Source organism: Citrobacter sp. MGH110, from assembly GCF_001037515.1.
GTDB classification, from domain to species: Bacteria; Pseudomonadota; Gammaproteobacteria; order Enterobacterales; family Enterobacteriaceae; genus Citrobacter; species Citrobacter portucalensis.
The window spans coordinates 653,254-708,048 of the sequence record NZ_KQ089830.1 but is presented as its reverse complement, the minus strand read 5'-3'; the positions used below and the strand labels follow the sequence as shown (position 1 = coordinate 708,048).

Here is a 54,795-nt window from a genome sequence, read left to right as displayed (position 1 = left end):
GTTCCGGTAATAGCCAAAACCGTAAACTGGCGAAAGAAAATGGTGACGGTTTCGGTATTTCTACCTCCTATGACTTCGACTTCGGTTTAAGCCTCGGTGCGGCATACTCCAGTTCTGACCGTACGGATGACCAGGTTGCGCGTGGTTACCAGGACGGTATGAACAAACGCAACAACTATGCTGGCGGTGAAACTGCGGATGCCTGGACCGTTGGTGCAAAATATGACGCGAACAACGTGTACCTGGCAGCCATGTATTCAGAAACCCGCAATATGACTTACTATGGCGGTGGTAACGGTGAGGCTAGCGGCGGTATCGCTAACAAAACGCAAAACTTTGAAGCCGTTGCTCAGTACCAGTTCGACTTCGGTCTGCGCCCTTCCGTCGCTTACCTGCAATCTAAAGGTAGCGATTTAGGTGGTCAGGAAGTCAGTCGTGGTAACTGGCGTTATGTCGACAAAGACCTGGTCAAATATGTTGATGTGGGTGTGACTTACTACTTCAACAAAAACATGTCCACCTATGTCGATTATAAAATCAACCTGCTGGATGAAGACGACAGCTTCTATGAAAGCAATGGTATCGCAACTGACGACATCGTTGCCGTTGGTTTAGTCTACCAGTTCTAATTGACGCAAAAATAAGCAAGCCCGCTTCATATGAAGCGGGCTTTTTATTTATACGAAACGTATTTTTTTATCACACGGGCATTACAACGATAAACTTGTGAGGATACTCAAAGAAAAAAACATCCATGAGAACTGTCGTTGAAAGCGAGGCGTGCAAGTGCTTGAATAGTGGCGGAGAGAGGGGGATTTGAACCCCCGGTAGAGTTGCCCCTACTCCGGTTTTCGAGACCGATTTCATTGGTAATATTTTCAATAACTTACCCTTTCTCGCTGGTATATCCACAATATTTTCACTTCATAAAATTCAACTATTTACACGTTTATCCATACTTAATATACCAACACTTTCTGAGCTAAAACCTATACTTCCAAGTACAACCTGGAGGTGAAAATGTGTGGACGCTTTTCACAGTCAATGACGCGTGAAGACTATCTGGCTCTGCTCGCTGAAGAAGCAGAACGCGATATCCCTTACGACCCCGAACCAATCGGACGTTTTAACGTCGCGCCAGGCACCAAGGTTCTGCTTCTAAGCGAACGTGACGAGAAACTCCATCTCGATCCTGTTGTTTGGGGATACGCCCCCGGGTGGTGGGATAAACCACCACTGATTAACGCACGCTCTGAAACTGCGGCCACCAGCAGAATGTTTAAACCACTCTGGCAGCATGGTCGTGCAATTTGTTTTGCTGATGGCTGGTATGAATGGAAAAAGGAAGGTGACAAAAAGCAGCCCTACTTCATTCATCGAGCCGATGGCCAGCCGATATTCATGGCGGCGATCGGCAGCACACCATTCGAACGTGGAGATGAAGCAGAAGGATTCCTGATAGTGACAGCTGCTGCAGACAAAGGACTGGTAGATATTCACGACAGGCGGCCACTGGTACTGTCACCAGAAGCCGCTCGCGAATGGATGAGGCAGGACGTTGGAGGGAAAGTCGCGGAAAAAATCGCTTATGATGGCATGGTAACGGAAGACTCTTTCATATGGCATGCTGTTTCGCGCGACGTGGGGAATACAAAGAATCAAGGAAGACACTTAATTACTAAACTCAAAAATCAATAAAGCTCAATAATATCCTTTACACTTATTGCGTTATACTTAAAATCATCACCCTCTATTAATGAAATATCATATGCATGAGCTATAACCCCTTGCATTAGCAACGAGTTGACACGTTCCTGTACATCTCCCAAGTCATTCCACCAAATCTCGGAGGCAAAGATATTCTCATGAAACGTGAAGATATAGTTAGCCAACCGATCTCCAAGCTCAAACATATCACACCCTCTCAGAGAGCCTACAAATTTCAGTATAATCTCGTCATCCTCTGGAAGCCATGAGAATATCATATAACCAATGCCATCAAAAGCTAGAAGATTGGTGATAATATATGCCGGCCTTATATTTTCATCAGATGTAATATCTTGAATTACCCTACCGAAAATATCCGTTATAGGACCATGCATTCCGCAAGCCATGATTTTTGGTATATTATTAAGACGCAGAACAACATGCTTTAGAGCGTTAAATGAGTTATCTTCTATAGAGAGCTCTACCTTACCCCTGATGTATTCCAAATCTTTCAGGGATAGCTTTGCACCGTTAACGTTTTCATCTGCCATCCTGGCCCAAGCTAACTGGTCTTGGAATGCCCACCCTCTGTCAAATTCTCTGGATTGTTGCATAAACTTATAATTTGCCTCCTTGACGTAAAACTCTCTCATTAGCGGTCTATAAGCCAACATAGTACATTGTTTTTTGGTAGCTTGAAATTTTTCATCCTCTATACAAGAAAATAATTCTTTGTCATGATACGAACAAAATCCTGAAAAAGTAGATGCTTGATTAATACCGATTCTCTCAAACTCAAATCCGCCATTTTTTCGCTCAATATTGCTAAGGCCATGTTTTAAACCTAATACATGCCCTTGATGAGCTATATTTTTTAAACTATTTCCTTTTGACAATGTATGAGCCCTTACTATTCTCGAATGGCATTCATATTTTCTAGCGTCAGGAACACTGCATTTACTTGTTGTAGTAAACAATCGCAAAGCTCCTTGCGCTTCACCGCGAGTAAAAGGTTCTTGCTTATCTCGACCTAAATGGCATTTTTTATATTTTTTACCAGAATTGCACCAACAAGGATCATTTCTACCAATTTTTCCCATTGGAACTCCACCCCTCACGAAAAACGAATAATTAGTGTATTATTCAACATATGTTAGCTTTTCTTATTTTACAATAATTAGGTCAGAAAAACGTGTTGTATATCGTGGTGACAGCATCTCCCGCTTCATCTGCCACTGCTGCTGGATACCTTGTCCGGCAAAGTACAGCGTTCCTCGCCCGCCTTTCGCATTCAGATGATCTAGAACTTCCATCAACTTCTCACTACCCCGGCGAGGCGCATTATCATCGAACAGATTCAACTGGGCGATCCCCTGACTGAAGAAATCCCCCAGCATTACCCCAGCTTTCTGATATCGATGCCCATCTTTCCATATTGCATCCAGACTCCTCGTTGCTGCTGCAATGATATCCCGGCTGTCCTGTGTCGGGGTGAGCAGCTTCACCGACGCGCTGTTACCGTAGTACGGTTCGTTCAACGCAAAGGGTGACGTTTTGACAAAAGTAGATATGAAGCGGCAATATTGATGTTCTCCACGTAACTTTTCTGCGGCGCGCGACGCGTAGCTGCAGATGGCCTGTCGCATAGCGTCATAATCCGTAATACGTTCCCCGAATGATCTGGAACAGACAATTTCCTGCTTTACGGGGGCAAATTCCTCCAGTTCGAGACAGGGTTCGCCGCGCAGTTCGCGCACCGTTCTCTCGAGGACAACATTAAAGTGCTTCCGGATAAAACGAATATCAGTATCAGCCAGATCCAGAACCGTTTTAATCCCCATAGCCTCCAGCTTTTTGCTGATACGGCGCCCTACTCCCCAGACCTCATCAACCGGCAGTGCAGCCATCAGTTTGCGCTGGCGATCCAGGTTTGATAAGTCCACCACCCCACCCGTTTGTCTCTGCCATTTTTTGGCGGCATGATTCGCCAGTTTCGCCAGCGTCTTTGTCTGAGCAATACCAACGCCAACCGCCAGACCCGTATTTTGATAAACAGCGTCTTTTAATTCCTGCCCAAACTCCTGCAGAACCCGGCAGTTTCTTACACCTGTCAGGTCACAGAAGGCTTCATCAATTGAATATATTTCGCAGCGGGGAGACATTGCCTCCAGTGTGGACATTACTCTGCTGGACATATCTGCATAAAGCTCGTAATTGCTGCTGAAACAAACCACACCATATCGACGGAATAAGTCCTTCTGCTTGAAATACGGATCCCCCATTTTCACACCAGCTCTTTTGGCTTCAGCGTTGCGGGCGATCACGCAGCCATCGTTATTTGACAGAACAACTACCGGCCTGCCTTTCAGATCTGGCCGGAATGCAGTCTCGCAACTCGCATAAAACGAGTTCACATCAACCAGGGCAAACATATCAGCTTGCCGCTTTCACGATAAACGTCACAACCCCAAAGATATCCAGCGTATCTTCGCTGTTTATCATAATGGGTGCATAGGAGCTGTTTTCAGGAACAAGCATAAGTATTGGGTGCAGCTGAAGACGTTTAACCGTGAACTCGCCATCAATGGCAGCGATAACAATATCTCCATGTGCAGGCTTTCTGGAACGGTCGACGACCAGCAAATCGCCATTCCCGATCCCCGCTCCAGTCATAGAATCACCGGATGACTTCACGAAATATGTTGCACATGGGTGCTGAACTAATAGTTCATTGAGATCAATGCGTTGTTCAACGTAATCATGCGCCGGGGAGGGAAAACCGCATGAAACAAGATCACTAAATAAAGGAAGCGCAACTATCTGGCGCAACTCAGCTGGTGAATAAAACTTCATAATAAACTCACTCGCGCTTATACTGTTTATATATACAGTATATACTGACATTAAACACAGTAAAGAGGAGTTAAAGCATGTTCGTGGAACTCGTTTATGACAAAAGGAATTTTGATGGTCTGCCCGGTGCAAAAGATATCATTCTGGGCGAATTGACCAGGAGGGTTCACCGGATCTTCCCCGATGCTGATGTTCGGGTTAAGCCGATGATGACACTGCCGGCGATCAACACTGACGCCAGCAAGCATGAGAAAGAACAGATAAGCCGTACTGTTCAGGAAATGTTTGAAGAGGCTGATATGTGGCTGGTTTCAGATTAAACGCCTTGAACCGTCATATTGCTAAAGTACAATCCGCCGTGACTGGCAATCATTCAATACTCGCACTATCGAACGTTCGCCAGTTGGCCGCAATCATGCTCTTGCATACGGTGTGATTGCGGCAACCATCATTTTTACGGCTGGGTATCCTGCTGATTTTGCTGGCGCTCACGTTCAGTTTTTTCCATCGCCTCCTGCATATCATTCTGTTTCTGGTTCCAGATGCTGTTCTGCGGCATCTCAACACGAACCGAAACAAACTGATCGGCAGGAATATCAACCGGAGCTCCGTCCATTACGTCATTGCGCTCATTACGTGCATTTCGTATAAACTCAGGAGCATTTGAGTGAGTACGGTGATAGGTCTTCACAAGTACCGAACCGTCGGCATTAACCTTATAGTCCAGCCATATCAGTGGCTGCCTGTTTCGATCTTTGGGAATATCAAATCCGCCATCAATACCTCCCCAGGCTGCATCAGCATTCAGGCCCATACAACCATTTATCAGATATTCACCGACCGACACGCGGGTAACGGCACAGCCTTCTGCCTCCTCGTTTGTTTCAGCACGTCCGTCAGAAAACAACCTGACTACTGGAGATGCAGCTTTCAGGGTACCATCAGCGGCTTTTGTGGTGTTTGCTGTACTGTAAAAAGTACATGCCTGTGCTGCGCCACCATTAGGTTGCGAAAACCCCATTAACTTTAAATTACCCGCCCCCATGAAGAGCTGGCAATTTATCGTGTCCAGGTAGTTAATCTTTACCCCCACACCATAATCGGTGTAAAAACCACCGCCACCATATGCAAAGAACATGGTTCCCGACGCGGCCGAATTAAGCTCAGCATTGGTGGCTATCTTGTATCGTCCTAACCCAAATGCCCCTGTTGTTAATACCCTTCCCTGAGTCAAATCTGTAGCGCTGGTGATAATATCTTTTGCGGCCGCAGTTCCGAGGGAGTTTTTATCTGCTTTCTCACCAAGTGTCTTACCTATGTCACTTATAGACTGATTAATGCCACTTAATGTAGTGGCTATCCCTCCCCATGCAGGTCCTGTAAATGAACTGCCATCAGGCAACTTAACAGTGGCATTTCCGCTTCCACTAAAAATGCTTTGCCAGTTCTGTTTGTCGTAGTTCAGTCCGCGCAGGGCTTCTGCACTTTGTGCCACCAGCGCTGCGGTGACCATATTCAGCGCCACACGGGGAACAGCTGACCAGGCCGCGCCAGATTGTGTTGGCCCGGTGAAATTGCTTACCAGAGTCAGTGATGTATTGCTGTTGACGGTCTTAACCGGGAGGGTGTAAGGAATACCGCCCACTGTAACAACAATAAAATCCCCGGCCGCCACCTCGGTGGTAAATGCGGTCCCGCTGCCAGCGACCGCAGCAGAGTTATTCGTCATGGTTAAGGTTCCTGCTGACATAGTTTTTCCTCAGTACATATTCGGAAGAATTAGAATGGGCATGGCGATATTTCTGTTTCGGGTCATATCCCATGAACCGGAGTTACGGTCCGCAAACACTTTGTTGTAGGCTGACCTGACGCTACCGCCTGACATGACTACGCCTTTGGTTCTGATATTTCCCCATCCACCAATCATTCGTACCTGAACGCCGGTATAGACTATCTGGCAGAACCCGCCGCCTATATCCTGGAATGCGTCGGTAATCTGGATTTGACGGTCATATACAAAGGGGCGTTTCAGCGTGGAGAACGTTACCTGGCCTGCGGCGTTGGTCATCGTGATACCGTCGCCGCCGACAGGTGCTGTCTGATTGAATATCACCAGGTCAATCGTCGCAGTTCCGGCCACGTCATCCCGCCCTGTGTAGGAAATGTCGCGCACGATGATACTGGTGCCATCAAACCCCACCGACACATTCGGGTTATCCCATTTACCGAAAGGAATACCGCTCACCGGAAGCGCAGCACTGCCGTTAACCGTAATGCGTCCGGACCATGCGCACGTCATCAGCGCGGCCTGATTGGATATAGCGGTGAAGTCAGTCGAGTTTGAAACCAGTAATCCTTCGTTATACGTCGCCGCAGGCAGCAGCTCCATGACGTGACCAGACCAGTCAGGGACAAGACTTTTTCCGCCGATGGTCTCAGCCCCGATAATCACCCCGGAATCACCGTTTCGGGTGACGCTGGTCATAATGGCCACATCAAATTCAGCATAGGAATAGATGTAAATGGGGTTAGTTGGCACAACGATAGCCTGTGAGCCAGGAACGAGTGGCGTATTGACCGGGTACTGCATGAACTGGGATGACCAGCCCGAGAACGATGTACAAAAACTGGGGGCACGCAGCCCCGCAGTAATTGCCATTGCCGGACGGCCATCGTTATAGTCGATTAATATCCCCTCCGGCATATCACCACCTCCCGACTACAACCCGACCACCACCGGACAAATTGACCGTCAGCCCATTCCCGTTGATGACGACAGTGTTATTGGTGCCATTAAATGCAAACTGGCCACTGTCAGCGTATAACTTCCCATGTAATTCAGCGTTTCCATTCTTATCAATGCGCCAGCCTGTTGAACCCGCTACGAAGTTATTCGACTGGATATAATCACCAATTTTGGCATTGGTGATACTGCCATTCTGAATAAACGCATCGCTGATAAAGACCTGACCATTGACCACCGCAAACGGTGAATATTGCGTATCACCGCTGCCACTCATCAGGACGAACTGATTGGCGTTAAAGCCGACACGGGTGACTACCGGCTTACCCGCTTCGGCCAGCACGGCAATCGACATCCCGGCACCGTAAAAAATATCGTTGATGCGCACTCCGACTTTCAGGGTATGAATGGCCGTAGCACTTGTAGCATCAACGGTGGCAGTGAGCTTATCCTCAAGCGAGGCGGTTACATCTTTAATCTGCGCCTGCACCTGCGTCGACATTTCAGCCATGGCCTTATCGACCTGCGCAATGGTCGTTTTAACCACCAGAATATCCGCGCGTACCTCGCCGTACTGCGCCCACTGGTGTTCCACGGTTGCATGGTTGGCCAGCGCGTTCTGCAATGCGGCTTCAAGATTGGTATCAATGTCGCCGGTCAGGCGGTCACCGTCGGCAGATGTCAGGAAGTCATCAGCAATATCGCCCAGGTAGTCGTCAGCATTCGCATTAGATTCACCACGAACCCAGTCGGTCCACCCTGATTCATTACCCGTTCTGTCTACCAGTTGCGCGCGGTACCAGAATTCCTGCCCCGCCTTCAGCCCCAGTTGGGTGTATTCGGCAGACGGATAAGGCACATCCGACAACAATAGGGGATTTGAGAAATCACTGTTCGCGGTGTACTGAATTTCCGTTTTCAGCGTGTCCCCGGTATTAGCCGGGAATCCCCAGTTCAGACGAATCCCCCAGTTGATCGGCGTTGTCGCAAAGCCGACAGGTTTCGGTGGATTTCCTACCTTGCCCGTCAGCATTTTCTCTTCGGAGTAGCCCCAGCCAGAGGATATTTCAGAGGCGTTAATGGCGCGCACACGCACGAGGTAGCGCCCTGCATAAATACCCGATACATCAAATGAGGTGGTGGAGCTGCGCGGCACGTTTACCCAGTTACCATCATTGCGGCGCCACTGTGCCTCGTAGGCGATAGCATTCTGCGCCTGATCCCAGCTCACACGCATGGTTTCGACGCTGATATTCTGCTGCACCACTGAAAACGAGCTGATCACAATGTTAGCCGGCGGCGACTGGTTACCCGGCGGGATTACACTCACGGGCCTCTGGTCAATGATGGCTCCGGTATCGATACGGGCATATTTATCCGGGTCATGCCATGCGCCGGTAATAGAGAAAGTGCCATCATCATTATCGGAGACGCCGACAACTCGATACTGCTGGGCGTAGAGTTCATCTGACTCAACCACCCATACAGCTTCGGCCTGTGGTGTCTCACTGTATGCCGTGGTGACTGTGACTGATTCCCCATTAATCGCCTGAATAGTCCTGCTCTGTGACGCACCGGAGGGAAGATTGATAATAAGGCGATCGCCTGCTGCTGCATCAGCTACGCGGTCAAGTTTTATCACGCGACCGTTAACAGCACTGATGCGGCCACCCATAACTTTGCCGGACAGAAGCTCGTCTGACACGGCGATGATGAATCCCGGCTGCGGAATGTTTCCGTCCAGGCCAACATCAAACGAAACAACACGATCCTTATTGTTGGTGAGAATACCCCAGCGCCCCTTTCGGTTCGCTTCTGATTGCCGGGTACAGCCGATGGCTGTCATTTCCAGCTGATTAAATCCGTACCGGGCTACCAGAGGCTGCTCAAATACCGGCTCCATCGCATCCGCATAGGCGTTACCCGGATCAGACCAGGAAACCAGCGCTGTGGTATACCGCATTTTTGTCGTGCTGCTGGAATAGGTAAAGCGTCCGTCGATAACGTTAGCGCGGGTGTAAGCGTAATCCACATCTCTCGGCATATCGGCAAGCGCCACAATCTGATCACCGCCCCAGTACGTCATACCCCGGAATATAGCCGCAAAGTCACGCAGCACAGTGTAAGCGTCATTCCTCTCCTGAACATAGACGTTACAGGTATAGCGTGGCTCTGTCCCGCTTCCACCCTTTCCATCCGGTACCGGCTGATCGCAATACTGCGATACCTGGTACAACGTCCATTTATCGATGTTGGCTGCACTCAGGCGATTACCCAGACCAAAGCGATCGGTAATCACCAGATCGTAAAATATCCACGCCGGGTTATCGGTCCAGGCCCACTTAAACGCGCCCTGCCATGTACCACTATAAGTCCGCGTATCGGGGTCATAGTTATCAGGCACGCGGATCACCCGGCCACGTGGTTCACAGGATATCTGTGGAATCGAACCATTGAACTGACTTGAGTCGAATTCGATGTACAGCAGCGCTGTGTTCGGATAGCGCAGCTTGGCATCAATCACTTCCGTGAAGCTTTGCAGCGTCATCGTGTCGCCGATCTTAGCGCTGTTTGCATCAGCGGTAATCTTACGCAGTCGGATTGTCCAGGTGCTGCCAGCCTGCGGTAAATCAATACGGTGGCTGCGCTCATAACCAGACGTTGTTTTGCCGGTTACGCTGGTATTAAGAACGGTTTGCCAGGTCCCACCATCAGTTTGCAGGTCTATTGCATAATTGATGGAATACCCTACCAGATCGCCGTTGTCCTCCTGCTTAAACAGAGAAGGCCATTTCAGTCGCAGGCGAACGGCTGATAGTTGGGTGTTGGTGAAGGTACGCGTCCAGGCTGTTGCGCTTGATAATTCAGTTCCAACGTTGATTTCGTTTTCGGTACCGGGAATGCCCTGAATGTAATTTTGTGCCTGAGTTCCCGCGCGAAACTCCCACGTCACGCCGCTAAAGTTTTGGGAGCCATCGGCGTTTTCCAGCGCCGTGCCGTCCAGGTAGATATTTTTTCCGGTTAATTGCCCTGCAAATTCCCCTTCCCCAAGCGCAACGAGGATTTTGGCCTTCGCTACAGATTGCAGATCATCAGGCTGTTCGGTAGGGGTTCGGGAACTGGAACTGCCGCCCTTGCGGCCTTTAATCTGGGTTGTTGTAGCCATATTGCGCCCATAAAAAAAGCCACCATCTGGTAGCCTGAAAGGAAGATTATTTTGGTTATTGCTGGTCTTCGACGTATATACCAGCAGAGATGATCGCCCCGCCAATGCGTCTGCGACCATAAAGAAGCGGGACCGGATAACCTTGTGCGGCAGTATTTGTCACCCCACCGAAAGCATATGAAGCGCGGTTATCTGCACTTTGCTTACTGGCAAGACCCGACGGTTGAGGTGAAAGCATTTGAACAACGCCACCAATGATCAACGCACCACCAGCCTGATAGAAGAAAGGCGAGGCCGCTGCAAAAGGCGTAAAATTTAGAACTACACCAACAGCTACTAATACTGCGCCTAGGATTGTCTGAAGGACACCGGATTTTTTACTACCTATAGTAACTGGAACAATTCTGATTACTTCACCAGTCACCGGGAAACCTAAATCATCTTCCCCAATATTTTTCTTTCCACGAAATACCGCAAAGGTCAGACCTCGCTGTTTACTGGTGTGCATGTACTGCTCGAAGCCTTTAATAGTGGCAGATAGCGCCCTGCATGCCTCGTGAGTAGTGCTAATCAAGCGATGGTGAACCTTACCAAAGGTTTTTCCCAAATGCCCATGTAGCTCAATTTGAGTCATTACTTCTTGCATTTGTTACTCCCATAAAAAAACCACCCGAAGGTGGTTCTCATATTTAATATATTTCAATTTACAGTCATTGGTAAAATATCAACATTACCACTTTGATCCGTGAATATTCTTAACACCCTCGGTGTGTCAGGTTTGATTATAAACTCCCGCTCTTTTTTTGGTGCTCCACTACATAGCCCCTTTCCAGCGAATCCAGCACCAATAATTATTTCACCCGCTGGTAAATAAGCTCTAACTTTTTCCCCTGTTTCAAGTTCAGCAACTGGCACGCCATTCACATAGGATGTGATAGCACACCCTCCAGCTACAAACCCTTTATCACGAATGATGGTAACTTCTGTCGTATTTGGTTTTTGATGAAATTCAACCGCGGCATCAACTTCTTTTGCATTTTGTGGAAGAACTGGTTCAGTTGAACAGCCCGCAACAGCTATTGCGATTAGAAGCAGCAAAGTCTTTTTCATATCCCTATCCCCTTTGGTTTTGCAAAAGGTTAGCACAGAGACTTATACCGTAGAACCTTCATCGTCCGTTCCTGCCAGTATCCCCCATATGGCACACGCTGACTCAAATGGCCATAAAGATGGTGGAGTAACATGTTACCTTCCAGCAGGATCCCTGCATGGTTCCACTTGTTGGCCTGGACCTGCATGATGACCATGTCCCCAGGCTGTGGCGCGCCGCTGAATTCACGGAATCCGCATTCATACCAGCAATCGTGGTAGAAATTTTCGGGGTAACTGTCTTCCCACCAAGGATAATCGACGCGATAGTCCTTCAGTTCAATACCATGCGTTTGCCGGAAATAGCTCATCACCAGTCCCCAGCAGTCAAAATGACCAAGAACAAACGGTCGTTCCAGCAGCGGTAATTCGCCCCGCGGCTGAATGGTGCGTAAATCCCCTTCTGGCCAACTGACGATATGCCACGGAAGCAGTGTAGCGTCGCACTGAGCCTTATCCAGTTCACTTGGCTGAGTCGTGGCATCCGGGTGGCTGTGGACAATGGCAATCACTGTTCCCCAGTCTTCGGCAGCGGCATAATCTTCCGGCGACAGGTGGAAATGCTCTGTCGGATCGGTTGCCAGATTACGGCAGGGAATGTACCGCTGCACCCTGTTTTTTTGCACCACCACGCCGCAGCATTCGCGCGGATATTCAGCAGCAGCATGCGCCATAGTGGCATCGATAATTTTCTGACGCATATCAGCTCCTGAGCAGGGATGTGCCAGGGAAACCACCAAACGGCAACTCGTTCCCCTCGCCATGTCTCAACTTGCACGCAGTGAGCGTACCGGGACATTCATCGAGTGACGGATCGTTGACAGGGTTGTTGTGCTTGTCGAAATAGCGCGTCCCGGCATAGTCGCATCCATCACCTGAGCGGTATTTGTTACGGATACACCAGGTACAAAGCGAATGTAGCTGGCGCGTCGGGATCATCAGCCCCTGCAGGTCCATCGGACTGGACAACGTAAACGCCACCACCTCGTTGGTTTCAGTGCTCTTGGCGTCAATGTAAAACACCTTCAGCTTTTCCTGCTGAGGATCCGCCGACGGGTTGCCCCCCGGATAGTTTTTCGCATCCAGATACTGCGCCAGCGTGTCATGAACAGTGACCTTTGCCTGCAGCAGGTCATCATAAGCAAGACACAACGCCGTAATGGAACTATCCAGGTTAGCGACCGAGAGCGTTGGCTGCGCGCTGGTCCCGTCGGTCGCCGTCTCAATACCCTCTATCTGACAAGGCCAGGCTTTATATTCCTGCCCCTGCCACCAGATCGATTTCGCCGGTAGTTTATTTTCATCGCCACCAGCAGCGGCGATTTCATCGGGAGTGTGGGCAATATTGTGGGCGTGGAAGCGGAGAACGTCGGAAACACCAAATGCGGTGCCATCGACATCAAAAAGCCGGACAGCATTGCCCGGCTCAAGTTTCTGATAATCACTGTTTAAGCTCATGGTGCAAATGCCTGTTCAAACGTGGCCGAAACGGTTTCCACCGTTTTACTTTTGGTGACGCGCTGCAGGCTGTCTGCCTCAACGCGCCACAGCGCAAGATCACCGCCTGGCGGGGTAAACGAAAATGATTTCGTCTTATGGCGCCGCAGGAAAGCATAAATATCCCGGACGGTTTGCGGTTCGCCGGTAAATAAAAACTCATAACTGAGCGTTTCATCATTCAGCCCGGCACCTGACACTTGCTTATAGCCATCACCAAACTGTGCCGTGCGGACGGTATCCTTACTTTTCAGGGTCGGCTGGCTGGATGCTTTAATCCGCCATGCAAAATGCTCGATCGCCATTGCTTACCTCTGTTTTGTTGCATTCCAGATGATGCCACCGGGCCGGACTTCTCTGGTGATACCTTCCCTGACGGAGCTGTTGATCACCTGCTGATAGGCTTTCCCCAGCGCATCGCCGCTTCCTTTCTGCTGACCGGAATCCCCCTGGCCTGTTGTAACCGAAACCGGCGCATACACGCTGACACCAAAAGGAGAAGCAACGCCACCGCCACTCCCCCCGACCAGACCACCAGTCGCATAGCCGCGCATCATGCGATAAAGGTTGCCGACACCGATTCGGTTGGTGGCTTCCTGAGTAAAGACAAACTCTCCACGGTGCACCACACCTGCAGGCTCATACTTGCCGCCGGACCCGGTATAACCACCACTAGCAAAACCCAGCGCTGACGTGGCAGAACTGACCAGGCCGGCCATGGCCTGCTTCATCAGGATCTGCGTCAGCATCGACAACGTGGAACGGGTGAAATCTGCCCAGTTTGCTTTCCCTGTCGTCAGCATATCGGCCATATTCTGGCTGATACCATCGAATGTGGCTGAAGCAGCGGACTTCATCGAACCATAGGCATCAGCTGCTGAATCGGCATAGTCAGCCCACGCTGATTTCGCCCCGGCCTGCCAGTTGCCACGTAGCTCGTCCTGCGCGGCATAATATTTCTTCAGTGCATCCAGTTCGTTCTGATAACCCTGATCGGTGTCCGTACCGCCGGCATTCATCCAGCCCTGCCGCAGCTGTGCCTCTTCGTTTTGCCGCTGCGCGCCGCGACTACTCATGCTGCCCCCGGCCACAAGCGCCCGGGTTTTCTCCCCAATCTGGGTAACGTACTTCTGCGAGCTGTCCTGCAGGCGGTTTAACCGTTCCTGGGCAACAATCTGATCGCCCAACCGGGCATTCACTTCGGCCCGCGCCAGTACCTCGTCTTTGTTCGCCAGCACCGATTTTTCATCGGCGGTTAGTGCGCGCTTTTTGGCGGCCTCTTCCAGCACCGAAAAGCGGGATTGTTGTTTCCACAATTCCTGCCGCTGCTGGCTGATGGTATCTGTGATGCTCTTATGCTCCTGCAGAGTGCGTAACTGCGCCTCCAGCTCCAGCGTCTGCGCGCTGGCAGTATCGACACTTTTTACACCTGCAGGTGTTTTTACCGCTGAAGGGGCTTTGGGTTTCTTCAGCGAGTCGTCGTATTCTTTTTTCGCAGCTTCCAGATTGATGTTGTAGTCAGCCTGCAGGATCCGACCGTCTTTCAGCGCCTTGTTCAGTTCATTCTGACGGGCCGTGTACTTCTCCAGCGCAGTCTGCGTCTTTGCATAATTCGACTGCGCCTGCGCGGCATACTTCTGGCGGTCAGATTCAATCACCGCCTCGCGCGCGGCGTTATCCTCAGTTGCCTTTGCCACACTGGCCTGCTGTTGCGCCATTTCCAGTGCAAGGCGTGCAGATTCCCGATCGTTCCAGTAGCTGGCGCGCGCATCATCATTGACATAAGCATCACCTTTACGCAGATTCCAGATTTCATCCGCCCGCTTAAAGGCCGCTTCCGCTTTGGCAACCATCTCCTGCGTGGTGTCAGGCCGCCCGATATCGAGCGCCGCATCCCACATCGATTTAAAGGCACGCTTCAGGCTGTCGGCAGCAGTCTCAATTGACCCCATATTGTCGCGCAGACTCTTTGTCTGCTCGCGAAAACCGTTCGTCGCCGCATCATTAGCTGCCTGTAGAGCCCCGGCCTCATCACCGGCACGCTGCAGCTGCGCCACATAAGCAATCTGTTCCGCTGTAACGTTGTGAAACTGCTGCGCCATGGCAATCAGACCAGAGGTCGGATCGTTCGTCAGTTTGCCGAATGCCGCTGCCACCTTATCGACCGGCACACCCGACGCATCGGTGAATTTCGCTACCGCCTGGCTCATCTCATCGAACCGGGCACCGGCACGCACTCCGGCGTTAACCAGCTCCGTCAGCGCACTGCTGGTCTGGTTAAACGTGAGTCCCGCCTGCTCGCCAGATTTCGCCAGCACCAGCATGCGGTTTGAGGTCAGCCCGGCAGTATTACCGGACAGAACCAGCGTTTTATTGAAATCAGACAGCGTGGACGAGCCCTGATACCATGCGTAAACCACCGCGCCAGTGGCGGCAGCCAGCGCGCCAACCCCCACCATCACCGGCGATATGGTGCCCAGCAGCGCCCGAAAGGTCGGAATAATACCGCCGAAGGAGTCTTTCACCTGACCGCCCTGCTGCAGCAGGATAAGCCACGGACTCTGTCCACCGGCCAGTTGGGTGGCGATATCCGTAAACTGCGCAGGCAGCATACGCATCGCCGCGTTGTACTGGCCTACAGAAATACCGGCCTTCTTCGCGGCGCTCTCCTGGCGGGTAAATGACTGCTGTACCTTCAGCGCCGAGTCATTCGCTGCGTCACCCGTCTGCTTAAACTGCCTTTTTACGTACTCCATCTGCTCGTTGAACTTTGACGAGTTAACATCAAGATTAACGACCAGGTCACCCACTGCCGTCTGGGCCATAGCGAACACCTCCTGAAATGCCCTCGGCCTTTGCCATCAGCACAGCGTCACCGGGTTCATCGTCGGCAATATCCTCCGCTGAAGGTGAAAGCAGGCTGAAGCTGGCAGGGGTTGATGTTGTTTTGGGGTCAAGCGCGGTGATAACGATATGCATCAGCGAGGAAAAATGTGCATCCAGTTGCACATCATTAAAAAAATTGTCCTGGTAGAACATTCGCCAGTCGGCGTATTCCGTTGACGACATACCAGCAAGCATGGCGCGCCAGTCCGGGCGGCGAAATTCACGCGCCAGTTTCAGGACGAATGTCAGCTCGCTGGCGAGGACTTTTCCAGACTGACCGACTCTGTCACAGCGACATCCTCCGGATCATTCGCTTCCTGCAGCGGCACCATGCCGGACAGCAGCTTTACGCTGTACTCTGCAGCGGAAATAATCTCCAGCGGCCAGGTCATCAGCACTTCATTCTGGATCTGCTCAACGTCTTCTCTCGGCGTTTTGTGCGTCCCTTTCAGGGGATGTCCATGCCATAAAGACATGGCCACCAGCAGTGCGCCGGATTTAATCGTCATATCCATCGCCGCCTGCATATCGGCATCAGAGATACTTTCCAGCGACTTCAGGTGTTCAAGATGCTCAATACGCTGTAGCGCCGACAGTTCATAGAGCGTGACGGTCTTGCCGTTGCGTTCGAACGGTTCACTTTTTAAAAACATGGATTACTCCAGAAAGCGGGGCCACAAGCCCCGGAGGTCAGGAAATGGTGACTTTACAGGTCGCGACAAACAGCCCGTCGTTGGTCATCACGATAATGTCGGCGGTTCCGGCGGCAATGCCGGTTACCGTCAGCACCGTACCGGAGACAGTCACCGTGGCTTTACCTGCATCTGTGGTAGTGGCCCGGAAAGATTGATCGCTCGCGCTGGCTGGCGCCACGGTGACATTCAGCGTGGTGGTGGCAGCAACCGCAACGGTGGTGGTCGATTTATCCAAGCTGACGCCGGTTACGTCAATCACTGCAGCAGCGCTGTCTTCAGCAAGACCTGGCTTGCCGTTGTTGCTGATTTTGACAGAACGGGTAATGGTGTCTTTTGCCGTCACCGTTTTACCCAGGCTGCTTACCCAGCCACGGAACACATCGATGGCACCATTCGGGTATTTGATTTTGTACGCCAGCACGGTACCGTCATCAAACCAGCGAACCAGATCCTGCTGCCCGCTCTCGGCAGGTTTCCAGGCCAGCGTAAAACTGGCCTCCCCCGCCGATTTCTGGCCCTGTGAAGTGGACGTCCAGTCAGCATCCGCATCATCCAGATAGGTGTCGTCGTTTGATTCGGCAGTCAGTTCACCGGGCTGCAGGTCTTTAATCTTTGCCAGGCGCGTCCAGTCAACATCCGATAATGGGTTGGCGAAGGGGTTACCCGATCCGGAATAAATCCAGAGCGTGGTGGTGGCACCCTTTACCGGCGCCAGTGGGTTTGGTGTAGTCATTACGTCCTCACATTTCGTAAGTAATGGAATATTTCAGATCAGCCGAACTCCAGAGCCCAAGATCGTCATCGCGCTGGTAGTCATATCCCTGCTGCACCATGTTATTGATCAGGAGGGAAAGTCCTGGCACATTGCCAAGCACCGGATAAATACGTGACTCCATCCAGTCATCGAGCTCGGAATCGGGTACCTGCGCCGGTAAAAAGATTTCGATATGCAGCGTGGCCTGCCAGATATCAGCATCCAGTTCTTCGCCGGTATACCCGGCATCCGTCAGGAAGACAGCGACCGCCGGAAAATCCCCCTCCTCCAGTACCGCTGGACGTCCGTCAAAATAGAGTGCGTCTTTACCAATATGGCTCTCCAGCGCATCAATAATCGCCTTTCTAATATCAGTGTGTTTCATCGTTTCAGAATCAGCCTGAGTTGGTTTTTAAGGGATGCCCGAAGTTCTTTAGGCATATCCGATTCCATGAGCTTCGGCAGCTCATCTTTAAATGCGGTCGTCAGTGGCGCTGCCAGTGGAATGCTGACCACTTCGATCGGATAGCGGGGTCTGGATGTCCTTCGCATCACATGCCAGCGACCATTTTCCAGTTGTTGAATAAAGGCCCCGGGGAAACGAAAAGGGCCAATACGCAACACACTATTGGCCCCTTTTTTGTCCCGTTTTCTGCGGGATAACCGTACGCTGGCGGTACCGAGCTTTATCGCGGGCAGGTTGCCCCGGTTCACGCGGATCATTGCCATCGGCTTTTTCGCCGTGGCGCGTTTTATCCTCGCGCGTTGTTTTACCAGCTTGCGTGGCACCCGCGTATCTTTCGAGACAACGGCAACGCTTCGGCTGACTGCCCGGGTGGCGACACGGTTAACAGCCTGCGCCGAGGCCCGCGGAACCGCCGTATTGCTGATGCTGTTCAGGTTTGCTATAGCCTGTTCAAGCCCTTTTAAAGACATAGTTTTCCCTTAACGGCGCCGGGTCGCTGCGGGAGGAGAACCCGTACCAAGCCAGATATGGCAGGAGCCACAGTCATCAGGACCAATACGATCAACCCAGAAAGGTTTTCCGTTAATATCCAGCGTGTCCAGCCGCGCCAACTGCCCAATCGTTGCTGATTTCACAAACAACGACGGGCTGGTCCCCTCGACACGGATGCCGGGTGTGGCGTAACCGATATTTTCCGGATCATCGAAAACACCACTCAACGTGACGCCAAAAATCGCGCCGGACGTTACCGTTGCAGAAGTCCCCATAACCTGCCGAATAGTGTCATCGGCCTGTGTTATTGCAGCATCAAAAAGGTTATCGAAATCAGCCACACAGCCCCCTGCTAGTACTCGCGGACCAGTCCGAGTGCAACCAGGCTGTCAGCATCCGCTTGTGTCACGCGAATCACGGTCCCCGCTTCCACAATAGATACCCGTTCCTCGCGGGTCGCGTGCAGCGCCTCAATGTGCAGCGTGGCCAGCGTTTCGACGGCCATCAGCGCGTCATCTGTTCTACCGCTTAACACAGTATCCACTGGCGGCACGGGTCCTACGGTGCCGGTGGATGCACTACCATCACTTACGCCACCATTTTCAACACTATCGGTATCAGTGCCGTCATTCAGTTCTTCCTCCAGCTCTGCAATGCGCATAGAGAGCTCGTGAATGGTGCCACTGGTATTCACTTCCCGACCAAGCTGCGCGCCAAGCTCATTAAGCCGCGCAATCAACTTTTCTTTTTCTGTCATAAGAACAACTCCGGAACAGGGCCCCGCAGGGCCACAGAATGGACATCAGGCGAGTTTGACAGACACGAACGCATCCGGGTCAGCCAGCAGCATCAGTGGTGCAGACTGGATCATGGTGAACTCACGCGCCGGATCGCCTGTCTGTACCCAGTTTTTCGGATAACGCGTGGAAGCGTTAATGCCTTCACGCTGGGCATCCACATCCTGAATGCAGCCGTAGGTGCGCAAACCGCGCGCCTGGGTATTACCCAGCACCATGCTCAAATCCGGCAGGTAGTTCTTTTTGGTGTCGTCTTCAATGTATTGCCCGGAGTAAACGACAATGGCCACATCGCCATACATTCCCTTATAGGAGACCGCTTCACCCAGATCTTTCAGCGCCGTTTCCAGTTCAGAGTTAGAACCGCGACGGGTGTCGAGCTTCTCTTTTACCGCTTTGAATGAACGGAACAACGCCCAGCCCTTCGGATCAAAGACGATAATATTGACCACGCCGCTGGCGTTCAGCGCATAGGTTTCAATATCGTCAGTAGGGTCATAGGTTTCTTTGTCGCGAGAGCTCCAGGCTGCAGCACCTGCCTGGATGATGTTGTTTCCGGCACTGCGTCCCATATCCACCTCAACCGGTTCAAACGCTTCGCCGGTCATGGTGTATTTACCGTTGAGAACAGCAGCCACAGCCTGTTTCTCTTCCACCTGAGCAATCGCCAGTTCTTCATCCTTCATGTTCTGCAGGATAATGCGACGGCGGCGGTAGGCCGGGTCAGCCAGATTTTGCGGGTCTTCATCCGGCAGGCGGCGCAGCGTCATCTGCGGGTTTACCTCGTGCTTTGGCTTGACGTAACCCGGCGTAAACTCTGACGTTGCGCCACCACGGGAGCGGATAACCTTGCCGGAAATAACAGGAGAGACGTACAGCGCCATGTTGACCATGCCCGGGATTTGCGACAGATACACCTTCTCGGTGCTGAAGGGGTAGCTTTCACGGAAGAAGATACGCAGGAAAAGCGGATCGAATTTGAATTTCTTCTCATTGACCGCCAGCAGTTGGGCAGTTGTGTAAATTGACATAGATTTTTCCCGTAAAAAAAGCCGCGATGGCGGCTTCTGTGGATGATGGTTACTGTTAAGTCGGGTGTCAGACGATGCTGATAGCTGTACCCGTGAACGCGTTGCGCTTGATGTGTTCATCCGTCACCGCATTCGGCCAGAGCACATTTTCAATACGGAAAGAGCCGGACTTATAGAATGCCAGCTCTGTGTTGCTCTGGTCCGCGGAAACAGCCAGAATGCCACAGGCAGCCCCAGCATGCTGGCCATCCCAGACGGTCAGCTTGCCGGAAGTGGCATCCAGCATCAGGGGCGTCATCGCCGGTACTGCTTTCGTCAGTTCACCAGGTGCAAAACCGGTATGCGCCGGATCACTGTTCCCGAGGGGCTGATTGTGCGTAAATTGTTCAGTGTTAGACATGTTGACCTCTTAAACAGGCGTATTTAACAAATCGTCACCCGCTTCGGCAGAAGCGCTACCTGCCGTTACGGTGCCGGGTGCGGTTTCCATCAGACGATCCAGCGCGGTATCCGTACGCGCCTGGGCACTCTGAGGAGCCGCGGCAAGGATGCGCTGGGCACTTTCCACCGTCATCCCTGGCGTTTCCGCCAGCGCGCGCGCCTGTGATTCACGCCCTTTCGCCTCTTCACAGTTCAGGATCCCCATAATGCGACCGTTTTCGGCTGCGACCGCCGCTGCCAGCTGGCTGCTGATATCAACAGTTGCGCCCGCGGCAGGGTCAGTAACGACCACAGCAGGCGCGTCAACGGTGGTCACGGTCTGGTCAGCAGATGCTGCTGGTTGAGTGGTATCTGCTGATGCAGTAGTACCTTTCATGCTTCCTCCTCGGGAAATCATCGTTCGTTTATTAATTGCATCGCGCATAACGTTCAGCGCATCCATGTTGTTGACCAGTTGCTCCGCCAGGCCGTTGTCTACTGATTCCTGGCCTGAAAACACAGCCGCTTCAGTATCAAGAACGGCCTGAACCGACATGCCGGTATAACCCGCCACCTTTTCAGCGAACATCTGCCGGGTAGCGTCAATACGCGCCTGAAAATCTGCGCGTACCTCTTTGGGTAATTTCTCGTAGGGGTTCCCGTCCACCTTGTGATCGCCGCTGTAAATCAACGTGACCTCAACGCCGCTGGTTTTAAGGGCGGCGCCGTAATTGCTGTGGGCCATCATGACCCCGATAGATCCCGTTCTGGCCGTCTGCGTCACAAGCCGACGTGATGCCGCACTGGCAATCAGCTGGCCAGCGCTGCAGTTCATATCGTTGGCTAACGCCCATATGGGTTTGATATCCCGCATGCGGGCGATGATGTCCGCACAGTCAAAGGCACCCGCCACCATTCCACCTGGCGTATCCATATCCAGAAGAATGCCGTCTACACCCGGATCGCTGATTGCCTGCTGGAGGCGGGCGATGATGCCGTTGTACCCCGTCATCCCCGAATACGGCTGGAGTGAGCGGGTTTTACTGACCAGCGTCCCGGAAACAGGCAGCACCGCGATACCATCAGTGACCTGGTAGCTTCGCGCCGGCTTTGGCCCCATTTCCTCATCATCACCAAAGAGTGCCAGCGGTTCAGCCATCTGCTCTGCGCCAAGCGTAACGCCCGACACGGTGTCGGTCAGACGGGTGATACCTAACTGACCAGCGAGCGCGCAAAAGAAAACCCGCGCATAGGCGGGTTCAAGTAAAAGCGGCTCATTGAAGGCCATACTGGCAATGTGCGGGAGATTACGCAGCTCTGGCGTCATCGGTCCCCTCCTCATTCGATTTTTTCAGTCCAGACTCAAAGGCCGAAGCCGCCCACGCTGGCGGTTTAAGTCCCGCTGCGCGGCGCTCCATCGTTTCGCGAACCTGCTGGGCAAAGATTTCCTGATAATCTTCCCCGCGTTTGGCGCATTCCTTCTCATAGGTGCTCAGCCCCGCCTCAATGAGCATGACGGCCTCCTGCACCTCCTTCAGACCGTCAATGGCCATTCTCCCGGAGCCGATCCAGTCTGCATTTCCCCAGGCGCTTCTCGCCTCCTGAAAACTGAATCGGGCTTTAGACGGTAGTGTCACCACCCGGCGAACAATGGCCTCTTCCAGCCAGCATAAAAACATCTGACAGGCCTGGCGGGAGGCAACAAATTTGCGACGCCCCATAAAGTACGCCCAGGACTCGTTAGCACTGGCGCGGGCGGTGGAATAACTCATCTGCGAATAGTTGCGAGAGAGTTGCTCATACGACACACCCAACCCTGCAGCAATGTAGCGCAGCAGAGATTGTTCAAACGTCGAATAGCCGTTATCAGTATCCTGCGCTGACTGAAGATTCAGGGAGTCGCCCGGCATCAGATGCGGCACCTTCGCGCCGCCGAGACGAACCGGCGCCGCGGTATAGTACGAGGCCATCTCCCCCAGCCAGCCAGTCATCTTGCTTTGATGCTCTTTACTGTCTGAGCCGAGAATAAAGTCCATCGCAGTTTGCGTATCCAGCTCACTTTCAATCGTAGCGGCATACATCGCCTTGACAATCGCACTCTGGAGCTGCGTATTTTGCAGTGTATCGAGCATTTTCATTTGCTCCATGACGCTGTAAAACACGTTAGCACCGCGTGTCTGCCCATCTTCCAGGGGTTCAAATACGTGGATAAAGGAAGGCCGGCCGCCGGGCAGTTCACGCGGGATGTAGGTCCACTTCTGCGCCATCCACCCCGGATAGCCATCCTCGCTGACGTAATATCCCAGCGCGGCGCCACTGTCATTTGTTCTGACACCTGCCCGACAGTTTCGCGTGTCTCCGGCATTATTGGGGTTGCTGATGCGTTTTGGGCTCACCATCTTGAACTGTGTGCGGAAAAGACGCGTGGAATCACTGTCCCAGGTGGCCTGTGCACATAACTCACCGTTAAACGCATGCATGGAAACACCCTCGCGGATCATCATGGTGAATGTACGCTTACGTTCCGCATCAATGCAGCAGCAATCATCCTCAGCAAATTCTTTCCAGGCCGCCTCAACTTCACGGGAGAACGCCCGGGCCTCTTCCTCTCCAATGCCCAGAAAACGCCAGCTGGGGCGATAACTGAGCCGGAAAAATGATCCGACAATGTGATCCTGATGGAGCTGTACCGCGTTTGCCGCATAGCCATTATTGCGGACCAGGTCGTCAGCGCGCGCGTTACCACGGGAAAAATTAGGCAATAACGCAGCATCTGCGCTTTCACTCGGTGGGTTCCAGGCGCGGAGCTGACCGCCAAAGCCACCAGCACCGCCATGATATCCGGCATAATCCCGCAGAGCGGTTTTACCGTCCGGTCCTAACAAAGCAGGTGTTTTCATGCGTAAAATCCTGCCGGTCCCCGGCGTCGTGGAGTGGTGCCAACCTGTGACTCAAGTTCGGCAATGTATTTTTTCAGGTCACTGACGGAGGTCGCGGTAAACTCAACCCGCCGGCCGTCTTTTTGCACCGTTGCCACCCGCTTTCCCATCATGAGATCGTGCAACGCAGCGCGGGCGGCATCCAGATCAGTCTGTGTCGCCATTATTCATCTCCAGATAATGCCCTGGCATAATCAGCCAGGGTTTTGTTATTGGTCCGGTTCCCCTCTTCCTCCAGTAGGCTCGCGAGCAGTGAATCAAGATCCAGTTGCCATCGTGAAATACTGATCCGCAGGGCAGCCAGCGCGTACACGAAGCAGTCCAGCGCCTCATTTCGTCGCTTTTTGCTGTCCCAAACAATTTTCTTACGCCCGTCCACCCATTTTTCAACCTGCTCCTCAGCAGTAAGCTGCTGTGCCTCAGCCAGATCGTAAATTTCGGGGTTATTGGGGAAATGCACGGCACCGGCAAGAGGATCACTCCCTTCCGGCTGAAGTGTGAAGCGGTTATAAATCTGCTCCTTTGCGGTATCAGTCCCCACTTCCGTCAGATAAACGCCGTTCTTGTTGCGTTTGCGCGGCATATTCGCCACAGGCTTGCCGTAAACGGAAGCCCCTTTAATTGGGATCACGCGAAACAGACCATGCTTTTTTGAGCGATTGTAGACAATGGTGGGGTCAATACCGCCGATATCCCAGCAGATACGGGATACCGACATTTCCACGCCATTCTTTCGGAGATAGGTTTTGTTAATCGCCTCGTCCACCCTGACGAGGGTCGCTTCATCATCATGACGGCCCATAATGATCTGCCGGTCAATCAGCCAGCTTTCCTCACCGGGCCCCCATCCCCAGACGCGCATTTCATATCGATCCAGTTGGGAGTCGATCCCGGCTGTCAGATAAGCAACACGCTCAGGTACGGATGCCCCGAAGAACTCTTTGCGTTCGGCCATGAGCTCCGCGTCAGGCCGTTCACCAATTTTAGGCTCCCATGTTTCGCCCAGAGTGGTGTTCACGAAGGTTTTACGCTTTCCTGTATCCCCTTTCGTTTTTAGCCAGTCTTTAACGATCTGAACCCAGGTGGTAAACGGGCTGTATGCCGTCCAGATGTGAAACGTCACGCTGTCTGGCGGGTCGATTTCGGTGCCTGTTGATGAAAACCAGGATAAACCGTCGCGCGTCCAGATCCCGGTGGTGTCGCAGATGTAACGAGCTTCAGTGAAATCCAGCTCCTGCTGCTTAATGACGCAGGCATTATGTTCACACAGGTAAAAGACGCTGGATGGTTCGCCCGGTGTCCATTTCAGCCCGAACGGGGTCTCTTTGTCGCCGAATTTAAGGTACTGCTCTTCACCACAGTGCGGACAGGCAACATGAAAACGCATGAAATGCCCGGACTCGCTGGCAGCACGCTCAATCTGGCAGGTCCCCTTTGTTTTTGGCGTTGAGCCGCGAATAGATTTGGGCCAGACAGACCCCTCAATACGTTTATCACCCAGGAACGTCGGGGATCCCTCTTTCTCAATATCTTCATCGAATGCCGCCAGTTCATCGTAACCGGCGACATCGACCGATTTCTCACGATAGTTTTTCGCCGCTTTACCACCCAGACACCAGAACCCGCGACCGTTGGAGAAGCGTTTCATACTGAGCGTATTGTCCCGGTGCTTTTTTCCATACCAAGGGGCCAGCGCCAGAAGTGACGGAATATCGCGAATCGTCGGCTCAACATGCGACTTCATAAAGTTTTCGGCGTCACCATCAGTAGGCAGCCAGATAAGGGAATTTCGCTGCTTGTGCTGAATAAAATACGCATAAACACCCAGCAACATTTTTGAATAGCCAACACGGGCAGACTTAACAACGTTGACCTCACGTATGTAATCGTTACCCATCGCATTCATGATCGCGCGTTGAAACGGCAACGTTTCCCAGCGCCCTTCCTGGTAGGCCGACTCTTTGGGGAGATAGTAATTATCGTCTGCCCATTCAACCGCCGTTTGCGGCTCAGGTCGGTACAGCGAAAGTAGACCCGCGCGCGCAGAGTGCTGCAGCCCCTTAACCTGACTGTTCGATATATTCACTCAGCAACCCCGGTATTATTTCATCCAGCGCAGCTGCTTTGTTCATGGCTTTAATGATGTCCTTCTTGAGGAAATCAATATGTCGGTTTTCCAGCTCCGGGAAGCGCCGCTGAACAGACAGAGGGACTCCATCAAGAATGCTGGCTACTTCTCCGGCCATCCGCGACAGCACGAACGTGCAGAATGCGGTTTCCACCACCTCAGCGGAATCTTTTGCATTTTTTAGTTCCTGGGCGTCAGCCTGTGCCCGGGTGAGGCGATGACGCTCATAGTCAATCGTACCAGGCTGAAGGTCGGATTCCGATGCAAGACGAAGGTCTTCCACCTCCTTGCGTAATTTCTCATTCTCAATCGCCGCGTCGCGTGCGGAATACCATTCAATAGCCGCGGAAGATTCATAGAGGACCTCATTACCTTTTCCGCCGCCACGTGCCACAGGCATTCCCTGATCCTGCCAGTTCTGGATGGTTCGCACGCTGACACCAAATATTTCAGAAAGCCGCTTTTTGTTGACCTCCATAGCCCACTCCATGCACAAAAACAGAGAAAGGAAACGCCCTCTGGCTATTTAACCGTTTTTAAGGCTTATCGTTTCCTTTCTTTTCAGGGGGTGTTTTCAGTTAAAACAATGAATTAGCGAGAAGAAGAACGGAAATGGCAAATGCCTGAAAATTTTCATAAATAGCGAGAATCTGCGAGGTCGCCGCCCCGTAACAGGCCGGATCGCCGGAAAGGACCCACAGAGCCCATGAGGTAGGGTTACCTGTTGAATCATATCTCATCACCCAAGTGCAACACTTTCTGGATAACTTCTCCCATGCCAAAAGTATTTATTTGTGTGAGGATGCCCATGGACTCAATTGAAAAACACGAGTAAAAATAACATTTCACTTAGAGAGGTAACTCATGGATATTAAAGATAAAATCAACACTGCATTACTTTGTGACATTGCCATTCATCTTGACATCGATACTGACTTTGACCCGGAAATCGTCAAATATGCGATCACTTCCGGTCAAGACTGGATTCTTGACGCAAAATATTCTGGAGCATTCTCCGAAGGTTCAGGAAAGGCTGAGCGAGATTTTGTAGTCGAATTACTGTATGCCTATAGGGGGCTTTCTAAATCGTACCGTTTGCTTAGCTCAACAGAGCAAGATGAGCTTAAGAAGAAACACCGCTTGAATATTGTTGGTGATCAGATTCAATTGCCTGGTTTCGATGGAAACAACGAGTATGAATACGAAGGTATAATCGAAGCATTTCAGAAAATTGATCGCTTCCCTGAACAAAAACTTCCTCTTAATAATACTCATTTACATACAGTGCATCACTACAAGGCGCTGATCGAAGCTTGTAAAAAAATAAATGCCCTAGATCGCCAATGGGAACTGAGTTCTGCAGAGGTTAGCGAAATCTTATCTCAAGCCCCGTTAGCTCTTTAATTTTGGATCAATTTTTATTCTCGGATGAGGATAAATAACGTTTTATACCTACTAGGGGATGGATTTTGATTTTCTTTCCCCTTCAATTTCTCTTATTCCTCTAAAATTATTATTACCCTTCTCGATAACGGACAGCAGCGGCTTAATCCACAGCACAGCTTGACAATATGTCATTGAGCTGGTGGCAACGGTACTAGCATCGGCTGCGTCAGATTTGCCGGAATCGGCGTGCATTGCGCTGGCACGTAAACGGTGCGCGTATTCGAGCAACCCACCAGCAATGTCAGCAGGAACAGGCAGATCACAGGTTTTTTCACGGCGGAGAATCTCCCGGTATTCGATTACGGTTTCTTCGGTGCTGGTATTGATCAGAGAGTTAAGCCTGTTGGCATGTTCAGCAACCTGATTGAATCGATTGAAATTAAGAGCCTGAGTTGCTATCAACTTGCCCTGCATAACGTTGTCACTTCTAAGAACGTCGTTATCACTTTTTATGCTTGTGACATCTGCACAACTCTTTATGAGAGCGAATGACAGGCCCGCAATAACGATAATAACGATCAGAACGGGATTAATTTTCATTGTCCCAGCCCCCAGCACGTCAGAGCGCTTTCCTGATCCCGTCTTTCTACCTGTCCATAGCAGCCATTTTTCTGGCCTTTGGTTAGACGACAATCGCGGCCACCGTCTTTAATCCACCAGCGAATGGCTTCACAGGCTCCTTTACGGTCGCCAGCATTGATCCGCTTATAGAACGTAGACGGGAAGCATTTTCCGGGGCCGATGTTATACGGACAAAAAGATGCTATCCCAGCTTTCTGTGGTTCGGTCAGTGGCACCTTGATATTTTGCTCGACCCACGCCAGCGCCTTGTCGCGTTCGATGGCGTTTACATGGGCACATTTCTCAGCAGAAAGCCTCATGCCCTGAACTACTGGCTTACCATCAACCATCGTGGTGCCACGGCAAATGGTCCAGATTCCGCCGCCGTCGCGATATGCTTTCAGGCTGTTACCCTCTTTCTCATCCAGAAACTGATCGAGAATCATGGGCGCGGAAGCCCCGGCAAGAATCAAACCAACGACCGCTGCACTCAGTTTATTCTTCAGCTTTGGTGGCATAGCCATTGCGACGATCCTCCCGTTCTTTCCAGCGGAAATACCAGTTCACTGCGCAGGTGATAACGGTGCATGCGATACCGACAATAATTGCCCAGTCACTCAGGCTTAACCCTGCAATTCTGTCGGCCAACATCCAGGACACCTCTTTTGCTGTTTTAGCTGTTTCGGCATATGCCTTCGCTGATACACCGCAGCCGGCAAGCGTGGTTCCTGATCCATATGAAAGTCTGCTGTAAATGGTGCTCATTCTGGTCATAGCCTCACCTCCGATTTTTCGGATGGCGCTGTGTGATGAAAGGAGGATCAGGCTTCACGGGCTGGATTTATCAACAAAGCACGCAGTGAGTGATACCCGTGAGCCTGAATAAGAAAAAGGCCGCCATTCGGCAGCCTCGATTAGATACGATGAATTGCGCTGACAGGCGCCATGAACAAAATAAAAAAAAGCCCATCATTCAGGACAGGCTAACGGGGTGGTTAATGTTGATAATATTTATTTTATTTGTGGCGCCGGGTGCCTCCCGGTGATTCTGCCCCGGCTTACAGAACCGCGTGAAACAGCGCTTACAGAGCTTTGCCAGACGCCCCTCCGCATAGGGGGATTCGCCACAACTGAGAAGATAGATTTAATCATTGCAGCAAACAACGCCAGCCTTTCAATTTTAGGAATCAGTTATCTTCTCTCTGTTAGCAGATACAAAAAATCCACCAACTAAGAACGCCATACTAAAACAACAAAAAAAAGCCTGCTCGGACGAACAGGCTAAAAGTCTGTATGCAACTTCTAAAAGATTATTATGTGGTGCCCGATTCCTTTCAGTGAAACTGCCCTAGCAGGCAAGCTTCATGAAGCAACTTTGGACCTCAGGAGTCCTTAACTGGTCACCCTCCGCACAAGAGGATTCACCACAATTTTAAAAATAAAGCCATCCTTCAGCCCTTACAACATCCACTGACTGAATTTCAGAATCAGTTATTTAAGATGTTACAGATCGACGATATGACAGGGGTACTGGTGCAATGCACCTCGCGAATACCCCTGTCGTATCGCCGGAAAGCAAAAACCCCGCGCTGGCGGGGTTCTCGTTATATTCAAATTGTTCGCTTTTCGTCGCTGCCATCGTGGCGCAGCTCTGCCAAGCATGAATGGATTATCTAACTTTCTGGGTAGTTTTCAATACCAGATACAAAAAACAGCACAAAAAAGCAAAAGCATTATTCCTCGCTTTCCAATAGTGCTCTCGCTGACAGGTACACCTTTGCTCTGAAAATCTGTAAACACCACTTAACTCGCTCTCTGGCCTTTTCTTGTGTCAGCCAGGGCGCAATCGCCTGCAGTTCCCGGGTTATATCTGAGATTTTTTTTCGTGTGGTGTAATACTGAAGACCAACAACATAAACCGGATCGTTAATATCCAGCGCCTGCAGTACGCATTGCTCAACAAAATCGACATCATCATTATGCAGGGCTTCATCAATCACACTGACAGGTGACTGGGGCCAGAGAATGCTGTGTGCCCTGTTCATTGCCTGCTGTCCACGGAATCCTTCTTCTCGAGCCTGGTTCAACGCCGCGGTGAAGCGCTCTAACGCCTTATCTGACCAGTTCCGTCCCTTAAGTACATTCCAGCACGCGTGTCCTCGCGGCATACGTGGTGCTGTTTTTCCACCCACACCATCACCCCATGTAGTGAGCAGGGATTTAATCCATCCGGACTGGATCCCCGTCAGGAGGATGCATTTCCCCAGCCAGCTTTTACGCGGCGCAGATGCTGCTTTACCAAGTGCTTCAAAATGATTACGTCGTTGACGTGGTGTCATCCTGTTCATCTCCTTACGCCAGAACACCGAGCCCGTAAGCCCGGTCCAGCACTCTGATAATCATTACCGGCTGAGGTACATGCTTTCGCTCAAACTTCACCGGGTCGTTATGTAGTTCTGTATGGCACTGACGACACAGGGGGATCGCGAAAATATCATGCGCCTTCGTTGCCATACCTCCCTGCCCCCAGCCAATTAAATGGTGTGGGTCGTCTGATGGTTCGCCACAGCATTCGCAGGGCTGTGTTTTAATCCATTCCAGATATCGGGGGGCCGTCCAACGGATACGCTTTGGACGTTTCATATAGGTTTGCGGAGATTCAGGATCGACCAGAACACCAACTACAGGCTTAATCGCAGGCACCTGCGCTGGTGGCATGTTCACGGTTACTGTGCTGGCTTTGGCTGTAATGATGCTGGTGGCGGTTACACCCGGCTCGATGTCGCATTCATGCATGACTGACTGATGCTCTTCCGGAGGAATACGAAGCGCCCGACTGGCTACTGATTCGGGAATTGCATCGGTAACACCCATACGCACCGCCCACCAGCATAGCTCCGCCAGCGACAGTTCTCTGGAAGGATCCTGATTTAGCGCCACCATGATGCTATTGATAATCCAGCTAATAACATTACGTCTCGCCAGCTCTGCAAGTTGCTCGCTGTAGTGGTCACGCAAATGGTTATCACAATGTCCACACAGAAGAACCGATCCGGGTTCATGACGCAGAGTGGTTAACTCGTGATAATGGTAATCGCTGTGTGGCCACTGGCAGCAGCTGCCGCCATAACGCAAAAGCCAGTAATCAAGCCCACTCAAACCACCAGCAGCCTTCATAACCTTTTCATCCAGGAAGAACGGCCACAGTGACTCGTCACACGCAAGCGGCTGGCGAACGTCAGGAACACGGCCTGCAGGCAAACGCTCCATACCTGCTGGCTGGCTTTCCACCAGCACACGTTCACAACTGAATAATGACATCAGCTCACTGCCCGGCTTGAGCAGCACAATTCCAAGCTCACGCACAACCACCGGCTTCAGCAGCGCCCTCATTCTGCAATCTCCCCGATAATTATTTGTCCCTTCTCTCCCCATAATTTTGTGACGCGTGAATCCCAGATGTGAGCGTCATCTTCGTAAATGGCATCCATCAGGGCTTTCATCATGTTGTCGAAATCAGGTTTAGCCTGGTGTGGTTTACCGTTGAACTCAGTCCGTTTCTTTTTGCTCCAGCTCGCTGGCATCGGAAGAATGAAAGTGACATGCGAACCGCTTTCCGCCAGCCCAACACCCTGCAGACGAACTTCATCACAGAAAGCCCGGTAACGTAGAACCTCGGGGCGCTTTTTCCATTTGTCAGCGCGCGTCATTCTGGGCTTGCCCATTGGGGTGATATCGTAGACTTTCACATTCACCTCCAGATCCGTTGTTGCCAAGTTCTGTCCTGACGCGGAGGCTTAGATACTTCTGGCAAGAACGCGCTGATCGTCCAGTGAATAAAGTCATTATCCAGACTACGCTCTGTCTTAATCTGCTTTGCGCGATAGCGGGCTTCCAGTTCGTCAGCCTGCTCAGTGGTGAGTTGGGTATGTTGAAACCAGCTTTTCTTCATAACGCACCTCTGGATGCGGCAAAAAGAAAATCGCTGGCGTTAGTTAACGTCAGTATGTGGGGTTGCTTGAATTGATCTTGCGCCATGGGGCTTTTCTCCTGTGGCGCAGCAGGTATAGGTTGTTCAGGCCTATGACGGGAGTGTAACAGATTTCTGGGTAACGCGATAACCAGCCCTTTCCAGCATCTGAGTAAACAACGTTGGTGTGCCAATAATTTCATCATCCTGAAGAGGCATGAAAGACACCATGCTGCCGCGCCGGTACATCAGGGCACGCTCACATTCTGGAAATGATTGCAGTCTGGCAACGATGACTCCATCGTGACATCTGATGACTGCGTAGCCTTTTTTGGGCAATTCTACTTTTTCTTTCACTTAAACTCCCCCATGCAAACGGGATCAAAGTAATACCCAAAAAATTAATAAAACCAGTCGTCAGCGCTTTCCCATGTTTCCTGCAGGATTTCCTCCACCTTCGTTTTATCGCCCTTATCGCCACCGAAAACAGTCAGGCTATCGCCGCCAGCCCTGCGGATGACCAGAGAGCAATTTTCATATTGATCCTGAAGTCTTTTAAGCAACTCTTTCTCAAGTGCGGGTATGGCGCCGCGCGGCAGGTCTTTTGATTTGTTGATGGTAAGTTCTATCTTCATAATTCCCTCTACACCAATATACTGTACATCCATACAGTATGCCTATTGAACCTCATATTCAAGTGGTTAATAGCACTTTTCGCCAAAGCCATGCCGTTGTATACGCTAAGTTTTTCCGAGTATTCGGAATTTACTAAATCAGTTATGCAAAAAGGATTGAAAGTAAAGAAATCCCCGCCGTAGCGGGGATGAGTCAAGCGGCAATATCCTTTGGCTGGCACAATTCTGGCAGGTTTGCCCGCACCAACGCTTCAGCGAACGGCGGTGGCACCGCGTTACCGCAGCGGGCAACCTGCTTATCCTTCGCGTACTTTTTGCCCCGATAGTCCTGGTCGATGATGTACCACTCAGGGAAGCCCTGCGCGCGATATAACTCGTGCGGCTGCAGCATGCGCATGCCGATATCAACGATGCGGTAAGTTATGTCGTCAACAGTCACCAGCCCGTCACAATCCTCACCGCAGTATTCCCGCAGAAACTCAAGCGTCTGCTGCGCGCGATGTTCGTCGTATTCATCGACCGCAAGAGTCGTTTTCACCTCCCCTACGTGCAGCCCGCCAGCCGTCACCGTTGGCATTGGCTCACTGGTTGGCTGGCCGTCACGGCAGGTGCCTCGCAGTTTTACCAGGTGAGAGGTGATTGCAGCATGATGATTTCCTGTCGTTACAGTATGAGCCGGATTGTACAGTGTGCCGCCAGGATGTCCTGTGTTATTGACCATCAAATGCGCAGCGACAACTGCGTGGTGATCAACCGTGGTAACTGAATGAACAGGCTCATCTAAACCGATGCCCGGTCCCGAGTAGTTACCGCCGTAGTGCTTCGCCAGGAACGCGCTCACCGTCGCGAATTTATTACCACCTGCAGTAACGGTCCCCAGCGGGTTATCCAGTCGCAGCACTCGCGGCTCCTGTCCTGGACGTTCGCCATAACCCATCTGGATCAACGTGGGTGTGACCAGTTGAGATTTGCCGCCGCCACCAGCGGTGATGGTGGCGCTCGGTTCGTCTGCCCGGTGTCCGACACTGGCCCCAAACTGGCGGGCTATCACTGGCGCAACCAGACAGGCGCGGGATTGCTTCAGAATGGTGTGAGCAGGTTTATCCAGCGGGCGCGGTTTAGCCTGGTATTCACTGCCACCATTACCGGCCAGGAACGGCGTCAGTGCAGCCTCAACAATCCCGAGTGCATGCCCATTCCCGCCCGGGCGTTTTGATGTACCAGCAGTTACCGTCGGTACCGGTTCGGTAACGGGCTGCCCAGTTGCGCCGGTACGGAACTTTGTAAGATGTGGAACAGCTAATGCGTAGCCGTGGGTTTTGGTAATCGTCTGTAGGGGTTCGCCCAACGCCTGACCACGGAAACAGTCATAACTCGTTTTTGTGCTGGTGTGATTGCACTTCACGATAAACGGCGACGCACTTTCGATAACAAAGCGCTGTATGCCGCGCGCGATACGCTTAAGGGTATTTTCTGCCAGCGGCTTTTTGCGTCCGAATATCGATGGGGCCGGAATTGACCAGTCGATACACTCCGCAGCTGTACGCCATGGCGCCAGCCTGCCAGCCTGAACCGCAGGTGATTTCGGATCCCCATGCGTTGGTTCCGGCCACACAATCGGCTTCCCATCGCGGCGCATGACCATGAAGAAACGTTTTCTGATTGTCGGTGCGCCGTAGTCGCAGGCGCGCAGTTCGCGATACTCAACGACATAGCCCAGACCTTTAACCAGTCGAGCAGCATCCTCGCTATCAAGTGAAATATTCAAAAACTCGCAGCATTCTGCCAGCGCCGGATGGTTAGCCGGGATGCCTGTTGTCAGCATGCCGATGAATGCCTCGAAAGTTTCGCCTGCGCGGGCCGGGTCCGGTCGCATTTCACCGGCCAGTAATGGCCCCCACGTTTTAAACTCTTCGACGTTCTCCAGTTTCATGACCCGCGGCTCAACATCCAGCCCCCAGCGCAATACTACCCAAGCCAGTCCGCGGATCGCTTTCTCGACAGGTTTAGCGCCTTTAGCTTTAGAAAAGTGGCGGCAATCTGGAGAAAACCACGCAAGCGCCACCGGACGGCCTGCAGTAGCTACCTTTGGTCGCACCTCATACACAGACTCGCAGTAGTGCAACGTATCAGGGTGGTTCGTAGTGTGCATCGCCACGGCGTTCTCGTCGTGGTTAATAGCAATATCAACGCTGCGGCCGATCGCCATTTCAATACCGGTTGAAGCGCCACCGCCCCCAGCAAAATTATCAACAATGATTTCTCTCACGCGTATTTCCCCATCGCGCATGCCAGCGAACGCGCCGCGGCAATAATTGACGGTACCGGCATTTTTTCCAGCCACATCCGGTTGATGTGAAACTTCAGACGCCGTTGGTGATGTGTAGGAAGATCCCCAACACTTTCAACCTGGCTGTAGACCATTCCCACTTCAGCAGGCCAGACGGTTTCCTCAACATCCACCAGCAACATACTTTCCAGCTCGACGATACGCTTCGTGGCGTATTCAAGTTGCGGGTTCATCACTTGTCCTCCTGTCTCAGTGATGCTGGCAAATCGCATCCCATACATGGACACGGGAAGGTATTTGCTGACTTTTGCCAGCGGAAATATCCTGTACCGCCGCAGTATTTGCAGGTGGCCCCCTCCGGAGTCACAGGAGAGTTGTCGGATTCCTTGATGTGTAGCCTTGGCTCACCGTCTTTCGGCTCAGGCCATTGGCGCTGCTTGTTCACCGCCAGTTTTTCTAGCATCGCCTGGGTAATCTGATCATCACTGATACCGGCACGGCGTTGCGCATCCCATAACAGGAATTGCATGTCAGCCCATTCGCTCAGGTCGCCTGGTTCCGCAGCAGCCTCGAGCGCTTCTTTGGAAAGGTGCTTCAGCGGACCAACTGGACCGACATCGCCGAAAGTAGCCTGTGACCATATCGCATGCTCACGACGTACCAGTTCGCGGGCAAACACCCCAGCAATCACCTTCACAGCATCAGCCATTGCGTAGCCGAGATTACCGCCGTCGCTTTGTGCTGATGCTTTGCTAAGTATTTCGCTTATCTGGTGCAGTCGCTCGAGTGATACATGGCCGTGCGCCGGATGGTTATTAGTTGTCATGAGTTAGTCCTTCACAAAAATAATCCAGTGGGTTTTGTCGTTCTTCCCGGTACGTTGACCAATTGCAGGTTTCACGTCTGTAAGCGCCAGAATCTGGCTTACCGGGATCTGTGTTTCGTTCCACTTGAAGATGAGTACACCGTGTGGCCACAACACGCGGAATGCCTCTTTGAATCCGGCGCGTAAATCTGTACGCCACGTTTTTTTGTTCAATCGCCCGTACTTTTTACCCATCCAGGCAGACTGGCCCACGCGTTCCAGGTGCGGCGGGTCAAACACCACAACCGGAAAAGAAGAATCAGCGAACGGCAATGAACGAAAGTCGGCAATCAGGTCTGGACTGATAACCAGGCGGCGACCGTCACACAGTTCGTGCTCTTCGGCGCGGATATCAGTGAACACGGCGCGGGTGTCCTGCTTGTTGAACCAGAACATGCGGGAGCCGCAGCACACGTCTAAAATAGTTTGTTCTGCCATCTCACTCCCCCTTCACGCCAATGCCAGCGGCGCGGATTTCGTGAATAGCGTTGTCATTACCGGCACACCATCCCTCGGCATAATCCCGGCTGAATCCGCTCATGTGCATGACTTCACCAACGCTGCGTTTTGATAAGTTGACAGTCCGCGCCTCCAGTTCAGCGTTCTGAGATTGCAACTCTGCGATCCCCACATTCACAATATCGCTGGCTTTTCCCACTACATTCATCAGTTCATTCATTGCTGCCAGCTTGGATTGCAATAATGCGCATTTTTTCTCTAATTCTTCGTATGATGGTTTCATGCTGGCATTCTCCCTACGATATCTATAACCCGGCGCATAACTGCACTTCCCCGAAAATCTGCTGGCAACTCAGTCACAGGCTTACTCGAACCGTATGAAAAACGCTGGAGATCGAAATCAATCACAGCCTTCTGGTCCCTGAACAAACCAAGACGGCCGTAACGAATGAGTTCGCCGCGTTCGGCTGCTACGCGGAAATACTTCTCAGCAGTCTGACGATGCAGCGACAACATCTGTGATGCCTCACTAACGGTTAAACGACCGCGGATTTTCACCTCTTCGATGATCACTCTGATAAGTGCCGCCTGCTCTTCTGGTGTATTTGGTCTTGGCATGCTGATCACCTCCGGGCCATACGCAAGCATTCATTACGTTGCTGCGCTATACGTGACACTTCAGCTGAACTACGGGCAATGTCTAACATGTCGGTATATACCTTTGCCGCGCGCCGCCAGAGTCCCCGGGACTTAAGGTCTTTCGCCATTTTCTCCGCTAATTGCGTTTCAGCCGGATCGCTTTTCTCTTCCATGAAGGGCAGTTTTACGTCGGGTATTTCTGCATCCGTAGCAATGTTATAAACATACTGAGTTCCGTTGTGAGTACGCAGGACTGTGCCGCTGACAGTCAGCGCGCGCAGAAACTTACCAGCGGTACCGGATGGAATATCCAGCGCTTCACACACATCACGTAATACACAGTTCGGGGTATGGCGTACCACTATCGCTACCCGATCTTTCTGAGAGATTTCTATGGTCATTGGTCAATACTCGTTTTAGTTACTTCACGACCCGTAAATGGGTCACATTTTTGCGATAACTTCCCCAGGCGAAATTTACCCAGATACCATCATCCATGGTTAAGCGGTCCATGACCCGCTCACCCAGAACTTTCGATAACTCGTCATAATTCAGGTTTGTTAGCACCCCCACTGGTTTCATTGACGCCATACGGCGATCGATAATCTGATTAAGTAATACCCACTCATTGCGCGTATCACGCTGAACACCAACCTCATCAAGAACAAGCAAATCAACCTTGCACAAATCGTCCAGCAAATCGGACTCAGACTGGCCCTCGTCATAGCATTTGCGTGCGCGAAGCATCAAATCAGGTACTGTCACGACCAGAACGGAATAATCGTGCTGAAGCAGGTAGTTCCCGATTGCCGCGGCAAGATGATTTTTCCCTGTTCCACAACTGCCGCTGAATATGAAACTGGTAAAGCCATTCCCAAAGTTATGTGCGTAGCTCTTTGCCATTGTCAGCGCGTGTTTCTGCCCGTCGTTGCTCACCTGGTAATTTGCAAATGAGCACCCCCTGTGCAACTCGCAGATCCCTGAGCGCCCAAAAATCCTTTCTGAACGGTTACGCTGATTTTGTTTTTCCAGCTCAGCTGCGCGCTTTCGCCCTTCTTCCTGCTGCCAGGCCATTAATTCCTGACTGCTGGTAAATTTCGGCTGAACACCTGCAGGCATGAGATTACGTAGACGGCCAAGCAAGTCATGCGTCGATTTCATCATTACCCCCTGAATCCTGGCGGGATCTGAGCGTCAGGTTGTGAAACGCCAAAGCCAGCCTGTCGACGTGTACCTGCCGATGGTGAGGAAGATTTGGCGCGTGATGTTTTCAGGCTGGAAGCAAAAGTCTGTTCCCACTGGATGTGGTGTTTAACTTTCCCTTCGCATTTCCAGTAGTCCCGGAACTGCTGTAATTCGACGGAGGTATACCCTGGTAGATCCCCAAGGTTTATTCCCCACTGCGCAGCCTGGCGTACAAAGTCATCACCAGGTGTCCAGTCATCTGTGATCGGAAATTTGCCTATGGGCGGTAAAAAGTCACCTGGCGCGTGTAACTCTCTCTCTTGGTTTTCTTTTAGATCTGTATCTGTATCTGGATCTTTATTAGTTGTGTTTCCGTTGGCGTTCTGTTTTAACGGAGGCTCAACACCCGTTGAACACCCGTTGTTATTTTGTTGGTTATTCGCTCCTTTTTTAGCTTTTCTCGCCTGAGCGGATGCTTTTCCAGCTGCTGACTTTTGGCTGATTGAGTTTTTAACCGCCTCCAGATCACGCTCTATACGCTCCTGTACCCATTCGGTACCGTTATCGTTAAAAAACTCTTTCAACGAAGGTTCAACGGCATCCCAACGGTCGTTACTCAGCCGTGCAATTTTCGATAGTCGGTTTTTGGGGATCGGGCGACCTGTTTGCCAATAATTGAACATCAGTAGCAGGTATGCGCCATGCTCTTCTGTAGACAGATGCATGGTGTCCGCCAGGTAATCAGCAATGTAAAGTTGCATGTAAGGCAGAGCTGCCATGGTTACTCCCTTGTCCGGTTTCCCGGCGCGTAATTGTTATTGCTCAAAACTCGATTAAAACAATTGCGGCGCTACGGCGCTTAAACTCGCCAGTAGTGGTCCCGCCGCATCAGCTGGTAACATGTTGAACAAAGCGATTGCTGCTTCACGAATTTCCTTCTCCAGTTTCTGTAACGGAGCGCCGATTAATTTCGCCTGATGTGCCTCACTGCATTCTTTGATAGCGTTGGCCACCAGCTCCGCTTCTGTGCTCGCATTACTTAACCCGTGCTTCCTGGCAATCTGAACTGGCATAGCAGCAATGATTGAACCTGACAGCTGCATAACGTAAGCCGTATACTTTTCCGAACCGCCCTCGTTTTTCAGATACCGGAATAAATTCTGCTTATTAACAGCAATTCCGCGGCCATCTGCCTTGGCCCACTCTTCAGCCACCAGCTGAGCAATTCTTTCCTGTGCCTGTCCTGGTATTGTCGATTCCCATTCACGAACGGCAGCCAATATGGCACGGTGCTGGATGCCGTCACGGCGCTGGGGTTTAAAATGATTTTCCGTTTTCAACGGAATAGCTAAACGCTGGCTATGATGTTGATACGTGGCTGATTGCATGATTAAGCCTCCTTTTGAGGTAAACCATCAGTGGGGTTTGGATAAAGATCCGGTCTGATTTCGTGTGGGGTGACTTTCCAATCCAGCGCCCTGCAGGCGTTTAGCACCTCTGTGCTGGCGACTTGAGTGCGAAACCAGACTGAAACAGTCTGTGAGTTTTTGCCTAAACGGCGAGCTAGTTCTGATTGGCTACCACACAGTGAAATGATCTTCTTTTGAATGTTTTCGTTCATACGACCTCCTAAATTCCGTACCACATATTTGATAAAATACTTATCAATGTCAAGAAATTTAACTAGCCACATTTGAAAGGAAACTTTGTATGCTTGGCTATTGGTTAGATTTGGAACTGAAAATGAACTTTGAAGAACGTTTGCAACGAGCTCTTGATGAGGCTGGCATGTCTCAATCTGAACTGGGACGTCGGATAGGTGTTAACTCGCAAACCGTTAGCCATTGGTGTAACGCAGGTATTTTTCCACGCAAAGAAAAACTCATACTCTTGCCCGAGGCGCTTGGAAAACCGCTTTATTGGTTCTTCATGACCGATGAAGAAGAGGAGCACATTGTTTCAGTTACACAAAGTAAAACTGTTCTGAACCCACATCAGTCTGCTCTCCTTGAGGTATTCGACCAGCTCCCTGAGGCTGAGCAAGAAAGGTTTATATCTTTAGCAAAAACCAGACTAGAAGAGCTCGATGCCTTCATGGCTGAGTTTTTACGCAAACGCAAAATAGATCCTCAACGCTAGTTTCTAAATCTACGTTGTTAAGGCCGCTAATAGCGGCCTTTTTTACGCCCGAACATGCCTCACCACTGATAACAAAAAAACATCATGGTATGTAATTTATCAATTTCATCTTGACGTCTGGTATATTTATTTGTAGCCTGATTTTAGAAAATCAGTCATCAAGGCAGGACGCCCACGAAGTAGCTGCCGGCGGCATACGAATCACCGGATGAGATGACAGGCATTAACACGCAGCAGGTTCAACGTTCCGCCAGCCTGGCGACAAGGGCAACGCAAGAGGATAAATCCATGATCGATTTCGCACGTAAACCAGTGCGGTGTCAGGCCGTACATCTAAACCGTATTGAAGTAATCATTCGACTGATTTGCTACATGCTCGCCCAGAAGGGCGACCCGTCTGCCGACCAACAGACTGCAGTTCGTTGATAACGAGTTTGACCAATGGCTGTTGCCAGCCTCATGCCCGGTGCACAGGGCATTGTGATGGTAATACCACCATCGTAACCAAACAGGAGACGAAGACCTGTTCTGGTTAAATTGGAAAAGTGTTCTTTGCCCGTCCCGTGGCGGGCTTTTTTCCGGAGGTTTTTATGTCAGCTAACGATCTGGCATTGCGCTTCAGCAGCGCACCAGCAGAGGCATTAATCGGCGTTTTGCCTGTTCTGGAAGTAAAAGAAGCATTACGTGAAGAAGTTGAAAGTGATGTGATGGATGAAGTCTGGACAGAGCACAACTTTGAAATAGAAGCGATGGGCGAACAAGTTGATGAAACAGCCAGGCTCGCTCGTAAATTTGAATGTGCGGCTGAAGCTCTTGGAACGGCGATCAAACTTGCTCTGACTCTCCCACACAATGAGGCAATGCGGGTTCTGAGTGATGCCTTGGACGATAACCCTGGATACGGTCGCGAACCGGCAAAGGATGCGTGATGGAGTTTGGAATAAAACGTGTGGTGGCATCTGTTCAGGTCGTTGCCATCCTCAACAGGATTTACAACGGCAGTCCGGTTTCCATCGCATCTATCAGTAAAGAATCAAAGCTGTCTGTGTCTTACCTCGAGCAGATTTTCTCGAAGCTGCGCAGCAGTGAAATCGTCACCAGCCAGCGTGGCGCTGGTGGCGGGTACCACCTTAGCAAAGTAAACCCCAGCGTGGCTGACGTCGTTCGCGCCGTTACTCACACGCCTGATTCATTTGAGCCCGTGCTGAATGCTCTGGAGTGGGTCCCCGTCGCACAGCTGGCGCAGGGAAAATCCCCTACCCCATAAAGCACAAAACCCGCGCAAGGCGGGTTAAGTACCCGGTCAGCCGACCAAAGCTTTCCGGAACGAGTTTTGACCAATAACCACTACCTTAGGCGGCGATCATCAGCTGCCGGGTATCTTACAATCCAATGGAGCCCGAACGCAATGTTAACGTATGCATATCTTATTAAAGCCAAAGCGAAAGCAACTGAGGCAAAAAACCTGTTTTGCTGGTTCTCTGCGAAATCAGATTCCCGTGCAGAACGCGAAATCCTCAATATTCTCGAAGACAACAATATTGCCGTCGGTCGTGGCGCCGACTATCAATTACCTGTCCGCACCAACTGGTTTGTTGTTGACGATCTTCCTGAGGAAAGCACTCTTGATGACACATGGTGCGATCGTTACGAACTGGCAGAAGACCAGCAGACGTGGCAACTGAAACAGAAGCCCGATGATGAAAATCTGGAGGCTTCCAGCCAGCAAAAACCAGAAACCTCCAGTGCCAATGTACCCACCAGCGATGCGCCAGCATTGCTCCGCCCCATATCTCGCCTGCGCCTGTCTCAACGGCTGATTGCACACCTGTTAAATGACGGTGAAGAGAAGGAAATCAGTGAAGCGCGGCACGTCCAGATCGGACAAATGGAACTGGACGAAAATGATCTCTATATACAAAACCTATTACTAGCCGTTGCAAATGTGCCAGCGGCGAAAGAACTTTCTGCTCATGTCGAGTGGAACCTGGCAAACGCAATAAAAGAAGTCTTCGACCGTGAGCAGGTCTATACCATTGCTTCATTTGAGGAATTTATTACCGAATGGATTGCGGAACCGAAAGCGCGGACTCAAACCGTGCAGGAGTGGGTTAACGATAAGAAAGCACGAATTGTGGGTGATGAGCCCACCGTTCCACCTGTAACGCCAGAACTCATTACCGTTGCGACTCTCCCGCTACGCCAGCGCCTTTTAGCTCAGTTTATTTCTGATGAATATGCTTACCATATTGATACTGAACAGAAGAAAACCATTCAGGAACTTGAGCTGGATGTGGATAACAGCTACGTGCAAAATCTGCTGCTTGCCGCCGAGAATGTAGAACCATTCAAGAAAGCGCCAGAGATCGATATCTGGAAAATTGTCAGCGCGCTAAAAACTATTTTCCCGGTTGATGGTAAACGAGTGGATCTGTCTACCGTAATTCAGTTCTTTAAGGCCTGGTTCAGTACTGAACACATTGACCGCGGGTTGCTGGTTAAAGAGTGGTGTAAGGGCAATCGTGTGTCACAGATTCAGCGCTCTGATGCAGGAACCAACGCTGGTGGTGGCAATAAGACCGATCGTAACCCGGAACTTATCCACACGCTGGAAACTCTGGACATTGATATTGCGCTGGCCACACTTCCAATGGATTTCAACATCTACGATATTCCGGGTGGCGTTTTCCGTCGTGCAAAAGAGATCATTGCTAAAAACGAAAGCCCGTTCAAAGAGTGGTCCGTCGCCCTGCGCAAACGCGCTGGCATCCTGGATTATTCCCGTGCCGCTATTTTCGCGCTTATTCGCAGTGCAGAAGAAAACGCTCACCATTTCCCGGAACTGCTGAGCCGTTACATCAATAAGAACCTGACTGAAACCGACCACCAGTACCCAACTGAAGAAATCCTGGTGGCAGCCGGTCACGTGCCAGAAAAAAGCTGGGAAAACGAGATTAACGAGAAAGTCACAGCTGAACAGAAGGCAGGAGTCGAACAACCAGAAATCGCCAACATGGGCAACGGTGTGTTCTCCATCGACGGCCTGATGGGTAACCAGCCGGCAGCCGCGCTTTCTGTCGTAGACCAGGTACGCCAGCGCGCCGTCGAAGAAAAATTACAACAAGCCAATACCGAGGAAACCACCAGCGATGTGCAGATGGAAAAAACTGACAACAGCGAAATCAAAGCTAATGCTGAAGTGCCTCAGAGCGAAACAGCAGTTTTGCCAGTTAAAAGCTCTGATGCAACTGGTGACGCGTCAGCTTCCCTGAATAATGAACCCGTTCACCATATTGAAACGGATCCCCTGAACGCTTTCTATACTCACCTGATGGTTGATATGGAAACTATGGGCAACAGTCCTGATGCCCCAATAGTCTCTATTGGCGCTGTATTTTTTGATCCTTCAACTGGTAACACTGGTGCCGAGTTTTACCAGGTTGTCAGTCTGGAGTCATCGATGTCGTTTGGCATGAAACCGGATGCGTCGACGATTCAGTGGTGGTTGAAACAATCATCTGAAGCCCGCTCTGCCATTCTTGTTGATGAAGCCATGGGACTGCTTGAGACTCTCGAACTTCTGGCTGATTTTATTGCTGAAAACGCTGCTAACGGAAGCCACACAGTTCAGTTATGGGGTAATGGTTGCTCGTTTGATAACGTCATTCTTCGCCGCGCATACGCGTTAACAGATACCCCCTTCACTGTTCCGTTCTGGAATGACAGGGACGTAAGGACCATGGTCGCGCTGGGTAAATCTGTCGGTATCAATCCACGCTTCGACATCCCGTTTGAAGGCGAAATGCACAATGCGCTTTCTGACGCCCGGCATCAGGTCAAATACGTCTCTGCAATCTGGCAACGTCTGACTGCAAACTGATTTTCTAATTTCACAATTTACGGATCCTGCCTGGTATGTTTCTACAGGCAGGCCATCAGAGAGATGAGCTATGCACAAACTTACACTGTCTCCTCAGGAAATTGCAGAAATTACTGGCTATCAGCGCTACACCCACCAGCAGCGACAGCTGCGGTGTCACGGCATACCGTTCACCACTGATGGGCGGAACCGCCCAATTGTATTGCGCAGAAGTATTGATCCCGGAGTTTCTGAATTACCTAAGGTCGATGAATATGTTGCACTTGAGCCAAATTACGACGCAATCAATGGGCAGACCAAGAAAAGATCCTAAAGACAAACACCTCCCGCCACGCGTAACTAAAAACCGTTATAGCTATGTGTGGAAGCCAAAAGGAACAAAACAAAGCGTAACTCTTGCACCTATTACCGGGACGAGTATGTCCCGGCTATGGGCGCGTTATGAGGAAGAAAAAGCCAAGCGCTCAGACGTAATGACATTTTCTAAATTATGGAAGTTATTCACCAGCAGCCCAGCTTTTGCTGAACTGGCTCCACGAACGCAGACTGATTACAGGTCGTATGAAAAAAACCTGGTTCCAGTGTTCGGGAATATGCGAGCAGATGACATAAAAATTGAGATGGTCAGGATCTATATGGATAAACGTGGCCAACGCAGTATTAACCAGGCAAACCAAGAACTCGGCGGGATGTCGCGTGTTTTCTCATGGGGATATGAACGAGGGTATGTGAAAGGAAATCCGTGCAAAGGAGTACGCAAGTTCTCTTTAAAAGCCCGTGACGTGTACGTGACAGACGAAGAATATCAGGCAATTTATGAAGAGGCGGCACCAGCTCTCCGGGTTGGCATGGAGATATCTTACTTATGTGCGGCTCGCGTTTCGGATGTTCTTTCTCTCAAATGGTCGCAAGTAAGCGAGGAAGGCATTTTTATCCAGCAGGGAAAGACCGGGACTAAACAAATAAAAGTCTGGACTGAACGGCTTCATAACGCCATCGAACTTGCAAAAACTCTGGGTGGGCGGGAAACGGTTATCTGTAGCAGCAAAAAAACTAAATACTCGAAAAGTGGGTTTAACGATCTGTGGGAAACTGCAAGGGAAGCAGCAGGAAAAAAACTAGATAGAAAACTGCCGTGTACATTTCATGATCTCAAAGCCAAGGGAATATCTGATTACGAAGGTTCAAGTAAGGACAAACAACTATTCTCAGGTCATAAAACTGAAAGCCAAGTTGTGATTTATGACAGAAAAGTGAAAGTCACACCAACTCTTGATTTACCTGCAATAAAAAACCCGCCTGAGCGGGTTAAATTGGACTAAAGATCACGCAGCTTTCTTTTCAGAACAGTTGCATAGAGGAATAGGAAAAGGTTTTCCTTTTTTTGCGTGCCGAACAACTCCATCTACACATACGGTGTAGCGGAAGATGACTTCGCAAGTATTCCCGCATTTAGTACAGGTCGTAGTAGCCATTAGCTATCTTTCCCTGCAGACCTGTAAACCCATACAGGTTGCGTATTGTCAGGAGAGCAGCTAAACTCCGTTTGTCAACATAAGTGTAGCGGCTGGGTTACCTCCATACACACCGGAAAGTTTCTCAGACTTTCCGCCCCCTAAGCCCTGTTCTCAGCAGGGCTTAATCTTTATTCTTCTACAGCAACCAATGGAACTGACCATGGAAGCTTGATGGTTCGCATTGGAGTACGTTCTAATATTGACTCAAATGCCAGCTTCAGTGTGATGGACGTGAAATTTTCGAAGAACCATAAGTTTGACTCATAAAATTCTTCCTCAATTGGCTTATCCCCGTCAATATCATAGAAAACGTCAATTTTCAGATTAACTTCGAAAGCCAAACCTTCTTCGTCAGGTTCGTCCGGATCGATTAATGCATCATCGTCATATCCCTTGATCGAGGCTTCTATTGCCAGTTGTGCCCAGCATTTTTTTTGTTCCTCGTCATATCCAGAAGCAAACTCACTGTCGCTGACAAGCAGTTTAAAGCGCCCACCTTCACTATCCTTGTGCTCAATAAATTGAGACGCAGAGATTGTAAAACCCTGGTATTTGATTTTTTCCAACATCAGTGGCGAGTCCCTTTTTCAATATCTCCTCTCCACTTGGTTTCACGCTCTGACCTTGAGACGTATTCATGAGTGAAAACTTCTGTTCTTTCGCGTTTTTCGAAGTGGAAATGGAATTCTTTTTTACCAGCGACTTTCTCTTCGATCGCCGTTTTTACATAATCATTAAGGCTCTTACCTTCAGCACAAGCTGCTAAATAGACCTTTTTATGGAGTTCTGAGCCGATACGGACATTAAAAGTACCGCTCATTGGTTTTTCTGGCTCTTTGTTCAAGGCCTTGCATGTATCCAAATAATCATCAACAGCTTCTTCAAAAGCAAGTTGTAAGCCATCTAGATTCTCAGCTTCGTAAGTAACAAGGTCATTGACGCATTGAATTTTTCCATGAAGAACTCTATCTTCTAAAGAAAACTCAACACTTCCAAAATAACCTTTATATTTCAGCATATTACTCATAATTATCTAGCTCATCTAAAAGAGTTTTTACTTCCTTGAGTATGTACCCTTTCACTATATTGCCGGGGTGTGGGCAATGAAATGACACTAACCTACCGTGATCATTAGCAAACTTTCTCTTTGAACCAGAACCGTTTAAAACTTTAAAACCATACTGACCAAGAAGTGTAACAAGCTCTTCCCAGGTAAAATCCTTTGGCAGCGCTCCAAGCCGCTCCCTTAGTTTCTTGCTTTTACTCATCAAGTATATCCATCAAGAGCATGTTTGCAACTAAAATTCAGTTGCAAGTGATTGTATAGGAAAATCCCCTTATGAGTCATCACATTTTATGTATTGAATAAATGCGATCACCAAATGCAACAAACACAACGCAGGTTTTAGAATCAAGATGGTTAAGTTGTCCCTTCACACCACAGCATAAGCATCAGAACGGATACAGGCTTAAGCTAGTTGCGTTTAGATCATTGGGACATTCTAAACGAAGAACATTGTATCAAGAAATTTACTCTTGCGGGAAATGTGGGTATGAAAGATGTGTATTGAATTCAAAAAGCTAAAGGAATATACCAAGAAAGTATACCAACACTATACCAAGTGTGACATGAGTCGTTGAAAGGAATTGAGCTAAGTGTTTGAATAGTGGCGGAGAGAGGGGGATTTGAACCCCCGGTAGAGTTGCCCCTACTCCGGTTTTCGAGACCGGTCCATTCAGCCGCTCTGGCATCTCTCCGTTTTGGCGGTTGCCATGATGCCAGGTAATTTGGCATTTTAACAGACCCCGTTCCGTCAATTTCGTTCAAGTGACGAGTTTGCGAGCAAAACGATGATTAAGTGGCCCTGGAAAGAGCAAGAAACAACCCGGAGTGACGACTGGCCGTGGGACGACGCCCTGGCTATTCCTCTTCTGGTGAATCTCACCGAGCAAGAACAAGCCAGGCTTATCGCCCTGGCCGAGCGCTTTTTACAGCAAAAAAGATTGGTAGCGCTTCAGGGGTTTGAACTTGATCCACTAAAAAGTTCGCGCATTGCGCTGCTTTTCTGTTTGCCTGTTCTGGAATTGGGGATCGAGTGGCTCGACGGGTTTCATGAAGTTCTCATCTACCCTGCCCCGTTTGTCGTGGACGATGAATGGGAAGACGATATTGGGCTGGTACATAATCAACGTGTTGTACAGTCCGGGCAGAGCTGGCAGCAAGGTCCGATAATCCTCAACTGGCTCGACATTCAGGATTCTTTTGATGCCTCCGGCTTCAACCTGATCATCCATGAAGTGGCACATAAGCTTGATATGCGTAATGGCGACCGCGCCAGCGGTATTCCGGCGATCCCTCTGCGAGATATTGCCAGTTGGGAGCACGACCTGCATGCCGCAATGAATAACATTCAGGATGAAATTGATCTGGTCGGTGAAACCGCGTGCAGTATAGATGCCTACGCAGCGACCGATCCTGCCGAATGCTTTGCCGTTCTATCGGAGTATTTCTTCAGTGCCCCTGAATTATTTGCACCACGTTTTCCGGCATTATGGCAACGTTTCATTCAGTTTTACCGCCAGAACCCCATGGAGCGGTTACGCGATACCCGCTAAGGTGGCCATTGTCGCTCACCAAATGTGCATTAACGCTGAATTTGAAGATTAATTAACCAATTGAAATGACGCGCTAATTTTACTGTTGACACCTCATGGTGAGGTCAGTAATATGCGCCTCGTTCACACGATTCCTCTGTAGTTCAGTCGGTAGAACGGCGGACTGTTAATCCGTATGTCACTGGTTCGAGTCCAGTCAGAGGAGCCATATTTAAGAAGCCTGCTTAGGAAACTAAGCAGGCTTTTTGCTTTTCAGGTCGCTATAAAATCCCTCTCATAAGCCCCCTGCCTGCTCTGCACCGCTGTTACATGCCGCATCACAACGTTGATTAAAGTTATGTAAATGTAAATCGTTTAAACTTTGCAATTATTGTAAGTGCTAGTGATTATCATTTATTGTACGCGAGCCAAAGGAACGAGCCCCCCGCTCGGTTCACTGTACGTTCCAATTACTCTGGGATATAAACGATGAATTCTCTGCCTCGCGCCGGACTGCGCCGTATCACCCTTGCCTCTGCCCTGGTCTTCTCTGTTAGCCTACCGGCTTTCGCTCAGGATACGTTAACGCTCTATACCACCCGTGAACCGGGTCTGATCCAGCCTTTGCTTGATAGCTGGACCAAAACCAGCGGCATCAAAGTCAGTACGGTCTATATCAAGGACGGTATGCTTGAGCGCGTTAAAGCTGAAGGTAAAAATTCACCTGCCGACCTGCTGATGACCGTCGATGCCGGTAACCTCATTGATTTAGTGGAAGCGGGTGTAACTCAGCCAGTAGAGTCAGAAGCACTGAAAACCGCTATTCCGGCTAATCTGCGCGGCGCAGATAATCAGTGGTTTGCGCTGTCGATGCGTGCCCGCGTGCTGTATGCCGAGAAGTCACTGCCAATCGATAACTGGCATTACGAACAACTCGCCAGCCCTGAGTACAAAGGTAAAGTTTGTATTCGTTCCGGACAGCACCCGTATAACACAGCGCTGATCGCCGCAATGATTGCTCATCACGGTGAAGCAAAGACCGAAGAATGGCTGCGCGGTGTGAAAGCTAACCTGGCGCGTAAAGCTACCGGTGGCGACCGCGATGTAGCTCGCGATATTCTCGGTGGCATTTGCGATATTGGTCTCGCCAACTCCTATTACGTCGGCCATATGAAAAACGCCAAAGAAGGCAGTGATGCACGTCAGTGGGGCGATGCGATTAAAGTCGTTAAACCCACCTTTGAAAATGGCGGTACACACGTCAATATCAGTGGCGCAGCTGTAGCCCGCTATGCACCAAATAAAGCCGATGCCGTTAAGCTGATGGAATATCTGGTTTCCGCACCTGCCCAGCAGCAGTATGCGAAAGCGAACTTCGAATACCCGGTACTGAAAGGCGTGACGCTTGACCCGGTTATTAGCGCAACCATTGGTGAAATCGACGTCGATAAAACGCCGTTAACCGAAATCGTTAAATATCGTAAACAAGCTAGTCTGCTGGTAGATAAAGTTGGATTCGATCAATAAACCTCTGCAGTTTCCGACGTTACGCGGCCTGGTTTCCGGGCCGCAGTCATTATTAACGCCGCTACATCTTGGCGCGCTGTGCGTAGCGCTTGGCGTTCTGACACCGATCATTGCGCTGATTTGGCAGGCTACCCAGGCCGATTTATCTCACTGGGATAATCTCCTGACGTATGTACTGCCTGCCGCACTAAAAAATACCGTGCTGTTATTAGCCGGTGTCGCGGTGATGGTCGGCGTGATTGGCGTAGGCAGCGCATGGGCGGTAACGGCATGGGATTTTCCTGGACGTAAAATTCTTAGCTGGGCGTTACTGTTGCCGCTGGCGATGCCGACCTACATTGTGGCCTTTGCGTGGCTCGATCTGCTGCATCCGATTGGCCCTCTGCAAACGTTTATCCGTTTTTTATTGGGTTTTGACAGCCCAAGACAGTTCCGACTGCCTGATTTACGCTCACTTTCCGGCGCAATCATCCTGCTCGGATTAGTGCTATACCCATACGTGTATCTGACAACCCGCGCCATGTTTATTAGCCAACCGGCTCATTTACTGGAAGCCGCACGCACGCTGGGATGCAGCGCAACCGGAACCTTTTTTCGAGTTGCTTTGCCCATGGCACGTCCGGCACTGGCCGTTGGGATCAGCCTGGCACTGCTGGAAACGCTCAACGATATTGGCGCATCGGAGTTTCTCGGGGTACAGACGTTAACCGTTACCGTATACACCACATGGATCTCGCGTTCTGATTTATCTGCCGCGGCACAAATTGCCTGCATGATGCTGATGTTTATATTCCTGATTCTGACGCTGGAATTTTATGGTCGCAGAAAACAAGGATTCAGCAGCCGCAGCCTGCGGGAAATTCAACCTACGCGCGTGCAGGGCTGGCGTGGTTGGCTGCTCGGTGGCGTTATTTCACTGCCGGTTGTGCTGGGTTTTCTGGCTCCGGTACTGTTTTTAATGTGGGAAAGCGCCAAACGTATAGGTGATGAGAACCCCCTTTCCTCTTCGTTACTGTCAGCATTGCAAAATACGCTATCGCTGGCAGCGGGAACTACGCTAGTGGTGGTTTGCGTCAGTATGCTGGTGGCCTGGAGCGCGCGTCATAGCGCCGCAGACAACGCCATGCCGGGATTTCGTCGCGGCGTGATGCGTCTGGCCTCTTTAGGCTATGCGGTTCCCGGCACAATTCTGGCGATTGGCTTTTTACCCCCCGCCATGGCTGTCGACCGCTGGCTGGCAGATTTACTGGATGTTCGCGGCCTGCCGCTGATGTCCGCCGGGATCCTGCTGGTAATTTGTTGTGCCATGCGATTCCAGGCGATTGCCATTGGCGCACTGGATTCTGGTCTGGGCCGCATTCCACCTTCGCTGGAACAGGCGTCTCGTCTGTTGGGTGAGAATGGTGCGGGGACGTTTGCACGAGTCCATTTTCCCCTGCTGCGCCCGGCGTTAGTCAGCAGTGCCCTGCTGGTTTTTGCTGATGCCATGAAAGAGCTGCCAACAACGTTGCTTTTGCGCCCGGTCAATTTTGAAACGCTGGCAACGTTGCTGTATGCGGAAGCCGCCCGTGGAACCTATGAAGAAGGTGCTATCGCCGCGCTAATGATTGTTTTAGCTGGCACGCTACCGGTTATTTTGTTGGTGCGTCACCAAATGACTCGCCGTGGTTAAGAGAGCAACAATGTCAGAAATTGCATTACGACTCCAGGATGTACACGTTGCTTATGGCAACAGCCAGCAATCGGTACTGAGCGGATTTTCAATGTCGGTACGTAAAGGTGAAATTGCCTGTCTGCTGGGCGCTTCAGGCTGCGGAAAAACCACGGTGCTACGCGCAGTTGCCGGATTTGAACGCCTGCAAAACGGAGAGATCTATGTGTCACAGCGACGTGTTGCCGGTCCCGGCGTTCATCTGCCACCGGAAAAACGTCATGTCGGCATGGTCTTCCAGGAATATGCGTTATTCCCCCATCTGACCGCGCAGCAAAATGTGGCCTTTGGATTGCGTCGCATGCCGCGTGAGGAACAACAGGCCAGAGTGACTGAGTTGTTGAAAATGGTGGAGTTACACAGCCATGCCAACCGCTATCCGCATGAGCTTTCCGGCGGGCAACAACAGCGTATCGCCCTTGCGCGCGCGTTGGCGCCACATCCGGAAATCCTGTTGCTCGATGAACCCTTCTCCAGCCTGGATAAGCGCACGCGTGAGCGTCTTGGCAACGAGGTACGGGATATTTTGCGCGCCGCCGGGCAAACGGCGCTGTTGGTTACCCACAGTGAACACGAAGCCCAGCTAATGGCTGACCATATTGGCGTGGTAAAAATGGGGCAGTATCAAATTAAAAAAGCGACCCATCCGACCTGAAGGTAAACAGGGTCGCCCTGAAAATTAATAATGCTTCTGTACCAGGCTGATGTTCACCGGCATACCGGAACGTCTTTCCAGCGCCTGGCTCCCGCGGCTCACATCCACGTCATTCCCGCTGATAAAGGTGCGCAAAGCGGGAGTGACTGGCAAAGGCACCTTTCTGTCAGACTCGTATTCCGAACGGTTTCGTGACAGCGGCTCATGTACTTCCACCCAGCGACTACCGTCCGGCTCTTCGCTGTATTTCACCGGTCGGTCAATTAATTGTACACGCGTCCCTACAGGCACCGTATCAAACAGGTACTTGATGTCATCATTCCGCAAACGGATGCACCCCTGGCTTACCCGCAGACCAATACCGAAATTGGCATTTGTCCCGTGAATGGCATAAAGCCTGCCAATATAAATTGCATACAGGCCCATCGGATTTTCTGGTCCGGCAGGAACAAAAGCCGGCAAGCTTTCCCCGCGAGCGGCGTATTCACGTCGGGTATTTGGCGTCGGCGTCCAGCTTGGTGCTTCCTGCTTACGTTCGACCGCCGTCACCCAGTTACGCGGCGTTTCTCTACCCGCCTGACCAATGCCAATGGGTAAAACCTCAACCGTATTGCTGCCAGCAGGATAATAGTAAAGCCGCATCTCGGCGACGTTGATGACAATCCCCTCGCGCACGGTATCCGGAAGTATCAGTTGCTGCGGCACAACCAGCGTTGAACCCGATTTAGGCAGAAAAACATCGACGCCCGGATTGGCTTCAAGCATATTGCTCAACCCCTGTCCGTACTGAGCGGCAAATGCCTCCAGCGGCTTGGTGTTTCCTGGTGGAACCGTGATAGTCAATGGGCTACCCACCAGGCGACTCCCCTCTGGCGGCAGCGGATAACTCACCGCCTGCGCGCCCTGACTCGCAAGCAGCATAATGAGTGAACAAAGCAGTTTTACACGACGCATCTTTTTCCTTTCCTTCGTCGCAACAGATATCCGTAAAGTATAGCTTTTATTATCTGTTTTAGTGGCTTACGACATATTTGCGCATAAAAAAACCTCGCCATCAGGCGAGGTTCAGGTTGAGCGGTAACTACGCTTCCTTACCATCTGGAAGCACGATGTTACTGGCGGCGAGCTGCCCCATATTTTTGTACATCGCACAGGCAGCTTCAATAATCGGCATCGCCAACGCGGCCCCGCTACCTTCGCCTAAACGCATCCCCATATTCAGATAAGGATCCAATTCAAGATGCGCCAGCGCGGTGCGTGCGCCCTTCTCAGCGGAGAAGTGTGACGGAATTAAGTAGGGTTTAATCTGCGGTGCAATCTGGCTGGCCGCCAACGCAGCAGAATACGAAAGAAAACCGTCCAGCACCACAGGCAGACCACAGGAGGCCGCCCCAAGCATCACCCCCGCCATACCGACAAGATCAAACCCGCCAACCTTAGCCAGCACATCGACACCGTCATGGCGATCCGGTTGATTGACGGCAATTGCCCGGCGCACAACGTCTACCTTATTCCCCACCCGGGAAAGAGGAAGGTTAGCGCCAATACCCACGACTTCCTCAGCATCACTGCCGGTCAGCACGCTGACAATGGCCGCCGCAGGTGTGGTATTTGCCATACCAAGCTCCCCGACGCCAAACAGCGTTACACCGTCTTTTGCCAGTTCATGGGTATAGCGGATGACTTCCAGCAACAGCTCTTCTGCCTGCGAACGGCTCATTGCCGGGCCTTCGGCTATATTGCCGCAACCGCGTGCCACACGCATATTCACCACACCGGGAATAGGTTCAGCATCAATCCCAACATCTATCACATGAACCTTCGCCCCAGCCTGAGCGGCCAGGACGCAGACGCCGGTCGTTCCACGCGTCATATTGGCAGCCTGTATAGCCGTGACAACTTTAGGCGAAACGGCAACCCCTTCATCCCACACGCCGTGATCGGCGCACATCACCAGCATCGCTTTGCCGTTCACATGCGGCACACCCTTCAGGCCAGGCATCCCGGCCAATTGTACGGCGAGAGATTCGAGTCGCCCTAAACTTCCCGGCGGCTTAAGCAAGCCGTCAATATGCTGCTGTGCACGCAGCATCGCGGCACTGTCGGGTGATGGGATCGTGCGGAGTAAAGAGGTTAAAGTCTGCATAAGGGTTCCAGTATGTGGGCTGACTCAGAGCAGAGCCAGCAAGAAAATCAACTCGCCAAGTTCAATGGCAGCGCCCAGCGTATCGCCGGTTTGCCCACCCAACGTGCGTTTTAATAACTGCCCAAGAATAAAAATCGCCACTATTGTGACAACCAGCGCTGCCACGCCGCGCATGCCGGGAAGTAGCACGGCGGCAAGGATCGCCGCTAATCCCAACGTAACGCAGGTTTGACGCCCGGTGACTTTGCCAATAAAAACGTTGCCCAGTCCTTCTTCGCGGGCATAGCGATGCCGATACATCAGCAACACCGCCGTTCCTCGCCCGGCGACACATGCCGCTGCCAGCGCGGCCAGCATCGGCGTGCCACGCAAAGCCAGTTCACTCACCACCAGTACCTTCGCCAGTAAAACGAAAATTAACGCCAGTCCACCGTGGGTGCCCAGACGACTGTCGCGCATGATTTCCAGCATCCGCTCGCGTCGGCGCGCCGAAAAAATGCCGTCACAGGTATCCGCCAGACCATCCAGATGAAATCCCCCGGTCAGCAATGCCAGTGTCAACACCGCAAAAAGGGCCGCCAACGGAATACCGCACCAGGGCTGGAGCGCCATAAAGACCAGCCCCGTCAGCCCTCCCAACACGACGCCAATCAGGGGAAACATTACAATACCGCGGGAATAGTGCTCGAAATCCAGTCCTTGCGACCAGCGAGCAGGAACGGGCAAGCGACTGATAAAAGAGAGCATTGCCCAGAACAACTTACTCATTTAATTTTGACTCCAATTCCTGATACCACCAGCCAGACCTCATCCGCCGCCGCCGCCAGTCGCTGGTTCACGCGTCCTGCAATA

The 54,795-nt window shown here is 51.1% G+C and carries 67 protein-coding genes, 3 tRNA genes and 1 pseudogene (2 of these 71 cut by a window edge); 16 read left to right on the top strand and 55 right to left on the bottom strand.

Features of this window, described 5'->3' with window-relative positions; all coding sequences use genetic code 11:
- Positions 1–629: the 3' portion of a porin OmpC gene (ompC, locus tag SK38_RS03365; RefSeq protein WP_048235173.1), read on the top strand. The gene continues 559 nt to the left of window position 1, outside the view; 629 of the gene's 1,188 nt are visible here — the last part of the coding sequence; the start codon falls outside the window, past its left edge; its stop codon occupies positions 627–629.
- A 169-nt stretch (positions 630–798) separates the two neighbouring features.
- Here the strand turns inward: ompC and SK38_RS24875 are convergent.
- Positions 799–912: transfer RNA gene (locus tag SK38_RS24875), tRNA-OTHER, on the bottom strand.
- Between the two features lie 108 nt (positions 913–1,020).
- Here SK38_RS24875 and SK38_RS03360 point away from each other — a divergent pair.
- Entirely contained in the window at positions 1,021–1,698 is a 678-nt protein-coding gene (locus SK38_RS03360) for an SOS response-associated peptidase (RefSeq protein ID WP_048235172.1), read from the top strand.
- Here SK38_RS03360 and SK38_RS03355 read toward each other — a convergent pair.
- From SK38_RS03355 to SK38_RS03345, 3 genes are all read right to left on the bottom strand, one after another.
- On the bottom strand, positions 1,692–2,807 hold the full coding sequence (locus SK38_RS03355) for a YecA family protein (RefSeq protein ID WP_048235171.1): 1,116 nt from the start codon (positions 2,805–2,807) through the stop codon (positions 1,692–1,694). The genes SK38_RS03360 and SK38_RS03355 overlap by 7 nt on opposite strands.
- A gap of 63 nt (positions 2,808–2,870) precedes the next feature.
- Positions 2,871–4,139: a Y-family DNA polymerase gene (locus SK38_RS03350; protein ID WP_048235170.1), complete on the bottom strand. Its 1,269-nt coding sequence runs from the start codon at positions 4,137–4,139 to the stop codon at positions 2,871–2,873.
- A gap of 1 nt (position 4,140) precedes the next feature.
- Positions 4,141–4,560: a translesion error-prone DNA polymerase V autoproteolytic subunit gene (locus tag SK38_RS03345; protein WP_038642071.1), complete on the bottom strand. Its 420-nt coding sequence runs from the start codon at positions 4,558–4,560 to the stop codon at positions 4,141–4,143.
- 77 nt (positions 4,561–4,637) lie between these two features.
- Here SK38_RS03345 and SK38_RS03340 point away from each other — a divergent pair, with 77 nt between their 5' ends.
- Positions 4,638–4,880 (top strand): DinI family protein, encoded by a 243-nt coding sequence (locus tag SK38_RS03340; protein WP_000497432.1) that lies wholly within the window; start codon positions 4,638–4,640, stop codon positions 4,878–4,880.
- 134 nt (positions 4,881–5,014) lie between these two features.
- Here the strand turns inward: SK38_RS03340 and SK38_RS03335 are convergent, their stop codons facing one another.
- The 23 genes from SK38_RS03335 to SK38_RS03225 form a co-directional block, all read right to left on the bottom strand.
- Positions 5,015–6,310, bottom strand: coding sequence for a phage tail fiber protein (locus tag SK38_RS03335; protein WP_048235169.1), 1,296 nt, complete (start codon positions 6,308–6,310; stop codon positions 5,015–5,017).
- A 9-nt stretch (positions 6,311–6,319) separates the two neighbouring features.
- Positions 6,320–7,264: a DUF6453 family protein gene (locus SK38_RS03330; protein WP_048235168.1), complete on the bottom strand. Its 945-nt coding sequence runs from the start codon at positions 7,262–7,264 to the stop codon at positions 6,320–6,322.
- A 1-nt stretch (position 7,265) separates the two neighbouring features.
- Entirely contained in the window at positions 7,266–10,469 is a 3,204-nt protein-coding gene (locus tag SK38_RS03325; protein WP_048235167.1) for a TipJ family phage tail tip protein, read from the bottom strand.
- Between the two features lie 55 nt (positions 10,470–10,524).
- The gene (locus SK38_RS03320; RefSeq protein ID WP_048235166.1) at positions 10,525–11,115 is read right to left on the bottom strand and encodes a tail assembly protein; all 591 of its coding nucleotides are present in this window, start codon (positions 11,113–11,115) and stop codon (positions 10,525–10,527) included.
- 53 nt (positions 11,116–11,168) lie between these two features.
- On the bottom strand, positions 11,169–11,579 hold the full coding sequence (locus tag SK38_RS03315) for a hypothetical protein (protein ID WP_043016030.1): 411 nt from the start codon (positions 11,577–11,579) through the stop codon (positions 11,169–11,171).
- Between the two features lie 29 nt (positions 11,580–11,608).
- Positions 11,609–12,319: a C40 family peptidase gene (locus tag SK38_RS03310; protein WP_048235165.1), complete on the bottom strand. Its 711-nt coding sequence runs from the start codon at positions 12,317–12,319 to the stop codon at positions 11,609–11,611.
- Position 12,320: 1 nt separating this feature from the next.
- The gene (locus SK38_RS03305; protein ID WP_048235164.1) at positions 12,321–13,076 is read right to left on the bottom strand and encodes a phage minor tail protein L; all 756 of its coding nucleotides are present in this window, start codon (positions 13,074–13,076) and stop codon (positions 12,321–12,323) included.
- On the bottom strand, positions 13,073–13,420 hold the full coding sequence (locus SK38_RS03300) for a phage tail protein (RefSeq protein WP_048235163.1): 348 nt from the start codon (positions 13,418–13,420) through the stop codon (positions 13,073–13,075). Before SK38_RS03300 ends, SK38_RS03305 begins: the two co-directional genes overlap by 4 nt.
- Positions 13,421–13,423: 3 nt before the next feature.
- On the bottom strand, positions 13,424–15,940 hold the full coding sequence (locus SK38_RS03295) for a phage tail tape measure protein (RefSeq protein ID WP_048235162.1): 2,517 nt from the start codon (positions 15,938–15,940) through the stop codon (positions 13,424–13,426).
- Positions 15,918–16,196 carry a phage tail assembly protein T gene (locus SK38_RS03290; protein ID WP_003826206.1) on the bottom strand — a complete coding sequence of 93 codons (279 nt, stop codon included), beginning with the start codon at positions 16,194–16,196 and terminating at the stop codon, positions 15,918–15,920. Before SK38_RS03290 ends, SK38_RS03295 begins: the two co-directional genes overlap by 23 nt.
- 50 nt (positions 16,197–16,246) lie before the next feature.
- Positions 16,247–16,654 carry a phage tail assembly chaperone G gene (gpG, locus tag SK38_RS03285; RefSeq protein ID WP_048235161.1) on the bottom strand — a complete coding sequence of 136 codons (408 nt, stop codon included), beginning with the start codon at positions 16,652–16,654 and terminating at the stop codon, positions 16,247–16,249.
- A 37-nt stretch (positions 16,655–16,691) separates the two neighbouring features.
- On the bottom strand, positions 16,692–17,429 hold the full coding sequence (locus SK38_RS03280) for a phage tail protein (protein WP_048235160.1): 738 nt from the start codon (positions 17,427–17,429) through the stop codon (positions 16,692–16,694).
- Between the two features lie 7 nt (positions 17,430–17,436).
- Positions 17,437–17,835, bottom strand: coding sequence for a phage minor tail U family protein (locus tag SK38_RS03275; RefSeq protein ID WP_003826202.1), 399 nt, complete (start codon positions 17,833–17,835; stop codon positions 17,437–17,439).
- Complete coding sequence (locus SK38_RS03270; RefSeq protein ID WP_003826200.1) at positions 17,832–18,386, bottom strand: phage tail protein; 555 nt, start codon at positions 18,384–18,386, stop codon at positions 17,832–17,834. The genes SK38_RS03275 and SK38_RS03270 overlap by 4 nt, the downstream gene beginning before the upstream one ends.
- Positions 18,387–18,395: 9 nt before the next feature.
- Positions 18,396–18,749 (bottom strand): head-tail joining protein, encoded by a 354-nt coding sequence (locus SK38_RS03265; RefSeq protein WP_048235159.1) that lies wholly within the window; start codon positions 18,747–18,749, stop codon positions 18,396–18,398.
- An 11-nt stretch (positions 18,750–18,760) separates the two neighbouring features.
- Positions 18,761–19,165 carry a DNA-packaging protein FI gene (gene gpFI / locus SK38_RS03260; protein ID WP_048235158.1) on the bottom strand — a complete coding sequence of 135 codons (405 nt, stop codon included), beginning with the start codon at positions 19,163–19,165 and terminating at the stop codon, positions 18,761–18,763.
- Between the two features lie 45 nt (positions 19,166–19,210).
- Entirely contained in the window at positions 19,211–20,236 is a 1,026-nt protein-coding gene (locus SK38_RS03255; protein ID WP_048235157.1) for a major capsid protein, read from the bottom strand.
- A 67-nt stretch (positions 20,237–20,303) separates the two neighbouring features.
- A complete protein-coding gene (locus tag SK38_RS03250; protein WP_048235156.1) occupies positions 20,304–20,636 on the bottom strand; it encodes a head decoration protein in 333 nt (110 codons plus the stop codon).
- Positions 20,637–20,645: 9 nt separating this feature from the next.
- The gene (locus SK38_RS03245; RefSeq protein ID WP_048235155.1) at positions 20,646–21,983 is read right to left on the bottom strand and encodes a S49 family peptidase; all 1,338 of its coding nucleotides are present in this window, start codon (positions 21,981–21,983) and stop codon (positions 20,646–20,648) included.
- Positions 21,964–23,556, bottom strand: a complete 1,593-nt coding sequence (locus SK38_RS03240) for a phage portal protein (protein ID WP_048235154.1) — start codon at positions 23,554–23,556, stop codon at positions 21,964–21,966. Before SK38_RS03240 ends, SK38_RS03245 begins: the two co-directional genes overlap by 20 nt.
- Positions 23,553–23,759, bottom strand: a complete 207-nt coding sequence (locus tag SK38_RS03235; protein ID WP_003034782.1) for a phage head-tail joining protein — start codon at positions 23,757–23,759, stop codon at positions 23,553–23,555. Before SK38_RS03235 ends, SK38_RS03240 begins: the two co-directional genes overlap by 4 nt.
- The gene (locus SK38_RS03230; RefSeq protein ID WP_048235153.1) at positions 23,759–25,681 is read right to left on the bottom strand and encodes a phage terminase large subunit family protein; all 1,923 of its coding nucleotides are present in this window, start codon (positions 25,679–25,681) and stop codon (positions 23,759–23,761) included. Before SK38_RS03230 ends, SK38_RS03235 begins: the two co-directional genes overlap by 1 nt.
- Positions 25,656–26,201 (bottom strand): terminase small subunit, encoded by a 546-nt coding sequence (locus tag SK38_RS03225; RefSeq protein ID WP_000453624.1) that lies wholly within the window; start codon positions 26,199–26,201, stop codon positions 25,656–25,658. The genes SK38_RS03230 and SK38_RS03225 overlap by 26 nt, the downstream gene beginning before the upstream one ends.
- A 386-nt stretch (positions 26,202–26,587) precedes the next feature.
- On the opposite strand from SK38_RS03225, the gene SK38_RS03220 reads away from it, so the two are divergent.
- Positions 26,588–27,127 carry a YfbU family protein gene (locus tag SK38_RS03220; protein ID WP_048216144.1) on the top strand — a complete coding sequence of 180 codons (540 nt, stop codon included), beginning with the start codon at positions 26,588–26,590 and terminating at the stop codon, positions 27,125–27,127.
- A 51-nt stretch (positions 27,128–27,178) separates the two neighbouring features.
- Here the strand turns inward: SK38_RS03220 and SK38_RS03215 are convergent, their stop codons facing one another.
- The 20 genes from SK38_RS03215 to SK38_RS03125 all read right to left on the bottom strand — a co-directional run bounded on the left by SK38_RS03215 (position 27,179) and on the right by SK38_RS03125 (position 39,394).
- Positions 27,179–27,709, bottom strand: coding sequence for a hypothetical protein (locus SK38_RS03215; RefSeq protein ID WP_048235152.1), 531 nt, complete (start codon positions 27,707–27,709; stop codon positions 27,179–27,181).
- Positions 27,706–28,254 (bottom strand): lysozyme, encoded by a 549-nt coding sequence (locus tag SK38_RS03210; protein ID WP_048235151.1) that lies wholly within the window; start codon positions 28,252–28,254, stop codon positions 27,706–27,708. The genes SK38_RS03215 and SK38_RS03210 overlap by 4 nt, the downstream gene beginning before the upstream one ends.
- Positions 28,226–28,504, bottom strand: coding sequence for a phage holin (locus SK38_RS03205; protein ID WP_016150433.1), 279 nt, complete (start codon positions 28,502–28,504; stop codon positions 28,226–28,228). Before SK38_RS03205 ends, SK38_RS03210 begins: the two co-directional genes overlap by 29 nt.
- Before the next feature lie 959 nt (positions 28,505–29,463).
- Complete coding sequence (locus tag SK38_RS03200; protein ID WP_048235149.1) at positions 29,464–30,069, bottom strand: hypothetical protein; 606 nt, start codon at positions 30,067–30,069, stop codon at positions 29,464–29,466.
- A 13-nt stretch (positions 30,070–30,082) separates the two neighbouring features.
- Complete coding sequence (locus tag SK38_RS03195; RefSeq protein WP_048235147.1) at positions 30,083–31,123, bottom strand: DUF968 domain-containing protein; 1,041 nt, start codon at positions 31,121–31,123, stop codon at positions 30,083–30,085.
- Positions 31,120–31,479 carry a RusA family crossover junction endodeoxyribonuclease gene (locus tag SK38_RS03190; RefSeq protein ID WP_048235145.1) on the bottom strand — a complete coding sequence of 120 codons (360 nt, stop codon included), beginning with the start codon at positions 31,477–31,479 and terminating at the stop codon, positions 31,120–31,122. Before SK38_RS03190 ends, SK38_RS03195 begins: the two co-directional genes overlap by 4 nt.
- Positions 31,480–31,481: 2 nt before the next feature.
- Positions 31,482–31,682, bottom strand: a complete 201-nt coding sequence (locus SK38_RS03185; protein WP_048235144.1) for a hypothetical protein — start codon at positions 31,680–31,682, stop codon at positions 31,482–31,484.
- Between the two features lie 129 nt (positions 31,683–31,811).
- Positions 31,812–32,057 (bottom strand): hypothetical protein, encoded by a 246-nt coding sequence (locus SK38_RS23545; RefSeq protein WP_075553025.1) that lies wholly within the window; start codon positions 32,055–32,057, stop codon positions 31,812–31,814.
- Between the two features lie 44 nt (positions 32,058–32,101).
- Positions 32,102–32,335: a DinI family protein gene (locus tag SK38_RS03180; protein WP_048236408.1), complete on the bottom strand. Its 234-nt coding sequence runs from the start codon at positions 32,333–32,335 to the stop codon at positions 32,102–32,104.
- 193 nt (positions 32,336–32,528) lie between these two features.
- Complete coding sequence (locus SK38_RS03175; protein ID WP_048235141.1) at positions 32,529–34,625, bottom strand: DNA cytosine methyltransferase; 2,097 nt, start codon at positions 34,623–34,625, stop codon at positions 32,529–32,531.
- Entirely contained in the window at positions 34,601–34,858 is a 258-nt protein-coding gene (locus SK38_RS03170; RefSeq protein ID WP_048235139.1) for a hypothetical protein, read from the bottom strand. Before SK38_RS03170 ends, SK38_RS03175 begins: the two co-directional genes overlap by 25 nt.
- On the bottom strand, positions 34,858–35,451 hold the full coding sequence (locus tag SK38_RS03165) for a DUF550 domain-containing protein (protein WP_231587304.1): 594 nt from the start codon (positions 35,449–35,451) through the stop codon (positions 34,858–34,860). Before SK38_RS03165 ends, SK38_RS03170 begins: the two co-directional genes overlap by 1 nt.
- Before the next feature lie 3 nt (positions 35,452–35,454).
- Positions 35,455–35,928, bottom strand: a complete 474-nt coding sequence (locus tag SK38_RS03160) for a class I SAM-dependent methyltransferase (protein ID WP_000840609.1) — start codon at positions 35,926–35,928, stop codon at positions 35,455–35,457.
- Position 35,929: 1 nt separating this feature from the next.
- Positions 35,930–36,232, bottom strand: coding sequence for a hypothetical protein (locus tag SK38_RS03155; protein ID WP_048235136.1), 303 nt, complete (start codon positions 36,230–36,232; stop codon positions 35,930–35,932).
- Positions 36,229–36,567: a DUF977 family protein gene (locus SK38_RS03150; RefSeq protein WP_048235134.1), complete on the bottom strand. Its 339-nt coding sequence runs from the start codon at positions 36,565–36,567 to the stop codon at positions 36,229–36,231. The genes SK38_RS03155 and SK38_RS03150 overlap by 4 nt, the downstream gene beginning before the upstream one ends.
- A 5-nt stretch (positions 36,568–36,572) precedes the next feature.
- Positions 36,573–36,989, bottom strand: a complete 417-nt coding sequence (locus SK38_RS03145) for a PerC family transcriptional regulator (RefSeq protein ID WP_032943873.1) — start codon at positions 36,987–36,989, stop codon at positions 36,573–36,575.
- Between the two features lie 19 nt (positions 36,990–37,008).
- Positions 37,009–37,749: an ATP-binding protein gene (locus SK38_RS03140; RefSeq protein WP_048235132.1), complete on the bottom strand. Its 741-nt coding sequence runs from the start codon at positions 37,747–37,749 to the stop codon at positions 37,009–37,011.
- A 2-nt stretch (positions 37,750–37,751) separates the two neighbouring features.
- On the bottom strand, positions 37,752–38,552 hold the full coding sequence (locus SK38_RS03135) for a DUF1376 domain-containing protein (protein ID WP_048235130.1): 801 nt from the start codon (positions 38,550–38,552) through the stop codon (positions 37,752–37,754).
- A 54-nt stretch (positions 38,553–38,606) separates the two neighbouring features.
- Positions 38,607–39,161, bottom strand: a complete 555-nt coding sequence (locus SK38_RS03130; protein ID WP_048235129.1) for a toxin YdaT family protein — start codon at positions 39,159–39,161, stop codon at positions 38,607–38,609.
- Between the two features lie 2 nt (positions 39,162–39,163).
- Positions 39,164–39,394 (bottom strand): transcriptional regulator, encoded by a 231-nt coding sequence (locus SK38_RS03125; protein WP_048235126.1) that lies wholly within the window; start codon positions 39,392–39,394, stop codon positions 39,164–39,166.
- Positions 39,395–39,483: 89 nt separating this feature from the next.
- On the opposite strand from SK38_RS03125, the gene SK38_RS03120 reads away from it, so the two are divergent.
- The 7 genes and pseudogenes from SK38_RS03120 (at position 39,484) to SK38_RS03095 (ending at position 45,114) form a co-directional block, all read left to right on the top strand.
- The gene (locus SK38_RS03120; protein WP_016150454.1) at positions 39,484–39,912 is read left to right on the top strand and encodes a helix-turn-helix domain-containing protein; all 429 of its coding nucleotides are present in this window, start codon (positions 39,484–39,486) and stop codon (positions 39,910–39,912) included.
- Between the two features lie 288 nt (positions 39,913–40,200).
- Positions 40,201–40,338: pseudogene (locus SK38_RS25375) on the top strand (hypothetical protein); the annotation flags it as partial.
- A gap of 164 nt (positions 40,339–40,502) precedes the next feature.
- Positions 40,503–40,841: a hypothetical protein gene (locus tag SK38_RS03110; protein WP_156183238.1), complete on the top strand. Its 339-nt coding sequence runs from the start codon at positions 40,503–40,505 to the stop codon at positions 40,839–40,841.
- Positions 40,841–41,179 carry an RrF2 family transcriptional regulator gene (locus SK38_RS03105; protein WP_197089499.1) on the top strand — a complete coding sequence of 113 codons (339 nt, stop codon included), beginning with the start codon at positions 40,841–40,843 and terminating at the stop codon, positions 41,177–41,179. The genes SK38_RS03110 and SK38_RS03105 overlap by 1 nt, the downstream gene beginning before the upstream one ends.
- Before the next feature lie 141 nt (positions 41,180–41,320).
- A complete protein-coding gene (locus SK38_RS03100; RefSeq protein ID WP_053069327.1) occupies positions 41,321–43,792 on the top strand; it encodes a 3'-5' exonuclease in 2,472 nt (823 codons plus the stop codon).
- Between the two features lie 70 nt (positions 43,793–43,862).
- Positions 43,863–44,105, top strand: a complete 243-nt coding sequence (locus SK38_RS23540; RefSeq protein WP_075553024.1) for a DUF4224 domain-containing protein — start codon at positions 43,863–43,865, stop codon at positions 44,103–44,105.
- A complete protein-coding gene (locus SK38_RS03095; RefSeq protein WP_048236401.1) occupies positions 44,080–45,114 on the top strand; it encodes a tyrosine-type recombinase/integrase in 1,035 nt (344 codons plus the stop codon). The genes SK38_RS23540 and SK38_RS03095 overlap by 26 nt, the downstream gene beginning before the upstream one ends.
- A gap of 323 nt (positions 45,115–45,437) precedes the next feature.
- Here the strand turns inward: SK38_RS03095 and SK38_RS03090 are convergent, their stop codons facing one another.
- The 4 genes from SK38_RS03090 to SK38_RS03075 form a co-directional block, all read right to left on the bottom strand.
- Positions 45,438–45,878 (bottom strand): hypothetical protein, encoded by a 441-nt coding sequence (locus SK38_RS03090; RefSeq protein WP_032943880.1) that lies wholly within the window; start codon positions 45,876–45,878, stop codon positions 45,438–45,440.
- Positions 45,878–46,336, bottom strand: coding sequence for a type II toxin-antitoxin system HicB family antitoxin (locus SK38_RS03085; RefSeq protein WP_032943881.1), 459 nt, complete (start codon positions 46,334–46,336; stop codon positions 45,878–45,880). The genes SK38_RS03090 and SK38_RS03085 overlap by 1 nt, the downstream gene beginning before the upstream one ends.
- Complete coding sequence (locus SK38_RS03080; RefSeq protein ID WP_032943882.1) at positions 46,329–46,577, bottom strand: type II toxin-antitoxin system HicA family toxin; 249 nt, start codon at positions 46,575–46,577, stop codon at positions 46,329–46,331. Before SK38_RS03080 ends, SK38_RS03085 begins: the two co-directional genes overlap by 8 nt.
- 400 nt (positions 46,578–46,977) lie before the next feature.
- Positions 46,978–47,067, bottom strand: a tRNA-Ser gene (locus SK38_RS03075).
- 93 nt (positions 47,068–47,160) lie between these two features.
- Here SK38_RS03075 and mtfA point away from each other — a divergent pair.
- The 5 genes from mtfA (at position 47,161) to SK38_RS03050 (ending at position 51,797) form a co-directional block, all read left to right on the top strand.
- A complete protein-coding gene (gene mtfA, locus SK38_RS03070) occupies positions 47,161–47,925 on the top strand; it encodes a DgsA anti-repressor MtfA (protein WP_048235118.1) in 765 nt (254 codons plus the stop codon).
- 132 nt (positions 47,926–48,057) lie between these two features.
- Positions 48,058–48,133 (top strand) — tRNA-Asn (locus SK38_RS03065).
- Positions 48,134–48,393: 260 nt separating this feature from the next.
- Positions 48,394–49,431, top strand: a complete 1,038-nt coding sequence (locus SK38_RS03060; protein WP_048235116.1) for an extracellular solute-binding protein — start codon at positions 48,394–48,396, stop codon at positions 49,429–49,431.
- Complete coding sequence (locus SK38_RS03055) at positions 49,415–51,103, top strand: ABC transporter permease (protein ID WP_048235115.1); 1,689 nt, start codon at positions 49,415–49,417, stop codon at positions 51,101–51,103. Before SK38_RS03060 ends, SK38_RS03055 begins: the two co-directional genes overlap by 17 nt.
- A 10-nt stretch (positions 51,104–51,113) precedes the next feature.
- A complete protein-coding gene (locus SK38_RS03050; protein ID WP_032669186.1) occupies positions 51,114–51,797 on the top strand; it encodes an ABC transporter ATP-binding protein in 684 nt (227 codons plus the stop codon).
- Positions 51,798–51,821: 24 nt separating this feature from the next.
- On the opposite strand, the gene ldtA is transcribed toward SK38_RS03050, so the two are convergent.
- From ldtA to cobU, 4 genes are all read right to left on the bottom strand, one after another.
- Positions 51,822–52,751: a L,D-transpeptidase gene (gene ldtA, locus SK38_RS03045; RefSeq protein ID WP_048235113.1), complete on the bottom strand. Its 930-nt coding sequence runs from the start codon at positions 52,749–52,751 to the stop codon at positions 51,822–51,824.
- Between the two features lie 127 nt (positions 52,752–52,878).
- Complete coding sequence (gene cobT, locus SK38_RS03040) at positions 52,879–53,943, bottom strand: nicotinate-nucleotide--dimethylbenzimidazole phosphoribosyltransferase (protein ID WP_008785130.1); 1,065 nt, start codon at positions 53,941–53,943, stop codon at positions 52,879–52,881.
- Between the two features lie 24 nt (positions 53,944–53,967).
- Complete coding sequence (gene cobS, locus SK38_RS03035; protein WP_003834082.1) at positions 53,968–54,711, bottom strand: adenosylcobinamide-GDP ribazoletransferase; 744 nt, start codon at positions 54,709–54,711, stop codon at positions 53,968–53,970.
- Positions 54,708–54,795, bottom strand: the end of a protein-coding gene (gene cobU, locus SK38_RS03030; protein WP_048216012.1) for a bifunctional adenosylcobinamide kinase/adenosylcobinamide-phosphate guanylyltransferase. The gene runs 458 nt beyond the window's last position; the window shows 88 of its 546 coding nt (coding positions 459–546); its start codon lies beyond the right edge, outside the window; the stop codon is at positions 54,708–54,710. Before cobU ends, cobS begins: the two co-directional genes overlap by 4 nt.

What these genes read in the sequence shown, in the direction of transcription:
- SK38_RS03360 (WP_048235172.1), top strand. Translation starts at nt 1,021, where the DNA reads ATGTGTGGACGCTTTTCACAGTCAATGACGCGTGAAGACTATCTGGCT.
- SK38_RS03355 (WP_048235171.1), bottom strand. Translation starts at nt 2,807, where the DNA reads ATGGGAAAAATTGGTAGAAATGATCCTTGTTGGTGCAATTCTGGTAAA.
- SK38_RS03350 (WP_048235170.1), bottom strand. Translation starts at nt 4,139, where the DNA reads ATGTTTGCCCTGGTTGATGTGAACTCGTTTTATGCGAGTTGCGAGACT.
- SK38_RS03345 (WP_038642071.1), bottom strand. Translation starts at nt 4,560, where the DNA reads ATGAAGTTTTATTCACCAGCTGAGTTGCGCCAGATAGTTGCGCTTCCT.
- SK38_RS03340 (WP_000497432.1), top strand. Translation starts at nt 4,638, where the DNA reads ATGTTCGTGGAACTCGTTTATGACAAAAGGAATTTTGATGGTCTGCCC.
- SK38_RS03335 (WP_048235169.1), bottom strand. Translation starts at nt 6,310, where the DNA reads ATGTCAGCAGGAACCTTAACCATGACGAATAACTCTGCTGCGGTCGCT.
- SK38_RS03330 (WP_048235168.1), bottom strand. Translation starts at nt 7,264, where the DNA reads ATGCCGGAGGGGATATTAATCGACTATAACGATGGCCGTCCGGCAATG.
- SK38_RS03325 (WP_048235167.1), bottom strand. Translation starts at nt 10,469, where the DNA reads ATGGCTACAACAACCCAGATTAAAGGCCGCAAGGGCGGCAGTTCCAGT.
- SK38_RS03320 (WP_048235166.1), bottom strand. Translation starts at nt 11,115, where the DNA reads ATGCAAGAAGTAATGACTCAAATTGAGCTACATGGGCATTTGGGAAAA.
- SK38_RS03315 (WP_043016030.1), bottom strand. Translation starts at nt 11,579, where the DNA reads ATGAAAAAGACTTTGCTGCTTCTAATCGCAATAGCTGTTGCGGGCTGT.
- SK38_RS03310 (WP_048235165.1), bottom strand. Translation starts at nt 12,319, where the DNA reads ATGCGTCAGAAAATTATCGATGCCACTATGGCGCATGCTGCTGCTGAA.
- SK38_RS03305 (WP_048235164.1), bottom strand. Translation starts at nt 13,076, where the DNA reads ATGAGCTTAAACAGTGATTATCAGAAACTTGAGCCGGGCAATGCTGTC.
- SK38_RS03300 (WP_048235163.1), bottom strand. Translation starts at nt 13,420, where the DNA reads ATGGCGATCGAGCATTTTGCATGGCGGATTAAAGCATCCAGCCAGCCG.
- SK38_RS03295 (WP_048235162.1), bottom strand. Translation starts at nt 15,940, where the DNA reads ATGGCCCAGACGGCAGTGGGTGACCTGGTCGTTAATCTTGATGTTAAC.
- SK38_RS03290 (WP_003826206.1), bottom strand. Translation starts at nt 16,196, where the DNA reads ATGCTTGCTGGTATGTCGTCAACGGAATACGCCGACTGGCGAATGTTC.
- gpG (WP_048235161.1), bottom strand. Translation starts at nt 16,654, where the DNA reads ATGTTTTTAAAAAGTGAACCGTTCGAACGCAACGGCAAGACCGTCACG.
- SK38_RS03280 (WP_048235160.1), bottom strand. Translation starts at nt 17,429, where the DNA reads ATGACTACACCAAACCCACTGGCGCCGGTAAAGGGTGCCACCACCACG.
- SK38_RS03275 (WP_003826202.1), bottom strand. Translation starts at nt 17,835, where the DNA reads ATGAAACACACTGATATTAGAAAGGCGATTATTGATGCGCTGGAGAGC.
- SK38_RS03270 (WP_003826200.1), bottom strand. Translation starts at nt 18,386, where the DNA reads ATGTCTTTAAAAGGGCTTGAACAGGCTATAGCAAACCTGAACAGCATC.
- gpFI (WP_048235158.1), bottom strand. Translation starts at nt 19,165, where the DNA reads ATGACAGAAAAAGAAAAGTTGATTGCGCGGCTTAATGAGCTTGGCGCG.
- SK38_RS03255 (WP_048235157.1), bottom strand. Translation starts at nt 20,236, where the DNA reads ATGTCAATTTACACAACTGCCCAACTGCTGGCGGTCAATGAGAAGAAA.
- SK38_RS03250 (WP_048235156.1), bottom strand. Translation starts at nt 20,636, where the DNA reads ATGTCTAACACTGAACAATTTACGCACAATCAGCCCCTCGGGAACAGT.
- SK38_RS03245 (WP_048235155.1), bottom strand. Translation starts at nt 21,983, where the DNA reads ATGACGCCAGAGCTGCGTAATCTCCCGCACATTGCCAGTATGGCCTTC.
- SK38_RS03240 (WP_048235154.1), bottom strand. Translation starts at nt 23,556, where the DNA reads ATGAAAACACCTGCTTTGTTAGGACCGGACGGTAAAACCGCTCTGCGG.
- SK38_RS03235 (WP_003034782.1), bottom strand. Translation starts at nt 23,759, where the DNA reads ATGGCGACACAGACTGATCTGGATGCCGCCCGCGCTGCGTTGCACGAT.
- SK38_RS03225 (WP_000453624.1), bottom strand. Translation starts at nt 26,201, where the DNA reads ATGGAGGTCAACAAAAAGCGGCTTTCTGAAATATTTGGTGTCAGCGTG.
- SK38_RS03220 (WP_048216144.1), top strand. Translation starts at nt 26,588, where the DNA reads ATGGATATTAAAGATAAAATCAACACTGCATTACTTTGTGACATTGCC.
- SK38_RS03215 (WP_048235152.1), bottom strand. Translation starts at nt 27,709, where the DNA reads ATGAAAATTAATCCCGTTCTGATCGTTATTATCGTTATTGCGGGCCTG.
- SK38_RS03210 (WP_048235151.1), bottom strand. Translation starts at nt 28,254, where the DNA reads ATGGCTATGCCACCAAAGCTGAAGAATAAACTGAGTGCAGCGGTCGTT.
- SK38_RS03205 (WP_016150433.1), bottom strand. Translation starts at nt 28,504, where the DNA reads ATGACCAGAATGAGCACCATTTACAGCAGACTTTCATATGGATCAGGA.
- SK38_RS03200 (WP_048235149.1), bottom strand. Translation starts at nt 30,069, where the DNA reads ATGACACCACGTCAACGACGTAATCATTTTGAAGCACTTGGTAAAGCA.
- SK38_RS03195 (WP_048235147.1), bottom strand. Translation starts at nt 31,123, where the DNA reads ATGAGGGCGCTGCTGAAGCCGGTGGTTGTGCGTGAGCTTGGAATTGTG.
- SK38_RS03185 (WP_048235144.1), bottom strand. Translation starts at nt 31,682, where the DNA reads ATGAAGAAAAGCTGGTTTCAACATACCCAACTCACCACTGAGCAGGCT.
- SK38_RS03180 (WP_048236408.1), bottom strand. Translation starts at nt 32,335, where the DNA reads ATGAAGATAGAACTTACCATCAACAAATCAAAAGACCTGCCGCGCGGC.
- SK38_RS03175 (WP_048235141.1), bottom strand. Translation starts at nt 34,625, where the DNA reads ATGCGCGATGGGGAAATACGCGTGAGAGAAATCATTGTTGATAATTTT.
- SK38_RS03170 (WP_048235139.1), bottom strand. Translation starts at nt 34,858, where the DNA reads ATGAACCCGCAACTTGAATACGCCACGAAGCGTATCGTCGAGCTGGAA.
- SK38_RS03165 (WP_231587304.1), bottom strand. Translation starts at nt 35,451, where the DNA reads ATGACAACTAATAACCATCCGGCGCACGGCCATGTATCACTCGAGCGA.
- SK38_RS03160 (WP_000840609.1), bottom strand. Translation starts at nt 35,928, where the DNA reads ATGGCAGAACAAACTATTTTAGACGTGTGCTGCGGCTCCCGCATGTTC.
- SK38_RS03155 (WP_048235136.1), bottom strand. Translation starts at nt 36,232, where the DNA reads ATGAAACCATCATACGAAGAATTAGAGAAAAAATGCGCATTATTGCAA.
- SK38_RS03150 (WP_048235134.1), bottom strand. Translation starts at nt 36,567, where the DNA reads ATGCCAAGACCAAATACACCAGAAGAGCAGGCGGCACTTATCAGAGTG.
- SK38_RS03145 (WP_032943873.1), bottom strand. Translation starts at nt 36,989, where the DNA reads ATGACCATAGAAATCTCTCAGAAAGATCGGGTAGCGATAGTGGTACGC.
- SK38_RS03140 (WP_048235132.1), bottom strand. Translation starts at nt 37,749, where the DNA reads ATGAAATCGACGCATGACTTGCTTGGCCGTCTACGTAATCTCATGCCT.
- SK38_RS03135 (WP_048235130.1), bottom strand. Translation starts at nt 38,552, where the DNA reads ATGGCAGCTCTGCCTTACATGCAACTTTACATTGCTGATTACCTGGCG.
- SK38_RS03130 (WP_048235129.1), bottom strand. Translation starts at nt 39,161, where the DNA reads ATGCAATCAGCCACGTATCAACATCATAGCCAGCGTTTAGCTATTCCG.
- SK38_RS03125 (WP_048235126.1), bottom strand. Translation starts at nt 39,394, where the DNA reads ATGAACGAAAACATTCAAAAGAAGATCATTTCACTGTGTGGTAGCCAA.
- SK38_RS03120 (WP_016150454.1), top strand. Translation starts at nt 39,484, where the DNA reads ATGCTTGGCTATTGGTTAGATTTGGAACTGAAAATGAACTTTGAAGAA.
- SK38_RS03110 (WP_156183238.1), top strand. Translation starts at nt 40,503, where the DNA reads ATGTCAGCTAACGATCTGGCATTGCGCTTCAGCAGCGCACCAGCAGAG.
- SK38_RS03105 (WP_197089499.1), top strand. Translation starts at nt 40,841, where the DNA reads ATGGAGTTTGGAATAAAACGTGTGGTGGCATCTGTTCAGGTCGTTGCC.
- SK38_RS03100 (WP_053069327.1), top strand. Translation starts at nt 41,321, where the DNA reads ATGTTAACGTATGCATATCTTATTAAAGCCAAAGCGAAAGCAACTGAG.
- SK38_RS23540 (WP_075553024.1), top strand. Translation starts at nt 43,863, where the DNA reads ATGCACAAACTTACACTGTCTCCTCAGGAAATTGCAGAAATTACTGGC.
- SK38_RS03095 (WP_048236401.1), top strand. Translation starts at nt 44,080, where the DNA reads ATGGGCAGACCAAGAAAAGATCCTAAAGACAAACACCTCCCGCCACGC.
- SK38_RS03090 (WP_032943880.1), bottom strand. Translation starts at nt 45,878, where the DNA reads ATGTTGGAAAAAATCAAATACCAGGGTTTTACAATCTCTGCGTCTCAA.
- SK38_RS03085 (WP_032943881.1), bottom strand. Translation starts at nt 46,336, where the DNA reads ATGAGTAATATGCTGAAATATAAAGGTTATTTTGGAAGTGTTGAGTTT.
- SK38_RS03080 (WP_032943882.1), bottom strand. Translation starts at nt 46,577, where the DNA reads ATGAGTAAAAGCAAGAAACTAAGGGAGCGGCTTGGAGCGCTGCCAAAG.
- mtfA (WP_048235118.1), top strand. Translation starts at nt 47,161, where the DNA reads ATGATTAAGTGGCCCTGGAAAGAGCAAGAAACAACCCGGAGTGACGAC.
- SK38_RS03060 (WP_048235116.1), top strand. Translation starts at nt 48,394, where the DNA reads ATGAATTCTCTGCCTCGCGCCGGACTGCGCCGTATCACCCTTGCCTCT.
- SK38_RS03050 (WP_032669186.1), top strand. Translation starts at nt 51,114, where the DNA reads ATGTCAGAAATTGCATTACGACTCCAGGATGTACACGTTGCTTATGGC.
- ldtA (WP_048235113.1), bottom strand. Translation starts at nt 52,751, where the DNA reads ATGCGTCGTGTAAAACTGCTTTGTTCACTCATTATGCTGCTTGCGAGT.
- cobT (WP_008785130.1), bottom strand. Translation starts at nt 53,943, where the DNA reads ATGCAGACTTTAACCTCTTTACTCCGCACGATCCCATCACCCGACAGT.
- cobS (WP_003834082.1), bottom strand. Translation starts at nt 54,711, where the DNA reads ATGAGTAAGTTGTTCTGGGCAATGCTCTCTTTTATCAGTCGCTTGCCC.